Here is a 57671-nt window from a genome sequence, read left to right on the forward strand (position 1 = left end):
CACCGCCGCGGCCGACGTTGGCGCCGGGGTGGAAGTGGGTGCCGCGCTGGCGGACGATGATCTCGCCGGCGAGGACGACCTGGCCGCCGAAGCGCTTCACGCCGAGGCGCTGAGCGTTCGAGTCGCGTCCGTTACGGGTGGACGATGCGCCCTTCTTGTGTGCCATCTGCGGGGCCCCTTACTTGATCGAGGTGATCTTGACGCGGGTGAGGTCGGCACGGAAGCCCATGCGACGCTTGTACCCGGTCTTGTTCTTGTAGTTCTGGATGACGATCTTCGGGCCGCGGAGGTCGTTCAGGACCTCGCCCTCGACAGTCACCTTGCCCAGGTCATCGCCCGAGAGGATCGTGTCGCCGTCGACGTGCAGGACGGGGACGAACGAGACGGTGTCTGCGGTGGAGGCCTTGAGGCGGTCGACGGTCAGAATCGTTCCGACCTCGACCTTCTCCTGACGGCCACCGGCGCGCACGATTGCGAAAGCCATGGGAACTCCAAAGTGAGGGGGTGTGACGCCCGGACTGCCGAGCGACGTCGTGGTGCCACGAGGGCAACTTGGATAGTCTTTCACAAATGTCACGACCGATCAAACTTCGCCGGCCGCCTCAGTTCACCGCCGAGATCGTCGACGACGCCCGAGAGCGCCTCGTCGACCTGCTGGAGGACCTGCGACGCATCACGACCGAGCACGCCGACGACATCGAGGTGTGGGGCTCCGCCGTCACCACGGCCGGCTGGGAGATCGCGAGCCTGGGCCAGTGGCTGGGGCTCGAGGGCGAGGCCGTGCTGCTGCTGGGCGGCGCCTCGTATCCCGAGATCGCCGAGCATCAGGGCACCAGCCCGTCCGCCGTGTACGCCCGGGTGGGGCGCTCGCTGACGCTGGCGCCCTACGCGCAGGCGTCCGGCTCCGACGGGGCGTCGAGTCGCGTGTCGGCCGAGGGCGTCGACCTCGCCAGGGCGGAGTACCTGCAGGAGGCGCACGAGACCGGTTCGGACTCGCCCGGTCCCGAGGGGGCCGGTGCGGGCGACTCGCTGGCCGACCGCATCCCCGAGATGCTGCGGGCGGGCGAGCTCCGCACGACGGAGATCGCGGCGGCGCTGCCCGACTACCGGCGGAGCAGCGTGCTCTCCACGCTCAGCGTGCTGACCAGGCAGGGTCGAGTCGAACGCGTGGGTCACGGCGTCTACGCTCTGCCCCGCCCGACCACCCCGTAGACGGGAGCGCCGGCGGCCGGTGGCCGCCCCCCGCCCGCCGGCGCCCCCGGTGGATCAGTGAGCGGCGTCGTAGGCCTCGCGGACCGAACCCGAGACGCGGCCGCGATCGGACACCTCGTGGCCGTTCGCGCGCGCCCACTCGCGGATCGCCTGCAGCTCCGCCGGGTTCGACTTGCCGGCGGGGCCCCGGCTCGGGGTCTGCTTCCGCCCCGTCCGGCGGCCGGCGGAGACGAACGGCGAGAGCGCGGAGGTGAGCTCGTCGACATGCGAGTCGTGCAGATCGATCTCGTACGTGGCGCCGTCGAGGGAGAAGGTCAGAGTGCGGCCCTCGCCATCGGCGATGGGCGAGCCGTCGAGATCGTCGACGAGTTGGATAAAGGTCTTCTGGGCCACGGGAATCCTTTGTTCGGCGATTAGACAAATCACAGAGGCGACTTATCGGATTCACTATGGCTTATTTCCGCGCTAATCGCACCTGGAGCTTTTCTCACGAATCCACTGAACAATGACGTATTCGACGAGCCGTTCGCTTTATCAGGGGCGATGGGATATCCGCATATGTCCTTCCGAGAGGGTGCGATCTCTCCGGTTCACCAGTCGTGCACCGTGCCATCGGCCAGCCGGTTGTACGGCAGATAGGCCTTCTCGTACGGATACCGGCCGGCCTCGTCGACGTCGAGCTCGACTCCGATGCCGGGTCGATCACCCGGGTGCAGCATGCCGTCGACGAAGGTGAATCCCTGGTCGAAGACCAGATCGGTGCGTGCACCGTGCTTCATGTACTCCTGGATCCCGAAATTGTGGATCGAGAGACCGAGGTGCATCGCGGCGGCCATCCCGACGGGCGAGATGTCCGTCGGGCCGTGCATGCCCGACTTGATCTGGTATTGCGCCGCATATTCGAGAACCCGTTTGAGATGCGTGATGCCGCCGGTGTGGGTCACGGCGCTCCGCACGTAGTCGATCAGCTGCTCGCGGACGATCTGCTGGTAGTCCCACACGGTGTTGAAGATCTCGCCGATCGCCAGAGGCGTCGTCGTGTGCTGGCGGACGAGGCGGAGGGCCTCGGGGTTCTCGGCCGGGGTGACGTCCTCGAGCCAGAAGAGGTCGTACGGCTCGAGGCTCTTTCCGAGGGAGGCCGCCTGGATCGGCGTCATGCGGTGGTGCCCATCGTGCAGGAGGGGGATCTCGGGGCCGAACTCGTTGCGGACCGCCTCGAAGACGGTGGGGACGTGACGCAGATACGAGCGGGTGTCCCAGTCCTCCTCGTTCGGCAGCGCACCCCGTTGAGCGGGCTCGTGGTCGTAGCGGACGCCGGTGTTGGCGTCGAAGGTCGCGTTGGACGCGATGCCGTAGATCGACTTCAGCCCGGGCACTCCGGTCTGCACCCGGATCGCCTTGTACCCCTGCTCCTGGTGATCCCGGATGCTGTCGAAGAGCTCCTCGAGGTCCTTGCCGGAGGCGTGCCCGTAGGTCAGCAGCCCTGTCCGGGAGGCGCCGCCGAGCAGCTGGTAGAGCGGCATGCCGGCGGTCTTCGCCTTAATGTCCCAGAGGGCGACGTCGACGGCGGCGATCGCCGCCATCGTCACCGGCCCCCGGCGCCAGTACGCGCTGCGGTACAGGAACTGCCAGGTGTCCTCGATGCGGGCGGGGTCCCGTCCGACGAGGAGGGGGACGACGTGCTCGGTGAGATACGCGACGACGGCGAGCTCCCGGCCGTTCAGCGTGGCGTCGCCGAGTCCGGTGATCCCCTCGTCGGTCGTCAGCTTCAGTGTCACGAAGTTGCGATCGGGGCTCGTGACGATCACATCGGCGCTGTCGATTCTCATTCCGTCTCCTTCGACCGAATCCGTGCTCGGGCGAGGGCCCGGGCACGGACCAGCTTAGGGAGACGACTCCGGGAGGGGCGGGCGGCAGCCGACCCGCGCCTCCTCGGCTCGGCAGGAGGCGCGGGTCAGCGCGCGCAGTCGATGCAGAGTCGAGCGGTCGGCCGGGCGTCGAGCCGGGCCTCCCCGATGCGCGCCGAGCAGCGCTCGCAGCGGCCGAAGGTCCCCGCGGCGAGGCGCTCGAGAGCGGAGCGCGCGTCGTCCGCCCGGTCGAGCGCCGACCGGCGGATGGCGTCGAGCTGCGACCTCTCGTAGGCGATCGTCGAGCCCTCTGGGTCGTGCTCGTCGTCAACGTTCGCGGACTCGCGGGCCTCGGCCACCGCCTCCATGTCGCTGCGGAGGCGCTCGGCGAGCGAGAGGGCATCGTCGCGGATGCCCTCGAGGCGGGCGACGGGCCCGATCACGAGACGACGAGCGGGGGCACCTCTTCGCCGGCACGGGGCGCCGCCGGGGGAGTGCCGTCGCCGAAGGGCCGTCCGCCGAGCTCCTCGCGACCGTGCGCGGTCAGCCAGCCCGACGGGTCGGGCCCGGCGGGGACGATGCCGGTCGGATTGATGTCGCTGTGCACGATGTAGTAGTGCTTCTTGATCTGGTCGAAGTCGATCGTGTCGCCGAACCCGGGGGTCTGGAACAGATCGCGGGCGTAGGCCCAGAGCACGGGCATCTCGGTGAGCTTGTTCCGATTGCACTTGAAGTGGCCGTGGTAGACCGCGTCGAAGCGGGCCAGGGTCGTGAAGAGGCGGATGTCGGCCTCGGTGATCGTGTCGCCGACCAGGAACCGCTGATCGGTCAGTCGCTCGGACAGCCAGTCGAGTCGCTCGAAGAGGGTGCGGTAGGCGCGCTCGTAGCTCTTCTGCGACCCGGCGAAACCGGCACGGTAGACGCCGTTGTTCACGTCGCGGAAGACCACGGCGTTCACCTCGTCGATCTCGGCGCGCAGGTGCTCGGGGTAGAGGTCGGGTGCGCCGTCGCGGTGGAGGTCCGTCCACTCGGTGGCGAAGTCGAGGGTGATCTGCGGGAAGTCGTTCGTGACGACCTTGCCGCTCGGCACGTCGACGATCGCCGGCACCGTGATGCCGCGCGGGTAGTCGGGCGTGCGGGCGAAGAAGGCCTCTTGGAGGCGCTCGATGCCGAGGACGGGGTCGCGCCCGTCGGGGTCCAGATCGAAGGTCCAGCTGCGGGCGTCGTGCGTCGGGCCGGGCAGTCCCAGCGAGATCGCGTCTTCGAGGCCGAGCAGTCGGCGTGAGATGACGCTGCGGTTCGCCCAGGGGCAGGCCCGCGCCGCGACGAGGCGGTAACGGCCCGACTCGACGGGCCAGCCGTCGGCGGCGTCGCGCGTGATGCGGTCCTCGATGTAGTTGGTGTCGCGGGTGTACTCCTGGCCGGGCTCGACGTAGGTGCCCTTCGCGTGCTGCTCGCTCATGCCGCCACCCTACGCACGCCCGGTCGGCAACTCCTGTCCGGTGTCACGCCGGGCCGCGACACGCCGACGTCCGGTGCGGCCGGGCGGCAGGGAGGAGGAGTTGCCGACGCGCGGGTCAGGCGCCGACGTCGACGGCGTCGAGACCGGCGGCCGAGGAGGCGCGGGTCGCGCTCCACTCCCGCCACATCGTCTTGAGATCCCAGGCGTCGTCGGCCTCGAGCGAGATCCCCCGCTCGCCGGTGCGACGGGTGCGGCCCTGGATCAGCATGAGCTGCGTGCCGAACAGGAGGGAGCCGGCGCGCTGCTGCGCCTCGTCGAAGAACGTCGAGTCGGAGACGCCGCTGCCGTCGTCGAGGCTGATGAACACGACGCGCCGACCGCTGCGCATCGGCGGGGTCTGGGTGGCGATGCGGATGCCGGCCACGAGGACGGTCGTGCCGTTCCAGTGGTCGCGCAGGTCGGCGGCCCGGACGACGCCGAGGTCGTCGAGCATCGGACGGTAGCTCTCGATGACGTGCTCGCTGACCTCCATCGACAGGATGTCGAGCTCGTCGCTCACCCGGTCGCGGACTCCGACGTCGGGGGTGCCGGTGGGCACGGTGTCGGAGTCGTCGACGACGAAGTCGAGCTGGTTCTCGACGTCGGCCGCCCGGGGCCGTGACGACCTGCCGGTCAGCGCGCGCACCCTGGCCAGGACATCGCCCCTCGTCCGCCCGGGGCCGGCGAGCGAGTCGAGCGCCCCGACCTGGGCGAGTCGCTCGAACAACGACCGCGACGGTGTCGCCCGCTGCCAGAAGTCGGTGATCGAGTCGTAGGGGCGACCCACGACGACCCGGGCGAGCTCGGCGTCGCTGATGCCGTGCACGTCGACGAGCGACAGCCGGATGCCGAGGTCGCCGGTGCGGGTCGGCGCGATCGGGGTGGCGGGTGCGCGCAGCCGTTCGACGCGGTAGACGTCTGTCGAGGCGTTGACGTCGAGCGGCAGCACCGGGATGCCCATCCGCCGCGCCTCGGTCAGGAGCAGCCGCTTCGGGTACATGCCGGGATCGTGGGTCAGGATGCCGGCGAGGAACTCGGCCGGGTAGTGCGTCTTCAGCCATGCGCTCTGGTACGTGGGCAGGGCGAAGGCGGCACCGTGCGCCTTGCAGAAGCCGAACGATCCGAAGCCCTTCAGCACGGCCCAGATGCGGTCGACGTCGGCGTCGTCGTAGCGGCGCAGCCCGGTCTCGGGGTCGACGTTGGCCCGGGTGCGGGCGCGGAACGTCGCCTCGAGGGCGTCGTCGTCGCCCTTGCCCATGTGACGTCGGATCTCGTCGGCCTCGGCGAGGCTCACCTGCATCGTCGCCTCGAGGATCCGCAGGACGTGCTCGTGGTAGATCACGACTCCGTAGCTGTCGTCGAGGAACCCCGCGAAGCTCGGGTGGATGTAGTCGGGATGCTGGAACCCGTGCTTCGTGTCGAGGAACGGCACGATCATGTTGCCCTTCATCGGCCCGGGGCGGAACAGGGAGATGTCGGCGATGAGGTCGGAGTAGCGGTCGGGCTGCATCTTGCCGATCAGCTCGCGCTGCCCCGGGCTCTCGATCTGGAACATGCCGAGCGTGTGCGTCGTCCTGATCGCCGCGAACGTCGGCTCGTCGTCGTGCGGGATCTCGTCGAGCTCGATCCGCCCCTCCCTGTTCACGTACCGTGCGTCCACCGGCAGCGCACCGGCCACCGCGGCCCTCGAGCCGTTCACGCGCTCGATCTCGTCGAGCGCGTACGCCAGCGTGCTCTGCATGCGCACCCCCAGCACGTCGAGCTTCAGCAGACCGGCGTCGTTCATGTCGTGCTTGTCGAACTGGCTCATCGGCAGACCGATGCCGCTCGGCTGGACCGGCGTCATGCTGAGCAGACCGGAGTCGCCGAGGATCACCCCGCACGGATGCATCGAGATGTGCCGCGGCAGCCGGTCGAGTCGCTCGCTGAGATCGACCAGCAGGTCGATCTGCCCGTCGCTGCGGGCCAGCTCGGCGATCTCGCGCAGCTCGGGCTTCTCGGCCAGGGCCGTCCGCAGGTCGCGGGCGTTCGAGCGCCAGACGTTCTTGGCGACGAGGTCGATCTGCTCGTCGTCGAGACCTAGCGCCAGACCGGCGTCGCGGACGGCGCCTCGCCCCCGGTAGGTCGACTGCATCGACATGAGGGTCACCCGGTTGCTGCCGTACCGGTCGAAGATCGCCCGGTAGACCTCGTGCCGCCTCGCCGACTCGACGTCGATGTCGATGTCGGGGAGCGTCTCCCGCTTGTTGCCGAGGAACCTCTCGAACAGCAGATCGTGCTCGATCGGATCGACGTTCGAGATCCGCAGCAGATAGGTGACGAGGCTGCCCGCCCCTGACCCGCGTGCGGCGTTCCGCACCCTCATGTCGCGCATCAGCTTCGACACGTCGGCCACGGTCAGGAAGTACCCGGCGAAGCCGAACCCCGTGATGATGCCGAGCTCGTAGCGCATGCGCTCGTCGACCTTCTCGCGCAGAGCGCGACCGGCGTCGCCGAACCGCTCGGTGATCCCCGCCTCCGCCCGGCGGAACAGCACCTGGTCGGGATCGCCGTCGACTCCGATCGCACTCGGCTCGGGGACCTTCGGCCGACCCCAGCCCAGATCGGCGGCGGGGTCGAGTCGGCACCGGTCGGCCAGCCGCTCGGTCGCGGACAGCATCTCGTCGGCGGAGCTGCGAGGCAGCGAGGAGGCGTCGGTCACCATCCGCGCGACGGCGCGCATCGCATCGGCCGACTTCAGGAACGCCTGCGCGTTCGGCTGCGGGCGGAAGCTGCCCAGGGCGGCGAGATGCCCCGCCGAGTCGAGGACGTCGGCGGTGACCGCCTCGTCGGGGTCGAGGTAGCGGACGGCGTTGGTCAGCACGGCCGGCACCCCGACGTGGTCGGCCAGCTCGAGCATGCGGGCCGCGTGCCGGATGCTGCGGCTCTCGCCCGGCTCGGTCAGATGGCAGACGACCTCGACCACCACGCCGCCCGGCAGCTCGGCCGCCCAGTCGGCCAGCGACGCCGCCGCCTCGGTGTGCCGACCCGCCTGCACCAGTCGACCCACGTCGGAGTCCGGGCCGAGCAGCACGGTCGCGGCGGGCCCCGACTCGCCCTGGACGAACGCCCGCACCCGTGACCGGCCGATGGTCGCCACGCTGTTCGCGCTGCCGCTCGCCTTCCGCGTCGCCCGGCCGTGCGCGGCGCTGATCAACCGGCAGAGCGCCGCCCACCCCGCACCCGGAGCGCCGCCGTCGATCGACCCGTGCGCCAGCACGACGATCCGATCGACCGGAGCACCCGCGCCCGCAGCACCAGCGCCTCCGCCGGCACCAGCGCCGGCACCGGCCCGATCGTCGCGGCACCCCAGCTCCACCCCCACGATCGGGTCGACGCCCGCGGCGCGACACGCGCCGATGTGCCGGATCGCCCCGTAGAGCCCGTCGCGGTCGGTGATCGCCGCGGCGTCGGCCCGTCGCCCGGCCACGGTCTCGACGAGGGTCTTCGGGTGGGCGGTGCCGTAGTGCGCGCTGAAAGACGACGCGACGCGGAGATGGGTGAAACGCATGACTGTGCCTCGTGCTCAGACCCCCCGGCCGGGTCGGTTCGAACAGATGTTCGATCAGTGTACGTGGTCGACGACCCGGCGGCGACGCCCGCCGGCTGGCATCATCGAGCCATGACCGACCGCCGCTCGACCCTCGACCGGGACGCCCGCGCCGTCGGGCACTGGACCCGCGTGCTGCTCGCCCAGCCGCGCCTCCTGCTGGCTGTGAAGACGGCGTTCGCCGCGGGGCTCGCCTACTGGATCGCCCCGCAGATCCCCGGCACGGCGGCCGACTACCCCTACTACGCGCCGCTCGGCGCGGTCATCGCCATGTATCCGACGCTGCGGGCCTCCTTGCGACAGGGCATCCAGGTGCTGCTGGGCGTCGTCGTCGGCATCGCCCTCGCCACGGCGGTCTTCGCCCTGCAGGACGGGCCGCCCGGAGTCCTCGCGGTCGGCGTGCTGGTCGGCATCGGCGTCGTGCTCGCCGGCATCCGCTGGCTCGGGGCCGGTCGCGACTGGGTGCTCACCGCGGGCCTGTTCGTGCTGCTGCTCGGAGGATCCGACACCGAGTCGTACGGCATCGGCTACATCGTCCAGCTCGGCGTCGGCGTCGTCGTGGGCGTCGTCGTCAACTTCGTGATCGTGCCGCCTCTGAACACCTCGCGCGCCGAGACGCGGCTCCGGCGGGTCCGGCAGGCGCTCGCCGAGCGGGCCGACGAGATCGCCGGCGTCTTCGAGACGCCCTGGCCCCTCGAGGACGACGACTGGGAGGAGCGCGTCGGCGAGCTGCCCGCGACCCTCCACAGCGTGCGCTCGTCGGTGCAGTACGCCGACGAGTCGCGGCGGATGAATCCCCGGTGGCTGCTGCGTCGACGCGATCTCGGCCACGAGTACGCCGAACTGGCCGCGTTCGAGCGGGTCTCGTTCCATCTGCAGGACATCGCCGAGGTCTCCGGGGTCCTCGGCAGGCGCATCGGCCGCCAGATCGGCATGCCCGACTCGCTCGCCCCGGCCGTGGCGCACACCCTGCACGGGGTCGCCGAGGTGATCAGGCGCCATGACTCCGACGCCGACGTGTTCGTCGAGGCGCGCCGTCGCATCGCCGACCTCTGGGAGGCGATCGACGCCCACCGCGACCGCCCCACCACCGACACCAGCGGCGGGGTGTCGATCGCCGTCTCGCTCGGTCGCATCGTCGCCGCGCTCGACCCCGACGACGGCACCGCGCCCCGGCCCTCCGAGACGGACGCGGGGACGGCGGAGGCCGGGACCGACACCGAGGAGGCGCGCCCCGGATCCGACGGAGCCGACGGAGACGAGACGGCCGGCGCCGACGACACCGCCACCGCCGACGACTCCGCGGATGCCGACGACTCCGCGGATGCCGACGACTCCGCGGACGCCGACGGCACCACGGGCGACGACGGCACGGCCAGGGCCACGGAGGACGACGAGGCGCCCCGCGACACCGTCCGACGCGACGCCGACTGACGGGGTGCGACGCCCGCCGCCCAAGAGCAGTACGGTTGACCGGGCACCGACGCCGAGACGCGACCCGTGCCCTGACCGGCCGGGGCGGTCGACGGGAATGCCCGTCCGCCCTGTGCGTTGACACTCGTGGCCTGAGCACCCCACCCGCCGCCAGATCGACAAGCGACGATCCGTTCGCCGCCCTCATCCATGAAAGCCGCACAGTGACAGACACCACCACCCTCATCATCCTCGGAGCCAGCGGAGACCTCACCGAGCGTCTGCTGCTCCCCGGCCTCGCCAGCCTGCTGAAGAGCGACCGCGGAGTCGACGTGCAGCTGATCGGCACCGGCCGCAGCGAGCGCAGCGCCGACGAGTGGGACGACGTCGTCAAGACGGCGTTCAACGGCGACGCCGGCAGCGACCTCGCCAAGAAGACCCTCGCGTCGAGCCGCTACATCCAGGGCGACCCCACCACGGTCGAGCACCTGAAGGCGCTGTTCGAGGCCAGCGAGGGCACGCCCGTCATGTACTTCGCCCTCCCGCCGGCGATCAGCACGAAGGTCATCCAGTCGCTGGCCGAGATCGACCTCCCCGAGGGTCTCCGCCTCGCCCTCGAGAAGCCCTTCGGCTCCGACGAGCAGAGCGCTCGCGAGCTGAACGCCGAGCTGCTGAAGATCGTCCCCGAAGAGCGCATCCACCGCACCGACCACTTCCTCGGTCGTGCGACCGTGCTCAACATGATCGGCCTCCGCTTCGCGAACCGCCTGTTCGAGCCGGTCTGGAACAGCGAGAACATCGAGAAGGTCGAGATCTTCTACGACGAGGTGCTCGGTCTCGAAGGCCGCGCCCAGTACTACGACAAGGCCGGCGCCCTGATCGACATGATCCAGAGCCACCTCCTCCAGGTGCTCGCGGTCATCGCGATGGACGCCCCGTCGTCGATCGACTCGGTCGAGCTGCGCAGCGAGATCGCGCGCGTGCTGCGTGCCACCTGGGTCAAGGGCGGCGACCCCGTCGCGTCGAGCCGTCGCGCCCAGTACTCCGCCGGCACCATCGACGGCAAGGACGTCCCCGCCTACGCCGACGAGGACGGCGTCGACGACGAGCGTCAGACCGAGACCCTGGCCGAGGTCGAGTTCGAGGTCAAGACGCGCCGCTGGGCCGGCGTGCCGTTCATCCTCCGTTCGGGCAAGGGCATGACGAAGATCCGCAAAGAGGTCCTCATCACCTTCAAGCCCGTGCCGGCGCTGCCCGAGGGGCTCAACGGCTCGTCGACGCCCGACACGCTGCGCATCGAGATCAGCCCCGAGACGATGGAGCTCGGCGTCACGACCAACGGCTCCGGCAACCCTTTCGACCTCGAGAAGTCGACCATGTCGGTGACCCTCGGCAAGCCCGAGCTCACCCCCTACGGCGAGGTGCTCAGCGGCATCTTCCACGACGACCCGACGCTCTCGATCCGAGGCGACGTGGCCGAGCGCTGCTGGGCCATCGTCGCTCCCGTGATCGACGCGTGGCAGGCCGGCCAGGTGCCGCTCGACACGTACGCGGCCGGCTCGACCGGTCCGGCGGACTGGCCCGCCTGATCCACCGGCCCACCTGAACCACGGCAGCACCCCGACGGCCGCCCCGCTCGCATCGAGCAGGGCGGCCGTCGTCCGTTCCGCCGACCCGGGGAGCCTAGGAGGCGCGGGTCGCCTGCGCGCGCCCGATCGCGTCCGCCGCACGGACCAGCGCCAGGTGCGACAGCGCCTGAGGCGTGTTGCCGACGTGTCGCCCCGTCGCGACCTCGATCTCCTCCGAGAGCATGCCGACGTCGTTGCAGTAGCCGACCAGGCGATCCATCAGGGTGACGGCGTCGTCCACCCGCCCCGAGGCCGCGTACTGCTCGGCGAGCCAGAACGAGCAGGTCAGGAAGGGGTTCTCGTCGCCCGCCAGCCCATCGACGCCGCTCTCGGTGCGGTAGCGCAGCAGCAGTCCGTCGTGCAGCAGGTCGTGCTCGATCGCGGCGACGGTGCCGAGCATGCGGGGGTCGTCGGCGGCGACGAAGCCGACCTGGGCGAGCTGCAGCAGCGAGGCGTCCACCTCGGTGGTGTCGTAGTGCTGCGTGTAGGAGTTCCGTTCGGCGTTCCAGCCGTCGCGTTCGACCTCGGCCCGCACCTCGTCTCGGAGCTCGCGCCAGCGGTCGACCGGGCCGTCGAGGCCGAACTGCTCGACGCCCGCGATGGCGCGATCGAGCGCGGCCCAGATCATGACCCGCGAGTGGGTGAAGTGCTGCAGCTCGCCGCGGATCTCCCAGATGCCGCTGTCGGGCCGGGTGCGATTGTCGTCGACGTACTGCATCAGGGCCCGCTGCAACGGCCACGAGTACTCGGTCTCGTCGACGCCGAGCTGGCGGGCCTCGTGCAGGGCGATCATGACCTCGCCGAAGATGTCGCCCTGGTACTGCTTGTAGGCGGCGTTCCCGACCCGCACCGGAGCGGCGCCCCCGTAGCCGGGCAGGTGGTCGATCTCGCTCTCGTGCAGGTGGCGCTCGCCGGCGAGGCCGTACATGATCTGCACGTCGGCCGGGTCTCCGGCGATCGCCCTCAGCAGCCAGCCGCGCCAGCGATCGGCCTCCTCGACGTAGCCGTGCAGGATCAGCGCCTGCAGCGTCATCGACGCGTCGCGGAGCCAGACGTAGCGGTAGTCCCAGTTGCGCGAGCCCCCGAACTGCTCGGGCAGGCTGGTCGTCGCGGCGGCGACGATGCCCCCGGTGTCTTCGTGCGTCAGCGCTCGGAGGATCAGCAGCGAACGGCGGACCTCGCGTTCGTAGGGCGGGGGAGTCGTGCACCGTGCGGCCCAGGCCTGCCACCAGCCGACCGTGTCGTCGATGGCCGCGTCGATGTCCACCGCCGCGGGTGGCTGCCGGTGCGAGGGGTACCAGGTGAGGGAGAGGTCGACGACCTCGCCGGCCGCGACGTCGAACTCGGTCGCATGGGTGTGGTCGGTGGCGGTCAGGCGCGGCCCTCGGACGACGACGGCGTCGGGGCCGGCCGTCGCGACGAGTGCGGTGTCGTCGCCGTCGGTCACCTGCCGCACCCAGGGCATGGCGCTGCCGTAGCCGAAGCGGATGGCCAGATCGACGTGCAGGGTCACGGTGCCCGAGACCCCCGTCACCCGGCGCACGACATCGGCGCGGCGGTCGCCGTAGGGCATCAGATCGGTGACCTCGACGACGCCCGTGGCGGTCTGCCACCGCGTCACGAGCACGAACGTGTCGTCGATGTAGCGACGGGTCGCGGTGGCGTCGGCGTCGGTCGGGGCGATCAGCCACCGCCCGGCGTCGTGGTCGCCGAGCAGGGCGCCGAAGGTCGAGGCGGAGTCGAAGCGGGGCAGGCACAGCCAGTCGATGCTGCCGTCGGTGCCGACGAGGCATCCGGTGTGCAGATCACCGATCAGGGCGTAGTTCTCGATGGGCAGGGGCATGCGGCCATCCAAGCAGTCCGGTCAGCGACCCCGCTGGAGGGTGGGGTCGGGCCAGCGTGTCTCGATCTGAGGCTTCTGCCGGCGGGTGCGCGCCCAGACGACGAAGCCCATCAGGGTGAACGCGCCGTAGAAGACGTACATGAACGCCGAGGCGTAGTAGCCGGCGCTGAACAGCAGCGGTGTGCCCACGAGGTCGACGGCGACCCAGATCAGCCAGAACTCGACCCAGCCCTTGGCCATGCCGTACGTCGCCAGTAGCGAGCCCATGAAGATCCAGGCGTCGGCCCAGACGGGCTCGTACGAGCCCAGGGCGCCGAAGATCGGGGTGAGCACGGCCGTGCCGCCGAAGAGCGCCACGACGAGCAGGACGCGGTTGCGCCAGCCGGCCCACCGCGGCTCGACCGCAGCGCCGGCCCCGGTCTCGCTCTGCCGCCAGCGGCGCCACCCGTAGATCGAGACCACGATGAACATCACCTGACGCCCGGCCTGGCCGAGCAGATTGACCGGGTTCGGCGTGTCGAAGACCGCGCCGAGGAACACCGTGAAGAGCAGGGCGTTGCCGACGATGCCGATCGGCCAGGCCCAGACCTTCCGGCGCATGCCGCCGAGGGCGCTGAGCAGACCGAAGACGTTGCCGACGATCTCTCGCCAGAGGATGGTCTGATCGCCCAGCACGAGCTGAGCGTCGAAGAGCCACCGGATCACCTGCACGTCGTCCTCCTGGTCGTGGCGACGACGGTCTCCGTGATCTGCCACGGCGCTCGAGTCGCCGAGGTCGGAACGAGCGGGGTGCGTCGTTCATTCCCGAGTGTCGGCATTCCCGAGTGCCGGCCGATCAGGCGAACAGCTGCTGCTCGACGCGGTCGTCGAAGACGCCGAGCAGCAGCCATGAGCCCAGCGCGGGGTCGAGGGCGAGGTCGAAGGTGCCGTCGATCCGATGGGCGCCGTCGGTCAGCGGCAGGGCGTCGACCCGCCAGACCGGCAGCTCGAGCAGATCGACCGCCCCGCCCCGAGGCGCCCGGGCAGCCGACCGCCACCACTCTCGGCGGGTGATCCACCGCTCGGGCGGGCTGACCACGCCGTACACGACGCCCCGCCACACGAATCGCAGCGGCGCCCCGTCGTCGGTCGTCTCGACCGGTACCTTCTCGTCGACCTTCATGTCGTCTCGCCCCGCTCGTCGTCGTTCGAATGTGTGTTCGAACGAAGTGTACGGTCGGCCGCTGACATCCGACCCGCGAGAGGGAGGATCGAGAGGCTGCTACGCCCTCACTCGACGACGCCGGCGTCGGCGAGCTGATCCCAGAGGCCCGCGCCGTCGGGGGCGGACACCCAGGGGGTGTCGCTGCCCTGGGCGTGCTCGGAGCGCGTCGACCGGCCACCCGCGAGGACGGCCTCGCTGGGCGACAGCTGGCGGATCGCCACGGCGGCGACCGAGTCGGGGTGCTCGTGCAGGAACCGCCCGTAGAGCTCTTCGTCGTGCTGGCCGTCGTCGCCCACCAGCAGCCAGCGCATGTGCGGGAACTCCTTCGCCAGCCGGTCGAGCGACGCGTGCTTGTGCTCGCGTCCGCTGCGGAAGAAGCGGTCGTGCGTCGGGCCCCAGTCGGTCAGCAGCAGCGGACCGCTCGGGTAGAGGTTGCGCGAGAGGAACCGCGAGAGGGTGGGGGCGACGTTCCAGGCGCCGGTCGAGAGGTAGATCACCGGGCAGCCGCCGGCCGTGCGCTGCAGTCGCTCGTAGAGCACCGACATGCCGGGCACGGGGCGTCTGGCGTGCTCGTTCAGGACGAAGGTGTTCCAGGCGGCCAGGAAGGGCCGGGGCAGCGATGTCACCATGACCGTGTCGTCGATGTCCGACACGACGCCGAACCGCACGTCGGGGTCGATCACGTAGACCGGGGCGTCGACGGGCAGCGAGCCCTCGCAGCTGACGGTGGCGACGTGCCAGCCCGGTTCGAGGTCGACCTCGACCCGCACGTCGAGCACGCCGCCGCGGTCGGTCGTCAGGTGGTGCGTGCGCCCGCCGAGCACGACGTCGACCCTGGCCTTCTCGACAGGCACGCTGGTGAAGCTGCGCCAACCGCGCACGTTCGCCCGGTCGATCCCCTCGAGGGTTCCCTTGCGGGTCAGCAGCACCCGCGACAGCACGCGGGCCCAGCCGGACGAGCCGTAGCCCGTGTAAGGGACGACTGTCGGGAGGAGGCCCCGCTTGCGGGCGCGCTTCTCGCGGAACCGGTGGACCGAGTTCTCGATGCGGGCGGCGCGGTGCAGCAGCGGCTCGACTCCGGCCGGTGCCGGTCTACGGGTGTCGGGCATGCGCCCATCCTGTCACGTCAGACCGGTTCGACGAGGGCGGGGGAGTCGGACGACACCGAGCCGACCTCGGACGAGACCTCGTGGAACGACATGCGGTCCGCGATCTCGGGTGCGAGCCCCGCGACCCCCTGCACGAGATCGTCGTCGCCCTCGGTCTCGGGATCGAGCCAGTCGTCCATCACGTCGGCCCCCACGAAGACCGGCATCCGGTCGTGCAGGGTCTCGAGCGGCCCCGAGGAGGCGCGGGTCAGGATCGTCGTCGACAGCAGCCACCGGGACGGTGCGTCCGGTGCCGCCCGCGGGTCGCGCCACCACTCGTACAGCGCGGCGAAGAGCATGACCTCGTCGTCGGGGAGGCGCACCAGATGGGGGTGCTTGACGCCCGCGGGGTCGGTCGTCCATTCGTAGTAGCCGGTGGCCGGCACCAGCCCGCGACGGGCCGCCACCGCGTCGCGGAACATCGGCTTCTCGGCCGCCGTCTCCGATCGGGCGTTGAACACCGGGGCGCCCTCGGGTCCGTTCGACCCGCCGGGGACGAGTCCCCATCGGGCCGCCGCGAGCCGACGCACCGGCGGGCCGCCGGCGTCGGCGCCGCGGGGGGCGGCGTCGACCAGCAGATTCACCGGGCGGGTCGGAGCGATATTCCAGGAAGGATCTGGGAGAGTGTCTCCTGATACATCAACGTCGAACAGGGCCACCAGGTCGCTCGAGGCGCGAGCCATCACGAATCGTCCGCACATGCGTCCATTCTCCCGGCTCGCACCGACATCGGCCGCCACCGACGGGCGGAACGGTGCACGAGGTCGGTGCGCACCGCGCCCGCGGCGCCCTCGATCGACGTCCAGCACCATGTCGCGACGACGTCGCGAATCGCCAGAAGGAGAACCGTTGCTCGCCACCGAGGTCACAGAAGCACTGCCCGGGGGATCATCACTGCTCAGGAACGAGCCGGTCCAGGCCCGGAGCTCCGCGCGCCTCACGGGGCTGCTCGACGCCGCGGCGTCGATCATCGACGAGATCGGTTACGAGCGCCTGACCACCGCCATGGTCGCCGAGCGCGCGGGCGCCTCGATCGGCACCGTCTACCGGTACTTCCCCGACCGCATCGCCGTGGTCGACGCCCTCGCACTCCGCTGCATCCAGCGCCTCACGGCGACGGTCGCCGAGCGGGTGGCCGACCCCGACATAGTCGACTGGCGTCGTGCCATCGAGGCGCTCATCGACGCCAAGGCCGAGATGTACCGCGACGAGCCCGGGTTCCGCGCCATCAGGTTCGGCGACGCTCCCGACCTCGGCGCGCCGCACGAGGCGCCCGCGGGCAGCCCTCTCGCCGATCGCATCACGAGTCTGCTGGTCGACCGCTTCGGGGTCGTCCGCGACGCCGAGACCGAGCTGGCGGTCGAGGTCGTCGTCGAGATCGGCAACTCCCTCCTCGCCCGGGCGTTCGTGTCAGGCGGCGACGGCGACCCGCGCTTCATCGACGAGTGCCGACGCGTCGTCGTGGCCTACCTCGAGCCGGTCCTCGCCGTCCGCTGATCCGAGCGGTCACCCTGATCGGTCGCTCCGGACGCTGACTCCGGGCGCTCGCCACGAGCGGTCATTCCGAGGGGGCGTCGTCGGGAGCGGACATGTGCCGCTCCTCCCGAGCGTGCACGATCCTCTTGACGACGACCACGGCCACGCCGAAGACGACGATCACCGCGACGAAGAGGTAGCCGGCCCAGTGCAGCCGGTCGGCGATCTCCCGGTAGCCGCCCGCGGCGGCGGCACCGACCGAGACGTACGCCGTCGACCACAGGATGCAGGCCGGGGCCGTCCAGGCCAGGAACGTGCGGTAGCGCATCGGGCTCATGCCGACCGTCAGCGGGATGAGCGAATGCAGCACCGGTAAGAAGCGCGAGACGAACACGGCGACCCCGCCGCGACGCGCCAGGTAGTTCTCGGCCCGGACCCAGTTGCGCTCGCCGAGGCGCCGCCCGACCGCACTGCGGCGGATCGCGGGGCCGAAGCGCCGACCCAGGGCGAACCCCACGCTCTCGCCGATCAGAGCCCCGGTCACGAGCGCCAGCACCAGCGCGACGAACTCGAACGGCGTCGCGACCGCCGTGGCCGACACGATCGCCACGGTGTCGCCCGGCACGACGAGTCCGAGCAGCACCGAGGTCTCGAGCACCATGGCGAGACCGGCGAGGAGGGTCCGCAGCACCGGATCGACCGATTGGACGAGGTCGAGGATGCTGCCGAGGAGGTCGTTCACGAGCTCGATCCTATTCACAGCCGTTCGGCAGCGACCAGAACCACTAAACGACATGTGTTGTGTAACTGGGGACGCATACTGTCTCTGTGAACGACCTCCTCGACCCGCTCCTCCTCTCGCGGTGGCAGTTCGGTCTGACGACGATCTACCACTTCCTCTTCGTGCCCCTGACGATCGGCATGGCCTTCACGGTCGCGGTCTTCCAGACGGCATGGGTGCGCACCGGCAAGCTGCACTATCTGCAGCTCACCCGGTTCTTCGGCAAGATCTTCCTGATCAACTTCGCCATGGGCGTCGTGACCGGAATCGTGCAGGAGTTCCAGTTCGGCATGAACTGGTCCGACTACTCGAGGTTCGTCGGCGACGTCTTCGGGGCGCCGCTCGCCCTCGAGGGTCTGCTCGCGTTCTTCCTCGAGGCGACCTTCATCGGCATCTGGATCTTCGGCTGGGACAAGGTCCCGAAGAAGCTCCACCTGGCGAGCATCTGGGGTGCCACCGTCGGCAGCATCCTGTCGGCCTACTTCATCATCGCCGCGAACGCGTTCATGCAGAACCCCGTCGGTTACGCGATCAACGAGGAGAAGGGCCGGGCCGAGCTCACCAGCCTCTGGGAGGTCCTCACCAACAAGGTCGCCCTCGCCGCGTTCCCCCACACGATCTTCGCCTGCTTCATGGTGTCGGCCGCGGTCATCGTCGCGGTGGCCGCCTGGCACCTCTCGCGCAACCAGAACCTCGAGACCATGCGGCCCGCGCTGCGCTTCGGTCTCTGGACGATGGTCGCCGCCGGCGCCCTCACCGTCCTCACCGGTGACCAGCTCGGCCTCGCCATGGTCGAGACCCAGCCGATGAAGATGGCGGCCGCCGAGGCGCTCTACAAGACCTCGACCGGTGCCGACGCCTCGTTCTCGATCTTCACCCTCGGCACGCCCGACGGGGTGCACGAGCTGTTCAGCATCCGGGTCCCGTACCTCCTGAGCTTCCTGTCGACGCACACGTTCGACGGCACGGTCGAGGGCATCAACGACCTGCAGGCGCAGTACGTGCAGCTCTACGGCCCCGGCGACTACACGCCGATCATCTGGGTGACCTACTGGTCGTTCCGCTGGATGATGGGCCTCGGCATGGTCGCCATCCTCATCTCCCTCGTCGGCCTCTGGGTGACCCGCAAGGGCCGCCTCCCGGTCAACCGCTGGGTGTGGCGCGCGGCCGTCTGGTCGTACCCCCTCCCGTTGATTGCGATGATCGTCGGCTGGGTCTTCACCGAGATGGGACGACAGCCCTGGCTGGTCTTCGGGCTGCTGAAGACCGAGGACGGCGTCTCGCCCAACGTGACCGGTCTGACCGTGCTCATCTCGCTGATCGCGTTCACGCTCATCTACGGCAGCCTCGCGGTCGTCGAGTTCCGACTGATCGTCAAGGCCGCCCAGAAGGGGCCGGGCGAGGCGCCCGTGCCCGACCCCGAATCCGGCGAGATCCGCCACGAAGCGACGGTGTACTGATGGACCTCCCCACCCTCTGGTTCCTGCTGCTCGCGTTCTTCTTCGTCGGCTACTTCGTGCTCGACGGCTTCGACTTCGGCGTGGGCATGTCGTTGCCGTTCCTCGGCCGGGATGACACCGACCGTCGGGTGCTGATCAACACGATCGGCCCCGTCTGGGATCTGAACGAGACCTGGGTCATCGTGGCCGGCGCGTTCATGTTCGCGGCGTTCCCCGAGTGGTACGCCACCCTGTTCAGCGGCTTCTACCTGCTGCTGCTGCTGATCCTGCTGGCGCTCATCGCCCGCGGCGTCTCGTTCGAGTACCGCCACCAGCGCCCCGAGGCCGCGTGGAAGCGCCGCTTCGACCTGATGATCACCGTCGGCTCGGCCGTGCCCGCCTTCGTCTGGGGACTCGTCTTCGCCAACGTCGTCCGCGGGGTGCCGCTCGACGAGGGGTTCAACTACACGGGCGGCCTGCTCGATCTGCTCAACCCCTACGCCCTGCTCGGCGGGCTCACGACCCTCCTCCTGTTCTTCACCCACGGCGTGGTCTTCGTCTCGCTGAAGACCGAGGGCGAGATCCGCGAGCGGGCACGGCGACTCGCGGTGCGGGCCGGGCTGGTCACGATCGTCGTCGCCGCGTCGTTCCTGGTGATCACGACGCTGATGCACGGCACGATCGCGTCGGCCGTGCTCTCCGCGGCGGCCGCGGTGACCCTCATCGCCTCGTTCGCCGCCAACCTCCGGGGGCGCGAGGGGCGGGCGTTCGCCCTGATGGCCGTGACCATCGCGTTCGCCGTGGCGAGCCTGTTCGCCGCCCTGTTCCCCGCCGTCATGCCGGCCAGCAACGACCCCGCGAACAGCCTCACCATCGCGAACGCGGCGAGCTCCGACTACACCCTCACCGTGATGAGCTGGGTCGCCCTCGTCTTCGTGCCGCTCATCCTCGGCTACCAGGGGTTCACGTACTGGATCTTCCGCAAGAGGATCAGCCGCGCGACGATCCCGGCCGCCTCGTGAGCCGACGACCGTGAAGCCGCTCGACCCGCGCCTCCTCGGCTACGCCGCCGCCGCCCGCACGTTCCTCGTGATCGGGGCGGTGCTCGGGGTCGTGCAGACGGCGTGCGTCATCGCGGTCGCCTGGTCCGCCTCCCGCTCGGTGGTCGCCGTCGTCGACGGCCGCGGCGCACCCGCCCTCACCGAGGCGCTCGTCGGGCTGGCGATCGCCGTGATCGCCCGCTCGCTCGTCTCGTGGGCGCTCGAGGCCGTCGCCGCGCGGACGGCCGCCGTGGTCAAGAGCCAACTGCGCCGCCGCGTCGTCCGAGCCGTCACCGACCGGGGCCACGAGTGGCTCGCACGCCGGAACTCGGCCCGGCTCGCCACCCTGATCGGCCCGGGCCTCGACGCCCTCGACGACTACTTCGCCAAGTACCTGCCGCAGCTGATCCTCACGGCGCTCAGCACCCCGCTCATCGTCGCCGTGATGGGTGCGAACGACTGGCTCTCCGCGCTCATCGTCGTCCTGACCCTGCCGCTGATCCCCGTGTTCATGGTGCTCATCGGCTGGACCACCCGCACCGCCCAGGCCCGGCAGTGGGATCGCCTCGCCGGTCTCGCCTCGTCGTTCCTGGACGCGGTGAACGGCCTGTCGACCCTCAAGGTCTTCGGACGCGAGCGACGCCAGGTCGCCCGCATCGGCCGCCTGACCGACGACTACCGGACGCAGACCATGTCGGTGCTCCGCGTGTCGTTCCTCAGCGGTTTCGCCCTCGAGCTCGCCGCCTCGCTCTCCGTCGCCCTCGTGGCCGTGTCGATCGGAATCCGGCTCGTCGACGGGTCGCTCGGGCTGCCCGTCGCGCTGTTCGTGCTGCTGCTCGCCCCCGAGGCCTACCTGCCGCTGCGGCAGGTGGGGGCGAACTTCCACGCCGCCTCCGACGGCGTCGCCGCCGCGACGGAGGTCGTCGAGCTGCTCGACGACGCCGACCGGGAGACGACCACCGCCAGTGGCGCCGCCGACCCCGCCCGCGCCTCCGCCCCCCTCGCCGCCGTCGGTCCGACCGACGCCCTCGTCGTCTCCGAGGTCTCCGTGCACCGAGGAGGCGCGCCCTCGTCCCCGACGACGTCGTTCGTCGCCCCCGTGGGCAGCCTCATCGCGATCGTCGGACCGAGCGGCGCCGGGAAGACCTCGCTGCTCGCCGCCCTCCGGGGTGCGGTGCCGTCGGAGGGCGAGGCGCGCTGGCAGGACGCCGACCGCGCCCCCGCCCCGCACGAGATCGCCTGGTCGGGGCAGACCCCCGGGCTCGTCTCGGGCACCGTCGCCGACAACATCGCGCTCGGCGACGAGATCGACCCCGAGGCCGTGCTCGCGGCGCTCGCCGCCGCCGGCGGGCAGGGCATGGACCCCGCGGTCGAGCTGGGTGCGGGCGGCGCGGGACTCTCCGGCGGGCAGGCGCAGCGGGTGGCGCTGGCCCGGGCCGTCTACCGGCTGCGGCGTCGCGGCGGCCGGCTGCTGCTCGTCGACGAGCCGTCGTCGGCGCTCGACCCCGTCACCGAGACCACGATGATCGACGGGCTGGTCGACATCGCGCGCTCGGGCGTCGCCGTGATGGTCGTGACCCATCGGGCAGCCGTCCGCGATGCGGCCGACACCGTCGTGACCCTGTCCGCCCTCGACCGGAGCGCCCTCTCATGACGACCTCCCTGCTCCGCACCGCCCAGCCGACGGCGCGACGCTCGCTGTCCGGCATCGTCTTCGGCGTGCTGAGCGCCCTGAGCGCCATCGCGCTGCTCGCCGCGTCGGCGCACCTCATCACGCACGCCGCGGAGCAGCCGCCGATCCTCTTCCTCACGCTGTCGATGGTGGGGGTGCGCGCGTTCGCCCTCGCGCGGGCGTTCTTCCGCTACCTCGAGCGGTTGGCGAGTCACGACGCCGCCTTCCGTCAGCTCGCGGTCGTGCGGACCGAGCTCTACCGCCGACTCGTGCGAATCGCCCCGGCGGGGCTCGGCGGCACCGACCGGGGCGATCTGCTCTCGCGGATGGTCAGCGACGTCGACGCGCTGCAGGACCTCCCTCTCCGCGTCGTCCAGCCGCTGATCGTGTCCGGTGTCGCGTCGGCCGTGTCCGTCGCCGGTGTGGCCTTCTTCTCGCCACGGGCGGCGCTCGTGCTCGCCGCGGGGCTCGCCGTCGCCTTCGTCGTCGGCTGCGCCGCGGCGGACGCCCTGGCGCGTCGCAGCGAACGCGCGCTCGCCGACCGTCGGGGCGCACTCTCGGGCGCCGTGCTCGACACCGTGCAGAACCTCGACGTGCTGACGGCCTTCGACGCCCTCGACGGTCAGCTCGACCGGGTCGCCCGGCTCGACGACGACCTGCGGCGGGCCGCCCGCCGTCGGGCCACCTCGACCGGGGTGGTCGCTGCGCTGATGTCGCTGCTGTCGGGCGCCACCGTCTTCGCGACCATCGTCGTGGCGGCGCCGACGGTGGCGGGCGGCGACCTGTCGGGGCCCTCCTTCGCCCTGGTCGCGCTGGTGCCGTTGGCCGTGTTCGAGGTCGTCGGCTCGGTGCCGACGGCCGTGCTCGCCTGGCGTCGGGTGCGGGCCAGCGGGGAGCGCCTCGAGTCGGCGGTCCCGGCCGTCGCCCCCGCGGGCGTCGTCGTCGACGAGGTGCCGAGGGGCGACGAGCCCGCGGCGGACGGTGTCGGCGCGGTGGACGCGGTCGGCGGGGCCGACGTGGTCGATGCGGCCTCGGCCCGGCTGCCGCTGCCGCCCGCGGGCGGCACCGCCCTCCGCCTCGCGGCCCTGTCGGCGGCCTGGCCCGGGTCGACCTCGCCGGCGCTCGACACCGTCGACCTCGACCTCCGGGTCGGCGAGCGCGTCGTCGTCGAGGGACCGAGCGGGGCGGGCAAGAGCACTCTGGCCGCCGTGCTGGCGAGGTTCCTCGACCACCGGGGTCGCTACGAGGTCGGCGGCGTCGACGCGTCGACGGTCCCGGCCGACCGGGTGCGGGCCACCGTCGGCCTGATCGAGCAGGCGCCCTACCTCTTCGACGAGTCCGTCCGTCAGAATCTGCTCTTCGCCAGGGACTCCGCCACAGACGACGACCTCTGGGCCGTGCTCGACCGGGTCGACCTCGCCGACTGGGTGCGTGCCCGCGGCGGCCTCGACGCCCGACTCGGTGAACGCGGCGCCCTGGTGTCCGGCGGCCAGGCGCAGCGGATCTCACTGGCCAGGGCCCTGCTGCACGGGTTCCCGGTGCTCGTGCTCGACGAGCCGACGGCCGGGCTCGACGCCGACCTGGCCGAGCGTCTCGTCGCCGACGTGCTCACGACGGCACGGCAGGAGGGCACGACCGTGCTGCTCATCTCGCACGTGCCGATCGACGACGCACTCGTGACCCGTCGGGTCCGGGTCGAGGCGGGGCGGATCGTCGACGCGACCCGCGCCTCCTAGGCTCCATGCCCCCGGGGCTGAGGGCCTGCGCGGCCCGGCGCCTGCAGGGACGCCGTCAGACCGACGGCAGCGGACGGCGCAGGGCGTCGAGCCGTGACCGCCAGAGCGCCAGCCGACCGGGCTGCTCGGCGGGCGACGGGCCGTCGACCCAGCCGGTCGCGATGCGGATCCCGTGCAGAGCGCTCGTGGTCCAGACCTCGAAGCCGCTCAGCTCGTCGGGTCGGGCGTGCTCGTGCAGCACGTCGACGCCCATCACCGCAGCGAGGGTGGCCAGAGTCCGCACGGTGACGCCCGGCAGACGCGGCAGATCGTCGGACGGCAGGCAGAGGGCGTCGCCGCGCCACCAGACGATCGAGCTCCACGCCCCGTCGACGACATGACCGTCTCCGCTCAGGACGACCGCCTCGTCGGCTCCCCGCGAGCGGGCCTCGTCGCGCACCCGGCCGAGCGCCATGAGATCGGGCCCCTTGACGAGCGGGCTGACCCGCGGGTCGTGGGTGGCCGTCGCCAGCACCACGGTCGCGCTCGCCGGGGGAGCGGGCCGCAGCCGCAGTCGCAGAGCGACCGAGGAGGCGCGGGTCGAGTCGGCCCCGCCCGTCGTGTCGGCCCCGTCCGTCGCGTCGGCCCCGCCCGTCGTGTCGGCCCCGCCGGTCGCGTCGTCCCCGGCGGCCACCAGCTCGACCCGGGGGAACCACCGGCCCGTGCGCGGCAGCCGGGCGACCACGGCCGTCCAGAACGCGTCGACGTCGTCCGGGGTCGGCCGACCGGTCATCCCGGCCGTCGCGGCGTCCACCGACCCGGCGAACCGGTCGCGGTGCACGTCGAGGGCTCGGACACGACCCTCGTCGACCAGCCAGGAGTCGGCGACCAGCAGCGTCGGCTCGGCCGCACCGGTGTCGGCCGCACCGACGCCGTCGGCACCTCGCCGGGCGTCGGGCAGGGGCTCGAGGAGTCCGCCGCGCCAGAGGAGGGTCGTCGCGGTGCTCATACACTCAAGGCTATGCGTCCTCCGGTGGTCCGTGCGCCGCTCGAGTGGCGCGACCCAGAACTCGTGGTGTCGTCTCTCGCGGCCGAGGGAGACGTGGTCTGGATCGACGCCGGGCTCGACGCCGCGACCGGTCGGTCGGTGGTGGCGTGGGGCGAGGCCGTGACCGCCTCCGCGTCCGGCGGTCGACTCGACGCGGTCTGGTCGGCGCTGCACGACGACCTCTCCGCACCGCGCGCCGACGCGGATCCGCTCGGCTGGGCCGGCTGGCTCGGCTACGGGGTCGGCCTCTGGCTGCTCGACCGCGACGGCGGACTCGGTCGCGGGGCGCACCCCGTGATCGACGCGGGCGAACGCGCCGACGGCACCGCGCCTCCTGATCTCGCCCTGCTCCGGACCGACCGGGCGCTCGTCTTCGATCACGCGCTCCGCACGGTCGAGGCGGTCAGCACCGCCTCGGCCGACTGGCTCGAGGGCGTCGTCGCCCGGTGGGACCACCTGGAGGCCGAGGAGGCGCGGCTCGAGACCGCCCCGCACCGCGCCTCCTCGACGCACCCCCGCTGGGATCATGACGCCGAGTCGTACCTCGCGCTCGTGGCCCGCTGCCAGGAGGCGATCGTCGCCGGCGAGGCGTACGTGCTCTGCCCCACGACCCGGGTCGCGGTCGACGGAGCCGTCGACGATCTGGCGGTCTACCGGCGCCTCCGACGCACGTCGGCCGCCCCGCGCGCGTCGTTCGTGCGGATCGGCGGGACCTCGGTGCTGGGCGCGTCGCCCGAGGCCTTCGTCGAGGTCTCGGCCGACGGCACGGTCTCGTCGTCGCCGATCAAGGGCACCCGCCCGCGGGGGCGCGACGCGCTCGCCGACGCGGAGCTGTCCGACGAGCTCGCGACGAGCGAGAAGGAGCTCGCCGAGAACCTGATGATCGTCGACCTCGTGCGGAACGACCTGACCCGCGTCTGCGCCCCCGGCAGCGTCGAGGTCGTCGAGCTCTTCGCCGTGCACTCGTACCCCGCGGTGCACCAGCTCGTCAGCACCGTGCGCGGGCGCCTGCGACCCGGGCTCACGGGGCTCGACGCCGTCGCCTCGATGTTCCCCGCGGGGTCGATGACCGGCGCGCCGAAGCGCCGCGCCGTCGAACTGCTGACGGCGTGGGAGGCGCGCCCCCGGGGGATCTACTCGGGCGCGATCGGCACGTTCGGACTCGACGGCACCGTCTCGCTGGCCATGGTGATCCGCTCGATCGTCGTCGACCGGGCCGGAGCGGGCGGCGCCGGCACGGCGACCGTCGGCGTCGGCGGGGGAGTGACGTCGGCGTCGGTGCCCCGCGCCGAGTGGGACGAGGTGGGGGTGAAGGCGGCCGCCCTGCTGGCGGTGCTGGCGGACGGGCCGACCCGCGCCTCCTGAGCTCCCCCTCCGACGGCGGCCGAAGGGTGCCGCCACCGGCGGCGGATCCGGGTTCGGCGGACGGCGGGCCGGTCATCTACGCTAGATCGTCGGGTCGCCGTGCCCGCACGTCGACGTGCGCTGCAGCAGGTGCGTCCCTCCCCAGGAATGAATGAGAGTCCCGTGGCACACGAGCACGACAACACCGCGCCTTCCGAGAAGACCGCCGCCGGCGAGCGTCCGCCCCGCCCCGAAGAGGAGCGTGAGTACGACGTCGCGCGTCTGCAGCGCAAGTGGCAGGCCATCTGGGAGGAGGCGAAGCCGTTCGCCGTCGACCCCGACGACAAGCGCCCGCGCAAGTACATCCTCGACATGTTCCCGTACCCGTCGGGCGACCTGCACATGGGGCACGCCGAGGGCTACGCGCTCGGCGACGTGATCGCGCGCTACTGGCGTCAGCAGGGCTTCAACGTGCTGCACCCGATCGGGTGGGACAGCTTCGGCCTGCCGGCCGAGAACGCGGCCATCAAGCGCGGCGTCGACCCCCGCGAGTGGACCTACGCGAACATCGAGCAGCAGAAGCAGAGCATGAAGCTCTACGCGCCCTCGTTCGACTGGGACCGCGTGCTGCACACGAGCGACCCCGAGTACTACAAGTGGAACCAGTGGCTGTTCCTCAAGATGTACGAGAAGGGCCTCGCCTACCGGAAGGACAGCTGGGTCAACTGGGACCCTGTGGACCAGACCGTGCTCGCGAACGAGCAGGTGCTGGCCGACGGCACGAGCGAGCGTTCGGGCGCCGTCGTCGTCAAGAAGAAGCTGACGCAGTGGTACTTCAAGATCACCGACTACGCCGACCGTCTGCTCGACGACCTGAACCAGCTCGAGGGCCGCTGGCCGTCGAAGGTGCTGAACATGCAGCGCAACTGGATCGGCCGGTCGGTCGGCGCCGACGTGCACTTCGAGATCGAGGGGCGTGACGAGCGGGTCACGGTCTTCACCACCCGACCCGACACGCTCTACGGCGCGACCTTCATGGTCGTCGCCCCCGACTCCGATCTCGCCGCCGAGCTCGTGGCCGACGCCACGGACGACGTGCGCCAGCGCTTCGCCGAGTACCTGACGGCCGTGCAGAAGACGACCGAGATCGAGCGTCAGTCGACCGACCGCCCCAAGACCGGCGTGCCCCTCGGGCGCGTCGCGGTCAACCCGCTGACCGGCGACCCGATGCCGGTCTGGGCCGCCGACTACGTGCTGGCCGACTACGGGCACGGCGCCGTCATGGCCGTGCCGGCCCACGACCAGCGCGACCTCGACTTCGCCATCGAGTACGACCTGCCCGTGCGCGTCGTCGTCGACACGAACGCCCCGGTGACCGGTGTCATCCCGAAGCTCGAGCTCGACTCCGACGGTCAGGCGATCCTGCCCGACGACCTGCCCGAGCTGAACCCGCGCGAGACGGGGGTCGCGCTCTCGGGCGACGGCCGCCTGATGAACTCCGGTCCGCTGACCGGGCTCAGCAAGTCGAACGCGATCAAGCGCGTGATCGAGCTGCTCGAGGCCTCGGGCGCCGGCAAGGGCGCCAAGACCTACCGTCTGCGCGACTGGCTCATCTCGCGCCAGCGCTTCTGGGGCACGCCCATCCCGATCGTGCACGGCGCCGACGGCACCGAGATCCCGGTGCCCGAAGACCAGCTGCCGGTGCTGCTGCCGCCCACCGAGGGTCTCGACCTGAAGCCCAAGGGCAGCTCGCCGCTCGGCGCGGCCACCGACTGGGTGAACGTGCCGAACCCGATCGACGGCACCCCGGCGAAGCGCGACGCCGACACGATGGACACCTTCGTCGACAGCTCGTGGTACTTCCTGCGGTTCCTCAGCCCGACCGACGCCGACCGCGCCTTCGACCCCGCCGTCGTCAACCGCTGGGCGCCCGTCGATCAGTACGTCGGGGGCGTCGAGCACGCCATCCTGCACCTGCTCTACGCGCGCTTCATCACGAAGGTGCTGTTCGACCTCGGTCACCTCGACTTCACCGAGCCGTTCAGCGCGCTGCTGAACCAGGGCATGGTGCTGCAAGACGGCGCGAAGATGAGCAAGAGCAAGGGCAACCTCGTCACGCTCTCCGAAGAGGTCGAGAAGCACGGCGTCGACGCGATCCGCCTGACCATGGCGTTCGCCGGCCCGCCGGAGGACGACATCGACTGGGCGGACGTCTCGCCCGCCGGCTCGGCGAAGTTCCTGGCCCGGGCGTTCCGGCTCTCGGGCGAGGTGTCGAGCCCTCGCGACGTGGTCTGGGCCGACGGCGACCAGGCGCTGCGCCGGGTCACCCACCGGTTCCTGGCCGAGGCGCCGGGGCTGACCGAGGCGTTCAAGTTCAACGTCGTCGTCGCCCGCCTGATGGAGCTGGTCAACGCCATCCGCAAGGTCGTCGACTCGGGTGCCGGTGCGGGCGACCCGGCGGTCCGCGAGGCCGTCGAGACCGTGACCCTGGGGCTCTCGCTGTTCGCGCCCTACACGGCTTCCGAGATGTGGGAGAAGCTCGGCTACGACGGCGTCTCCGTCGCGAAGCACGGCTGGCGGAAGGCCGACCCGACCCTGCTCGTCGAGACGAGCGTCACCGCCGTCGTGCAGGTGAACGGCAAGGTGCGCGATCGCCTCGAGGTGTCGCCGAAGATCGCTTCGGAAGAGCTCGAGGCGCTGGCCCGCGCCTCGGCCGCCGTGCAGCGTTCGATCGGCGAGAAGGAGATCGTGAACGTCATCGTGCGCGCGCCGCGACTGGTGAACATCGCGGTGAAGTGACCTCCCGGGGGCGGATGAGTCCTCCCCGACCGCGACGGCCGCCCTGGTGTCCCCAGGGTGGCCGTCGTCGTCTGCGGGGGTCGTCGGGCGGCTCGTAGCCTGCCGCCATGACCGTCTCGTTCAGCACCGCACCCGACCCGTCGCGGGGGCCGCGCTGGCGGACGGGGGTCGGGGCGGCGGTCGTGCTCGTGCTCGCCGCGCTGGTCGTGACCGTCGTGGTGTCGGCCCTCTCGACCGCAGGAGGCGCGGGGACGACCACGATCACCTCACCCCCGTCGACCGGCGCGTCGTCCGAGCCGGGTGCGCCAGGCGGGGCGGGGGCGTCGGCCGGCGACGCGGACGGCGCGCTCTTCGTGCACGTGCACGGCGCCGTCGTCTCGCCCGGTCTCTACGAGCTGGCGGCGGGGGCGAGGGTCGTCGACGTCGTGGCCGCCGCCGGCGGGTTCGCCGACGGCGCCGACCAGGCGGGGGTCAACCTGGCGCGACCGCTCGTCGACGGCGAGCAGCTGCGGGTGCCGGCCGTGGGGGAGCCCGCGGCGACCGGGGGGGACGGCGGCGGGGGAGCGGCGGGTCCCGGTGGCGCTTCAGGCGGAGCGGGCGCCGGCGGGGCGGGTGCGGGCGGGGCGGGTGCCGGTGGTGGCGGGGCCGTCGACCTCAACCTCGCCGACGACGCCGCGCTGCAGACCCTGCCCGGGGTGGGGCCGGCCACGGCCGCGGCGATCCTCGACTGGCGGGAGCAGAACGGCGCCTTCCGTTCCGTCGACGATCTGCTCGGCGTCCCCGGCATCGGCGAGAAGACCCTCGAGAAGCTGCGTCCGCAGGTGACGGTGTGATCGACGACCGGCCCGTGCTCGACGTGCGCTGGGCGATGCCCGCCGCCGTCGGGTGGATCGCGCTGGTCGTCCTGCTGCCGAGCCCCGACCGGCTCGGTCTCGCGGCCGCGGTGGCGGGGGCCGTCTCGCTCGCGGCGCTCGTGGCGGCCCGCACGTGGTCGCGCAGCGGGCGGTCGTCCTCCTCGCGGGCGGTGGGTGCCGCGACCGCCGTGGCCGTGAGCGTCGGCCTGGCCGGCCTCCTGCTCGCCGGCGCCGCCGTCCGTCACGACGTCCGGTACCCGCCCGAGCTCGCCACCCTCGTCGGGCACACGGTCGAGCTCGACGCCACGGCGTCCGAGCGACTGACGGACGCCTCGCAGGTCGCGTCCCTCGACGTCCGCACGGTGACGAGCGGCGAGCGGATGTGGCAGGGGCGCGTCTCGATGCTGGTGCTGGCGCCTCGGGTCTCCGGCGCCGTCGAGGTGGGGCAGCGCGTCGCGCTCCGGGCGACGGTGCTGCCCGTCGAGCCGGGTGGCGACGCCGCGTTCGTGGTCGCGGCGCGCGGCGAGCTGCGACCCGGCGCGCCCGCCTCGGGAGCGGCAGGGCGGGCGGAGGCGATGCGCGCCTCCTTCCGAGCCGTCGCGGCGGATCTGCCGGGCGACGGCGGTGCGCTGCTGCCCGGCCTGACGATCGGCGACACCTCGGCCGTGCCCGACGACCTGCGAGACGCGATGCGCACGTCGTCGCTGTCGCACCTGACGGCGGTGTCGGGTTCGAACTGCGCCGTGCTCGTGGCGCTGACCATGCTGGTCGGCGGCGCGCTCGGGGTGCCTCGGGCGGTGCGGGTCGTCGCGGCGTCGGTCGTGCTGCTCGCGTTCCTCGTGCTGGTGACCCCCGATGCGAGCATCGTCCGGGCCACGGTGATGGCCCTCGTCGTGCTCGGGCACCTGGCCGGGTCGAGGCCCGTCTCGGGGCTTCCGGTCGTCGCCGTCGCAGTGACGGGCATGCTGATGGCCGACCCGTGGATCTCCCGCGACATCGGGTTCGCGCTGTCGGTGCTCGCGACGGCGGGTCTGGTCGTGCTCGCGGCGCCGCTGGCCCGTCTGCTCTCCCGGGTGATGCCCGAACCGCTCGCCCTCGTGCTGGCCGTGCCGATCGCGGCTCAGCTCGCCTGCGGCCCGGTGCTGCTCCTCCTCGACCCCGGGCTGCCTCTGCACGGCGTGGCGGCGAACGTGCTCGCCGAGCCGGCCGCTCCGGTGGCGACCGTCCTCGGGCTGCTGGTCTGCGTGCTGGCGGGGTGGGCGCCGGGGGCGGCGGGTCTCGTGGCCGGTGTGGCCTGGGCGCCGGCCTCGTGGGTGGCAGCGGTCGCCCGCTCCGTCGCCGACTGGCCGGCGGCCCGGGTGGAGTGGGGGCAGGGGGTCGTGGCCGTCGGGCTGCTCGCGACCCTGACCGGGCTCATCGTCGTGCTCGTGCTCGCGGGGCGGCGGAGCAGGGCGCGCCGGGTCGCGGCCGCGGGGCTGGTCGGCGTCGTGGTGATCGCCGGAGGCGCGGTGCTGGGATCGGGGATCGGCTCCCGCGGCAGCGTCCCCGACGACTGGACCGTCGCGCAGTGCGACGTCGGGCAGGGGGACGCCGTGCTCGTCCGCAGTGCGGCGAGCGTCGCACTGATCGACACGGGCGACGACGAGGCGGCCCTCGACCGCTGCCTCGACCAGTTCGGCGTCGACCGCGTCGACCTGCTCGTGCTCACCCACTTCGACACCGATCACGTGGGGGCCCTCGCGGCCGTCGAGCGCCGCGTCGACGCGGCGCTCGTCGGCCCGACCGGGCGGAGCGCCGACGAGCGCGTCGTCGAGCGGCTCGTCGCCGCCGGGGTCGAGGTCGTCGACACCCGGGCGGGCACCTCGGGCGTGCTGGGCGAGTCGAGCTGGGAGGTGCTGTGGCCGCCCCTCGAGGGTGCCTCGCCGCCGCCGGGCAACGACGCGAGTCTCGTCATGCGCTTCCGTCCGACGACGCACTGCCGCGCGGGGTGCCTCGATCTCGTGGCCCTCGGCGATCTCGGGGCGGAGGCGCAACGCCGCCTGGCCGCGACCGGTGGGCTGTCCGCCACCGGTGGGCTGCCCGGGCGGGTCGACGTCGTGAAGGTGGCCCATCACGGTTCGGCCGATCAGGACCCCGCTCTCTACCGGTCGCTCGGCGCGTCCGTGGCGCTCGTCGGGGTGGGGGCCGACAACACCTACGGGCATCCGACCGACTCGCTGCTCGCCGTGCTCGACGAGACCGCGTCCGCCGTGGCCCGATCCGACCTGGACGGCTCGACGGCGGTGGTGGTCGACGACGGCGGGCTCCGTCTGTGGCGTGAGCGCGCCTCCTCGTCGGAGGCCTCGTCTACGCTGGTCGCGGCGTCCGTTCCGCATCCGGTCGCCGGAGGAGGACCGTGGCCGCGCGAGCGAGTGCCAAGCCGGCGAAGAAGACCGGTGTCGCCATCGATCAGGTCGGATGGGACAGAATCCGGCCCGCCGCCGTGATCCTCGTCAGTGGGCCCGAGCAGTTCCTGGCCGACCGCGCCGTGCGGCAGCTGCGCGACCAGCTCACCGCTGAAGACCCCAGTCTCGAGGTCAACGACCTCGAGGCCGATCACTACCAGCCGGGCGAGCTGATCACCCTCGCGAGCCCGTCGCTGTTCGCCGAGCCTCGCCTTATCCGCGTGGCCAACGTCGAGAAGTGCACCGACGCGTTCCTCACCGAGACCCTGCGGTACCTCGAATCGCCCGCCGACGACACCTACCTCGTGCTGCGGCACGGCGGGGGAGTGCGCGGCAAGAAGCTGCTCGACACGATCCGCGGCGGCACCGGCCAGGGGCTCGAGGTCGTCTGCGCCGAGCTGAAGAAGGACACCGAGAAGCTCGACTTCGCCGCCGCCGAGTTCGCGGCCGAACGTCGACGCGTCACCTCGGGGGCGCTGCGGGCGCTCGTCACGGCGTTCTCCGACGATCTCGCCGAGCTGGCCAGCGCCTGCCAGCAGCTCATCTCGGACGCGGCGGAGGAGATCACCGAGGCCACGGTCGAGAAGTACTACGAGGGGCGCGTCGAGACGAACTCGTTCAAGGTCGCCGACATGGCCGTCGCCGGGAGGCAGGGTGAGGCGCTCGTGCTGCTGCGCCACGCGCTCGCGTCGGGCGCCGACCCGGTGCCCGTCGTCGCGGCCTTCGCGATGAAGATCCGCGGCATGGCCAAGGTGCACGGGGCCTACGGCCCGTCGGGTCAGCTCGCGTCGCGACTCGGCATGGCGCCGTGGCAGGTCGAGCGGGCCCAGCGGGAGGTGCGCGGCTGGGGCGAGGACGGCCTCGGGCGCTGCATCGAGGTCGTCGCCGAGACCGATGCGGCCGTCAAGGGCGCCGAACGCGACGCCGTCTACGCGCTCGAGCGCATGGTCACGGTCATCTCGATGCGGGGCGACCGCCCCCGCTGACCAGGCCCCGCCCCGGCGGCCTCGCCTCGGCGGCTGTGCGGCCCCCGGGGAACGACGAAGGCCCCGTCTCGATCGAGACGGGGCCTTCGTACGGGGGGAGCGACTCAGAGAGCGCCGACCTGCTTCGCGATCGACGACTTGCGGTTCGCGGCCTGGTTCTGGTGGATGACACCCTTGCTGGCGGCCTTGTCGAGCTTCTTCGACGCGACGAGGAGGGCCGAGGTGGCCTTGTCCTTGTCGCCGGCGGTGATCGCCTCGCGCGTCGCGCGGACGGCGGTCTTGAGCTCGCTCTTGACCGCGCGGTTGCGGTCCTGGGCCTTCTTGTTGGTGCCGATGCGCTTGATCTGCGACTTGATGTTTGCCACGTGAACTACTTTCTGGATTCTGTGTCTCGGACGGATGTGCGCCAGCCGAGCGACCGATCGACTCTCGTCGATCGACCCGGTGCTGCCGCCGGTGATGGCCACCGGAGCGGCTCTCGGCTGCGATCGCGTTCCGCCCGTGCAGACGTAACGCGTAAGCCAACAGGCAACGTTACCAGCAGGCGGCCCGAGTCTCAACGAACAGCCGTCGGGCGGCGCGCCGTGTCGTGCGTAGTACCGTGCCATCATGCCGCAGCTCGCCCCGCACATGACCTCCGTCCCCGCCTCCGGCATCCGTCGCGTCTTCGAGATCGCCGCGCAGCTCGACGACGTCGACATGCTCGTGATCGGCGAGCCCGACGTGCCGGTCGCCCGGCACATCGGCGACGCCGCCCGCCGGGCGTGGTCAGAAGACCGCACGAACTACACGCCGAACGGCGGCATCGCGCCGCTGCGCGAGGCGCTGGTCGCGAAGCTCGCCCGCGAGAACGACATCCACGTCGACGTCGAGCAGGTCTGGGTGACGATCGGCGGCACGCAGGCGCTGCACCAGACCATGGGGCTGCTGCTCGCCGCCGGCGACGAGGTGCTCGTGCCCGACCCGGGTTACACGACCTTCACGATGAACGCCCACATGCTCGACGCGGTCCCGGTGCCCTACACGCTCGCCCCCGCCGCCGACTTCGTGCCCGACATCGACGAGCTCGACCGGCTGGTCGGCGACCGGACGCGCGCGATCGTGGTCAACTCGCCCTCCAATCCGCTCGGCGTCGTGTACTCGGAAGAGACCCTGGTGCGCCTCCTCGACTTCGCCCGTCGGCACGACCTCTGGGTGATCAGCGACGAGGTCTACGAGTACTTCACCTACGGGTCGAAGCACATCAGCCTCGCCTCGCTCGATCACGACGACCGCGTCTTCAGCGTCTTCTCGCTGAGCAAGACCTACGCCATGACCGGTGTCCGGGTCGGCTACCTCGTGACCCCGAAGGGGCTGGCCGACACGATGCGGACCGTGCAGGAGGCGCAGATCAGCTGCGTCGCCGAACCCGACCAGCACGCGGCCCTCGCCGCCGTCGTGGGCGATCATCAGCCGGTCGCCGACGCCCGCGACCACTACCGGCAGAACCTCGAGCTCGCGACGTCCCTGCTCGACGAACGGGGCATCCGCTACCTCGAGCCGACCGGCGCCTTCTACCTGTGGATCGACATGTCGCACGCCTCCGGCGGGGACGTGGCCTCGTGGGCCGAGCGGCTGCTGCTGACCGAGCGCGTGGCCGTCGCACCGGGCAGCGCCTTCGGCCGGAGCGGCGAGGGCTGGATCCGCGTCTGCCTCGCGACGGAGCCTGAGGTGCTCACCCGCGGCCTGTCGAAGCTCCCGGCGCCGACCGCCTAGACCCGGTTTCCCGCCCCGGCGTGGGAGAATCGACGCGCCCCCCGCCCAACACCCCCTGAGGATCGTGTGAGCCCCCTAGCCTCCCGTGCACTGCAACCGGCGTCGACACCGCCCGCGTCGCTCCGCAACTTCTGCATCATCGCCCACATCGACCACGGCAAGTCGACGCTGGCCGACCGCATGCTGGGCATCACCGGCGTCGTCGAAGACCGCGCGATGCGCGCCCAGTACCTCGACCGCATGGACATCGAGCGCGAGCGCGGCATCACGATCAAGAGCCAGGCCGTCCGCATGCCGTGGGAGCGCAACGGCGAGACCTTCGCCCTGAACATGATCGACACCCCCGGGCACGTCGACTTCAGCTACGAGGTCAGCCGATCGCTCGCGGCCTGCGAGGGCGCGATCCTCCTCGTCGACGCGGCGCAGGGTATCGAGGCGCAGACGCTCGCGAACCTGTACCTCGCCCTCGAGAACGATCTCGAGATCATCCCCGTCCTGAACAAGATCGACCTCCCCGCCGCCGACCCCGAGAAGTACGCGGCCGAGCTGGCCGGTCTGATCGGCGGCGACCCCGACGACGTCCTGCGGGTCAGCGGCAAGACGGGCATGGGCGTCGAAGAGCTGCTCGACCGCGTCGTCGACCGCATCCCGTCGCCGACGGGCGACTTCGATGCCTCGCCGCGCGCCATGATCTTCGACTCGGTCTACGACAGCTACCGCGGGGTCGTGACCTACATCCGCATGATCGACGGCACGCTGAACCCGCGCGAGAAGGTCCAGATGATGTCGACGAAGTCGACGCACGAGATCCTCGAGATCGGGGTGTCGTCGCCCGAGCCCACGCCGAGCCAGGGGCTCTCGGTCGGCGAGGTCGGCTATCTCATCACCGGTGTCAAAGACGTGCGGCTCTCGAAGGTGGGCGACACCGTCACGACGGCGGCGAAGCCCGCGACGGAGGCGCTGGCCGGCTACGTCGAGCCCCTCCCGATGGTCTACTCGGGCCTCTACCCGATCGACGGCAGCGACTACCCCGACCTCCGCGAGGCGCTCGACAAGCTGAAGCTGTCGGACGCCGCGCTGGTCTACGAGCCCGAGACGTCCGTCGCGCTCGGCTTCGGCTTCCGCTGCGGGTTCCTGGGGCTGCTGCACCTCGAGATCATCACCGAGCGCCTCGAGCGCGAGTTCGGCCTCGACCTCATCACCACGGCCCCGAGCGTCGTCTACGAGGTCATGACCGACGACAAGAAGACCATCACGGTGACGAACCCGAGCGAGTTCCCCGGGGGCAAGATCGCGAGCGTCAGCGAGCCCATGGTGAAGGCCGCGATCCTGGCGCCGAAAGACTACGTCGGCGTCATCATGGAGCTCTGCCAGCAGCGCCGGGGCAATCTGCTCGGCATGGAGTACCTCGGCGAAGACCGGGTCGAGATCCGCTACTCGATCCCGCTCGGCGAGATCGTCTTCGACTTCTTCGACAGCCTCAAGTCGAAGACGGCCGGTTACGCGAGCCTCGACTACGAGCCCATCGGCGACCAGGAGGCGGACCTCGTCAAGGTCGACATCCTCCTGCAGGGCGAGACGGTCGACGCCTTCAGCGCGATTGTCCACCGCGACAAGGCGTACGCCTACGGGGTGCTGATGACCGGTCGCCTCCGCGAGCTGATCCCTCGTCAGCAGTTCGAGGTCCCCATCCAGGCCGCCATCGGAGCGCGCATCATCGCGCGCGAGAGCATCCGCGCCATGCGGAAGGACGTCCTCGCGAAGTGCTACGGCGGCGACATCTCTCGAAAGCGCAAGCTGCTCGAGAAGCAGAAGGAGGGCAAGAAGCGCATGAAGACCATCGGTCGCGTGGAGGTGCCGCAAGAGGCCTTCATCGCCGCCCTCTCGGGCGACACCGAGAAGAAAGACAAGAAGTAGTCGCATGAGACGCGCGACGTACACCGAGACCCGCACGACGTACGGCGAGGTCGGGGCCACGCAGGCTCCCGACCTGATGCAGTACCCGCCGACGGGCTTCACGCCCGCCGAGTACCGCACCCGCGTCGGTCACGGCGATGCCCGGTTCGAGGCGGCCTGGATCGCGACGATGACCTGGCAGATCCAGCGCCGCAGCGGCATCGAGGTCCGGGTCGACGCCGTCCCGCCCCTCGAGGAGGGCGGCTACACGCCTGTCACCTTCGACGAGAACGGCGCCCCGATCGACCCGGCGCACTGGTCGCGCTCGCCCGACGAGGCGCGCTTCGCCCCCGACGGCACGCCCCTGCTCACGGCCGGGACGACTGCGACGCTCACCATCGAGGCCTACGGGCGCAAGGTGGAGGCACCGGTCCGGGTGGTCTACGTGATCGACGAGCCCAAGCGCAAGGGCTTCGCCTACGGCACCCTCGACGGGCACCCCGAGAGCGGCGAGGAGTCGTGGATCGTCGATCAGACCGACGACGGCTCGGTCTGGCTCTCGATCCGCTCGTTCTCGCGTCCGTCGTCGCTCCGCTGGAAGCTCGTCGAGCCGTTCATGAAGCGCACGCAGGCCCTGTACACGCGTCGCTATCTTCGGGCGCTGTCGATCAGCGAGCCCGGCCCCGAGCCCGAGACGGACCTCGACGCCGCGGCGATCACGGCGGCCGAGTCGCCCGAGACCGCTCCCGAAGACCCGACCCTCCGTCGGCTGGACGACTGAGGGTGCCGAGCACCCTCCCGCTCGGCGACCCCGCGCCCGTCGACGGCGGTCTCCCGTCGTCGGTCGTCGCCGGGGCCGACCAGCGCAACTTCGGCGTCTACCTGCACGTCCCGTTCTGCCGTGTCCGCTGCGGCTACTGCGACTTCAACACGTACACCGGCGACGAGCTGCGCGGCGCCAAGCGCGACGACTACGCCGGGCAGGCCGTCGCCGAGGTCGCGCTCGGCGGTCGCGTCCTCGCCGAGGCCGGTCTGCCGGCGCGACCCGCGTCGACCGTCTTCTTCGGCGGCGGCACGCCGACGATGCTGCCGCAGTCCGATCTGGCCGAGATGCTGCACGCGGTCGTCGACACCTGGGGTCTCGTCGACGGCGCCGAGGTGACCACCGAGGCGAATCCCGACAGCGTCGACGCCGACTACCTGCGGGCGCTCAAGGCGTCCGGCTTCACCCGGGTCAGCTTCGGCATGCAGTCGGCCGTGCCGAGCGTGCTGGCGACCCTAGAGCGCACCCACGACCCCGAACGCATCCCGCTGGTCGTCGAGTGGGCGCGTGATGCGGGCCTCGACGTCAGCCTCGACCTGATCTACGGCACCCCCGGCGAGACGCTCGACGACTGGAAGCGCTCGCTCGACGTCGCGATCGCGCAGCAGCCCGACCACCTCTCGGCGTACGCGCTCATCGTCGAGGACGGCACGAAGCTGGCCCGCCAGATCCGCCGCGGCGAGGTCGCGACGCCCGACGACGACCTAGCGGCCGACATGTACGAGGTGGCCGACGACCGCCTGGCGGCCGACGGCTACGACTGGTACGAGGTGAGCAACTGGTCGCGCGGGGTCGACCACCGCTCGCGGCACAATCTCGCCTATTGGCAAGGCCACGACTGGTGGGGCGTCGGCCCGGGCGCGCACAGTCACGTCGGGGGAGTCCGCTGGTGGAACGTCAAGCACCCGGCCGCCTACCAGCAGCGCATGGCGGCCGAGCAGTCGCCGGGCGCCGGTCGCGAGACCCTCGACGACGAGACGCGTCGGGTCGAGCGGGTCCTCCTCGGCGTCCGCATCCGCGAGGGTCTGCCGGTGTCCGAGCTCGACCACGACGGTCGCCAGGCCGTCGCCGGGCTCATCGCCGACGGCTGGGTCGAGGGGCGCCCCGCCCTGCAGGGTCGGGTCGTCCTCACCCGTGAGGGCCGCCTCATGGCCGACGCGGTCGTCCGCCGACTCCTGCCGTCGTAGAGCGGGCCCCGTGACCGTCGCGAGCTCGACGGACGACGAAGGGCGCGCCTCCTTCAGGAGGTGCGCCCTTCGTTCGGTGCCGTGCCTCAGTTCTTGATGAACTCGAACGTCAGCGGGTACTTGTAGTACTGGCCGCGGGATGTTGGGGCTGCTCGTACGTATCGATAACGAGAGGCACGGATCCTACGGCCGCAGATGCAGATGCAGATCCAGATGCAGATGCTTGTGACTGGGACTCGCTACATGCCGCGGCTGACGAACTACTAGGAGTTCTCAACGCCTAGCCGGTCGCGTGGCCTAGGGCTTGGTCTTTCTCGACCAGCTTCACTGTCGTATCAGCGTCGCTTTCGGCCCGAGGCCTCTGGACCACTTGCACGCTTGAGTGCTGCAGCCTCTTTGTGCTTCTTCGATCCGAAAAGACTGACGTTGCCGTCCTCGTGGTCGTATGTCAGGAACAGGAGTACAACAAGCGCAAGCAGACAGAGGAGGTGGGCGTAGAGCAGCCCGATAGCGATCCCGCCCAAGGGATCAGAGAGGCCCTTATCGAGACCAGATGCGGTCAGAATGGTTCCGATCAAGCCAAAGCAGGTCCCGAGTCCAATGGTCAGGATGTAGAAGACGTTTGAACGAAGGGCTGGGTTTACGGCTCTTCCCTCGACAAGGGAAATCAGTAAGAGCACAGGAAATACGGTCACTAAGGTCGCGCACACGGTTGGAGTCACAAAGCGAGGCTAGTGGATGAGGCGCACTCCATGTGTAGGTGCCCAGGCCTCCCGGTGTACCGAAGTCAAATGGCGAACTAATCTAGCACTCGGTCACTCGTCAACCTCCGGTGATCGATTCGCAGTTGACATCGCACTAGACCTGAATCGACGGCCTATGTCAAAAAGCGTGAGCAGGAGTGCTTCTGGCATGACAGGCCAGCGGAATCATAAGGGTTCGCTTCGGCACCCTGCGGGGCGTGCGCTACCGGCAGCCCTACTGCTTTCCTAGCAGCCCCGGCCACGGGGTGCGCCAGAGAGACCGGCCGCGGATCTGCACAGATCCGCAGGGCGGGCCCGAGTCCTGAAATACTCGGTGCCCACCCCCTTCTCTTCCCGGTTCCACGAGTGGTGTCGGCCTGACCGGCACAACTCGCCTCGAGCGTGACGCTCAGATCCAAGCCGCTCGAAATTTCTCGACGTCGGGATCGCCTCCGGGGGTCGCACCGAACTTCGCGGTGCGCAACCGGAGCTCGCCGGCAAGTTTGACGTCACCCTTCAGTACCGCGCATGCAGCAACGCAGTGTCTCGAAGCTCCGACCAGTCCGTAGACGTGAAGTCAGCCGACAACGGCGACTCCGGCCACATGCGCCACCACTCAAGCATGATCGCCGGCCACACGAATTTAGCTAACTTGCCGTCCTTTTCGATGGCGATCGTCGGTCGGTCGGGCTGCTTAGCCACCCCACGGGCTAGGACACGCATGGCGATTGGGTCGCTGTTCCGCCGAGCCCGCGCATCCGGGTCCTTCGGGACAAAGCCTCGTCCTGCCATGGTTGCTCCCGTTTCGGCTGATTCGCCGCCGTTTCGGTGGCCATCCTTCGGCCACTTGCACTGTTATGCGCATCGCCACGCACTAGTGGGAGATAAATCGCCCTAGTGGGAGATAATCACTGTCAGAATGTGGACGTGACGGACATTTCAGTGCTCCACGCAAAACTCGCAACCCTGAAGAGCATCTTTCGGCCGTCTTCGCCGACAGATGACGTAAATCTTTTCCGCGGACGTACACGACAAATCGAGAGCCTCCTGACCGGCATCGCCGAGATTGGGCAGCATCCAGTGATCTACGGTGAGCGAGGCGTGGGGAAGACGTCACTCTCCTACATCGCGCGAACGCTCTACATGTCCATGCACGCTGGTGAAGCGCTGTCCGTGCGAGTGCAGTGCTCAGATAGCGAGAGCTTCTCTGAAGTGTGGACTCATTTTTTCCGGTCCTTCAGGTCCGAGGTGGAGGCGCTAGATAAGGAACAGCGCGAGCATATGAAGGACGTGGTCGAACGCGTTGAAACTCTGCTCATGTTTCCTGATAATGACGAACTGGCAGTCCATGACGTCGTCGAAGCGCTGTCGCTCATCGCCTCCCGCAAGAACCTATTGGTTATCTTGGATGAGTTTGATCGTCTTGGCGGCTACAGGGAAACAATACCGTTTGCCGACCTTGTCAAGTCCGTATCGGACGATCTCGTCCCCATGACCCTAATCATCGTTGGTGTCGCGGACAATATCGACGGCCTGATCCAGGGGCACCAGTCGATTGCTCGAAACATTCGCCAGGTGGCGATGCCCCGGATGAGTGACCCCGAACTTGCTGAGATCCTCACTGGGGGATTTGCCGCCTACAGCGAGAAGACTGGAGAGTCGCTGTCGTGTGATGCAAGGACTGCGGCATCCGTCGCTCGAATCTCTCAAGGTTTCCCCTACTACACGCACCTTCTAGGCGGTGCGGCCGGAGCCGAAGCGATTCGAGACGGCGAGACTGTGGTTTCGCAAGCTACCGTCTTCCGCGCAATGGTGCGCGCCGTCGAAGACACCTCACACGCGATTCGAAGCTCTTATACGGAAGCCGTTTCGGCTCGAGCAGACGCACAACTGGTGCCGACACTCCTTGCTTGCGCTTTGGCTGAGACCGATGACATCGGCTATTTCTCCTCGACGGACGTGGCGAATAAGCTGTCTGAAATCGTTAAGGCACCTCGTCAGTTAGGTCACGTAAATAGCCACTTAAAGCGATTTGCCGGCGACCCGATTTGGATTCTTGAAGAACGACGGAGAGGAGAAAGGAGCATCCGGTACCGCTTCCGAGATCCGCTCATGAAGCCCTTTGTGCTCATCAAAGGCCTCGAGTCGGGAATGATGCCCGAGTCGTACGCATAGGGAAGTGCTGCCCTCCAACTAAGGTGCAGACCCGTACACACCGCCAGCTACGGCACATCTAGGCTCGGCCAGGCCCCACGGGAGGGGGTGGGTGGCCCCTGTGTGTGGCTGTGCTGGTGCGTGCCGGTTGTTCATTGCAAGCGTTTGCCCGGCGTGTGGCCTGTCTCCTCGTCGTCTTAGGTGCCGGCTGAGAGCGTCGTCGGTGACGTGCTTGTGTGCCGCATGATTGACGGCCGGTTTAGGTGGCTGGCAGTCGTTCGCGGGTGCGGTTGGTGGGGCCCTTGGGTGTGGCACCTATCGAAGGCCGAAGTGTTCTCTTGTGGCTTGCGTGCTGATGGGCGTGGGATGTAGCGGCACGCTTCGAGCGCTTCGAGTGCGCTCTTCTTGTCGTGGTGTCAACGGCATAATGACTGCAGGTTGGAGAGGGCGTAGTTGTCACCGTGGATGATGTGGTCGCAGTCAGTGCCAGGCCCGATACAGCGTGTGCCGTCGCGCATGTGGCTTGGCATCCTTCGCCTTCACGGTCGCGTGTCGTGGTGCGGCGTTGTTCCCGGTCGTCGGGTAGGCGTTCTTTGCGGGTGGATCCGGACCAGCTTGCGGCCACGCAATGACTCCTCAGCTTCGTCGGACCCGGTGGCTCGGTCCTCTCTTGGCCTGCTTACGTCTCGGTTTAGGATCTAGCTATGTCTAATCCTGCCGCCGACCTACACGCCCTTTTTGTTCAATGGGGAGAGGTCCTCAAGGACGGCAATCACAGCGTTGCAGGCAGTCGAGGTCTCGACACAGTCCGTGGATTCGCAGGTCAGCGTGATGCCATGCGCCATCTCTTGGACTTGGTCGACGGCCTGGCGCGCCTTGAGGAGCAAGGCTTGCCTGTCTCTCTGTACAGCAAATACGTCCCGGCGTGGACGAGCATGCTGATGAACTTCGACCGTTCCTGGGGCTCGGCGATGAGCCGTGAGGTTGCATTCCCCTCGAACGAGATGGACCATCTGGAGACGCTCATAGGGTGGTTCGCTGTGGGTGCGCCCCGACTGCGAGGCGGGACCGGCATGGAACTTCGCGCGCTACTCGAGGACGTGAGCTCGCTGCTCCTCGAGGATGCGTCGATCTCCGACGAGTTGCGGCTCTACATTCGCCGATTAGTTGCTGACATCACTGCTTCTCTTGACGACGAAACACTTGGTGATGGCTTCGACCTCGGCGGGGCCGCCGAACGCTTGTGGGTAGCTTTATTTGCCGCCGCGGGTCAGACATCTGATCCAGAAAAGAAGAGCCGCTGGGCCAATCTGGCAACGACAATTTGGCAACCGTCGATCGTTGGCATCACCTCGAGCATTCCTGGTGTGGTCGTGACGGCCCTTGGGGCTGCAGGGGCCAGCTGAACAGTGCTGTTCTAGGTACTTCGCGCGCAGCTGAAAGGCGAGGTCCATCTCAGGGTGCACAGGTTGTTCCGCTACTTGCCGCATGAGTCCTCCGATTGTTCGTCGTCGCCTGCCGACCTCTCATGGGTGCCGACACACGTGTGTTCTTCCCGGGCTCTCAGCGGAGTAAGAGTGTGTGTCGCTCGGTCGCGGGAAAGAGTCGAGGTGCGTCTTCATTGGCGATACATCAACCTTGGGGCTGGCCGCATTGTCAGCCTCGCAGTCGCAGTCGCAGTCGCCGTCGCGTCCTGCAACGTGATCTGCACTCATCTTCTGGAAGCCGCAATGATGCACTACGTACCGGTCTTATAAGGCATGCCCGGCGAGCTCGCCGCTTGGAGAAACAAATCTACGAATGTCGGTGCTGGATCCACGCCTCTTTGCGTGGCTGTCCAGAGTCCTTCAGCGATATACCTGTTGAGGGTCTGGGGTGTGATCCCGAGCTCAAGTGCTGCTTGTCGCTTCGACCACGATTCCGACTTGGGCTCTGCGTGCTCCCCCGCAGTTCGTGGAGCAGTTCGCGAACGCGGCCGGCATCGATGAATGAGTCGGCGCCCTGGGTGTGCTCGCACTTGGAGCAGCGCAGCTCGAACTGGTCGACGTTCTTTCTGGTCCAGGTAGCTCCGAACGTGTCCTGGTCGCAGACGGGGCAGGGACGGTCGAGCACGCCGCGGGGTGGTCGGGGTGCACGGGGGGAACCTGCCGCGAAGGTCTCGCATCATGTCCGCGACGTCGTCGAAATAGGCCATGCCGGTGTCGTATGCGGCGATGAGGTCGTGGCGTGCGAGGAACCAGAGCGTCGCCTGCTGGGTGAACGCGCCGGCACCGCTGGGAGCAGTGGACGCGCGAAAGCCAGTTACTTCGCCGTCCTGTGCCTAGTGGACTTGCATGCTCCAGGGCGGGGCGAGTCGGTAGGCGCCGGCCCAGTAGCTGACCCAGCGCAGCAGCCGGGCGAGGACGTCGTCGGTGTCGTCGACGGCATCGGCTCTGAGGGGGAGCGGTACGGTCTTGGACGCGGGTCACGGCATGCCGTCGCTGGCCCCGCCGAGTCCTGGAGTAATGAGTGTGCGGACGTTCGCGATGAGTCCGGGTGCTTCGACCAGGCTGAGGCGAGCGCGGGCGGCGGCGAGGTGAAGGTGCTGGTCGGGCGTGAGCTCAAAGGCGTCTGGCTGCTGGTTCATGCGGGTGCTTCGTTCGAGGGTGGAGGAGGTGGGCTAGTTGTTTCAGATGGGGCGAAGCGCTACGCGGGTATCTAGGGCATCACCCCGACGACTCCGGGTCGTACGTGCGGGGCCAGCCTCCGACATCGTGACACGTCGCCCGTGACTGCCTGTCAATAGGGCCAAGCACTTGGTGTTGTGTGCCCACTGCTGTTCGACGTCGGCGGCAATGTCGTTCCGGATGCCGACGATCACGCCGACGACGACGATCGTCGCGGCGACAAGGACGATTAGGGCGAGTGCGTTTGCGCACACCCAAGAGGGGATCAGCCACGAGTGCGTGCGGCACTCCGAGGTTGAGGGTGATGTGTGCGGTGAGCTTGTCGGGCTGGAAGTCGGCCCAGTGCTGGTCGGTGGCGGGGCCGCCCTGGGAGACGATGACGACGGGGCGGCGGTGTAGCCGAGGCTCTTCGCGGCTCGAGGTTGCGGGACTCCGTGATGTCAGCCAGCTCGTAAGCGACGTCGCGGGCCTTGAGCCAGCGCTTCGTCATCTAGCACTGGCTGCAGTTCGGCTTCGTGTAAACGGTGACGGTCTACTTGACGGGCATAGGCAGCTTTCTTCTCGTGGTGCAGCGATCGTCGATACGGTTGCCTCATGGAAATTCCCGATGTGTTTTGGGGGGCAGGGATCGCGCTAGTTGCTTCCCTGCTTGGTGGCGCGTTGACGACGATCGTTGGGCCATGGCTAGCCCGCGGAGCGGAGGAAGGTCTACGCAAGAAGCGCGTTGCAGAAGATGAGCGCAATGTGGTTCGTGAGGCGATTCGCGATGCCACACTTGCTCAGCACGAGTGGCTTGACGGATACCTCCGCCGGGATCGTGTGTTGCGGGAAAAAGGCAAGGCGCAGGTCATTGTGGCGTCAACGACAATCAGTCTTTGGACAAGCTTCGACGAGCGGTGGATCGAGTTGACACTTCTCGACTCGATAGCGGGCACCTCACCTGGTGATGCGGCCGTTCGTATCGGCGCATGGCAGGCAACGGCTTCAGCCTGGTTTCGCGGCGTGCTGGCGTCCGGAAACTTCCAGGCCGATTACCAAGAGGGCTTAAAGCGGAACGAGCACAAGGTGGCAGCCTTGAACGAGGACGCGATGAGGAACTACCCGCATCCTGATGAGTGACTGCCACCGTGCGCTTGTCATCTCACATGGCGGTCCCGTTCGCGAGCTCGAGCAGCACGTCGGCGTGGCACGGCTGGTCCAGAGGGCACCAGCACGCGAGGCCGCGTCCGGCCAACTGTTCGTGGATGCGGGCGAGAGGCGCGTAATTATGTCCTCGTCGACCGCGAGTGCCGTCCGCGGGGCGGTAATTCGGGATCAGGAGGCCGCAACCATCGGTACGGACGAGGTCGCGGAACTCGGCCACGAGCATCTCTGCGACGCCGCGCTCGTCGAGGGACAGGTAGGCGGCTCCGACCTCGGTCGCATTGAACGGATTGACCCACGGACCAAATCGCGAGACGACGGCTGCGCCCTCAGGCTTATGCCAGAGCCCTTGCGGCGGATGCGCTGGATGCGCTGGATGCGCTGCGGCATTAGAACGGCGTCTCGTCGTTGTACACGCCATCGACCGTGTCCGGCTGGTTCCACACGTACGCGCTGGCCGACTGGTACTGACTCGACTAATAGGGCCACTGCCGCTCGCGCCCCGCGCACAGCGGTGCTGGATCTCACTACCGGTGACGACGTGGCACCCGCGGAACTGGCAGACGTTCAGGTCCCGTGCCTTTATGCGGTCACGGGTCTTCTGGGGAAGCCGGTATCGCGGGAACGGCTGCGATGGGTGTCGGGTTTGGGGCCGATCATGATTGCCCCGTTTCTTGGGCGGGCACGCTGAGCACATCGCCTCCAATAGGGTGTGGGAATGGAATGCGGGGGATGGCAGCGCATCGCGTGCGCGCTCGAGGAGATAGCGGCCAACACGGGACAGGGGCGGGACGCCTATGAATGGTGGGCGCAGATTTGGATTCCGGCACTGATCGGGCTCGGGTCGCTTCTTATCGGCGCGGCCGCTCTCCTTCTGACGCACCGGTATCAGGTGCACGAAACGAAGACCCGGACCAAGGCCGATGCCGTTGCCCGCCTGGCAGACCGAACGCGGATCATGGTCTTGGGGCGTCGCGTCTTGCTGAAGACATACGAGGTGCGACTCGGAATGGACAGTGGCTGGGAACTGGGGAACGATCCGGGAAGCCTCATGCTCGAGATGGGTGAAGAGGTTGCACTGACGAGCGAGCCCTATGCAAACGAAGTGCTTTCACAAGTACGCGTCGCGTGCGAGAAGCTTCCGAATTACCGTAGTGAGGCGGCGGACGCTTACGCAGGAATCGTGTCCGGTGCTGCGCAGTTTTCGCTTAGGCAATGGGCGCGGAACCCTGAGGGGTGGAAAGAGCGACAGGCGACCCGCGATGACATTGTCGAGACCCACCTTGAGCTAGTTCGCAAGGTGTACGACATTGAGCGCGCTCAGCGGAGTGCGTGGCAGGACGAGGTCTAGGGCTTCGACCAGATCCTAAGGTCTGTACGTGGCCGTTCGTGGTCGATGTCTTGCTCGACGTCCCTAGCCTTAATGTGCGTGTCGTCGACCCATGCGATGCCGTTGAGGGCGTCAGTGAGCAGCTCGAGAAGGTTCTCTGCCTAGGGGTTAGGCGAGGACGGCTTGCGGTCTACGTTCGTTCGCATGTTCCTTGTCCAACGCCCCGCAGATCGTCGAGGTGGAGTCCGTGTCGATGAGGGCTGAGCAGAGGCGGCAGGGGTCACGGGAATCAGCCCGCATGACCTCAGGCACTATTTCGCGTCGGGCCTCATTGCCTCCGGCTGCGATGTTGTGACCGTGCAGCGTGCGCTTGGCCACGCTCAGGCGACCGTCACGCTGAACACCTACGCGCACCTCTGGCCGACATTCGAGGACCGAACCAGAACGGCTGCCGCGGGACTCATGCGGGCCGCTCTCGAGCCTCCTGCGGACTCCCCGTGGACCGGCGAGTCCGCGACAGCCGCGGAGACCCTTAACTAGGCAGTCAGTTCTTGATGAACTCGAACGTCAGCGGGTACTTGTAGTACTGGCCGCGGTTGGCGGCGACGGCGGCGATGATCGAGAAGATCACGATGACGACGCCGGCGGCGAAGCCGGTGATGGCGCCGATCACGATGACGCTGAGCAGACCCGACGCGACCAGCACGATGGCCATGGTGATCTGGAAGTTCAGGGCGGCACGGGTGTGCTCGCGGATGAACGGGCCGCGGTCCTTCAGGACGAGGTAGCCCACCAGTGCGGGGACGATCCAGAACAGGATGCCGCCGAGGTGGATCAGCGTGGCCCAGAGCTTCTCGTCCTCCGGACGCATCGGCGGGACGGACGGCTGCCCCTGGTGACCGTAGGGCGGATGGCCGTTCGGCTGCTGGTTGTAGGGCTGCTGGCCGTTCGGCTGCTGGCCGAAGGGCTGCTGGCCCGCGCGGGGGTCGTTCGGTTGCGAAGGAGGCATGTCGGTCATGGCCTCACCCTAGGGCAGACCACCCCGCGGGCAGTAGGGAGCTCGGGATGCCGAGTGCGCCGGGTGTAGGTCGCGCGGCGCACGTGACGTAGGATTGGCAGTCTGGTACGGCGAGTGCCAGACAGTCGGAAGAGAGGTGCGTCGTGGTCTCGGAACGCGGACTCGAAGTCCTCCGTGTCATCGTGCACGACTACGTCGCCTCCCGTGAGCCCGTCGGCTCGAAGTCGATCGTCGAGCGGCACCAGTTCGGCGTGTCGGCCGCGACGATCCGCAACGACATGGCCCTCCTCGAAGAGGAGGAGCTGATCACGGCGCCTCACACGTCGTCGGGCCGGGTCCCGACCGACAAGGGCTACCGCCTCTTCGTCAACGAGCTGGCCGATCTGCGTCCGCTCACCTCGGCGCAACGTCAGGCCATCGAGACCTTCCTCGGGGACTCGACCGATCTCGACGAGGTCCTCGGGCGCACGGTCCGACTCCTCTCGCAGCTGACCAACCAGGTCGCGCTCGTGCAGTACCCCTCGTTCTCGCGGGCACGCGTGCGGCACATCGAGCTGGTCAGCCTCGGCGAGACGCGGGTCATGACCGTCCTCATCACCGACAGCGGCCAGGTCGAGCAGCGCCTGATCGATCTGCCCACGCCCGTCGACGAGGTGTTCCTCTCCGAGCTGCGGGCGTCGGTCAACGCCGTCGTCGGGGGCGCCGCGCTCAGCGACGCCGCCCGATCGCTCAGCGACCTGCCGGAGCGCTTCCGGCCCGACCTCGCGGCCATCGTGCGTCGCGTCGTCGCGAGCCTCGTCGAACAGCTGGCCGCCGGGCGCCAAGACCGTCTCGTCATGTCGGGCGCGGCGAATCTCGTCCGTACCGGCGACGACTTCAGCGGCAACCTCTATCCTGTGCTCGAGGCCATCGAAGAACAGGTCGCGCTGCTCCGGCTCTTCGGCGAGATGCAACTCGACGCCGTCGACGTGGTGGCCAGCATCGGTCGCGAGAACGCCTCGTTCGGGCTCGCGCAGACCTCGGTCCTGGCGAGCGGCTACACCTCGTCGGGCAGCGAGATCGCCCGCATCGGCGTGCTCGGCCCCCTGCGGATGGACTACTCGTCGAACATGGCGGCCGTCCGCGCGGTGGCCCGCTACCTGTCGTCGACGCTCGCCGAGCGCTGAGACCCGACCCGCGCCTCCTCGGCCTCCCCTTCTTCCCCCCACCTTCCAGCTACGACACCAAGAGGTAGACGAAACAAGTGGCAGATCATTACGACGTGCTCGGAGTCGACCGGTCGGCGACGCCCGAAGAGATCAAGAAGGCGTACCGCAGACTCGCCCGCGAGCTGCACCCCGACGTGAACCCGAGCGCCGACGCTTCCGAGCGCTTCAAAGACGTGACCCACGCCTACGACGTCCTGAGCGACCCCCAGCAGCGCGAGCGCTACGACCTCGGCCCGCAGGCCGGGTTCGGCGGCGGGGGCGGCGGCGGCGCGGCGGGCTTCGGCGACATCTTCGACGCGTTCTTCGGCGGCGGGGGCGGCGGTCAGCGGCAGGGCCCGCGATCGCGGCGCGAGCGCGGTCAGGACGCGCTGCTGCGCCTCGAGGTCGAGCTCGACGACATCGTCTTCGGCACGCAGCGCGACATCGAGGTCGACACGGCCGTGCTCTGCGAGACCTGCAACGGCTCGTGCTGCGCGCCCGGCACCTCGCCGCAGACCTGCGACATCTGCAACGGATCGGGTCAGATCCAGCGCACCGTCCGCTCGCTGCTCGGCAACGTCATGACGTCGAGCCCCTGCGGCACCTGCCGCGGCTACGGCACGGTCATCCCCAACCCCTGCGCCACCTGCCAGGGGCAGGGTCGCGTCCGTGCCCGCCGCACCATCCCGATCGACATCCCCGCGGGCGTCGACACGGGGCTCCGACTGCAGCTGCCCGGCCAGGGCGAGGTCGGTCAGGCCGGCGGTCCGAACGGAGACCTCTACCTCGAGGTCAAGGTGAAGCACCACGACACCTACAGCCGCGACGGCGACGACCTGCTGGCGACGCTGGAGGTGCAGATGGCCGACGCGATCCTCGGCACGTCGACGACGCTGACCGGCATCGACGGCGAGGTCGAGCTCGAGATCAAGCCCGGCACCCAGAGCGCCGACATCATCACCATCCGCGACCGCGGCATCACCAAGCTGCGCGGCACCGGCCGGGGCGACCTGAAGATCGGCGTCCAGGTGGTGACCCCGACCAAGCTCAGCCATAAAGAGCGCGAGCTCATCGAGAAGTTCGCGTCGGGTCGCCGCGGTCAGGGGCCCGAGCTGTCGCAGTTCCAGCAGGGGCTCTTCGGCAAGCTGCGCGACCGGTTCCTGAACTTCTGATCGTGGCGCACTCGTACCTCGTCGAGTCGCTCGACGACGCGTCGGTCGGCGGCGACGTCGTCCTGACCGGCGCGGAGGCGCGGCACGCGGTGACCGTCAGCCGCCTGCGGGTCGGCGACCCGCTGCGGGTCGGCAACGGTCGAGGGCTCGTCGCCGAGGGGATCGTGCAGGAGGCGCGGGCCGACCTCGTCGTCATGCTCACGGAGTCCGTCGCGCACCACCCGCGCCCCGTGGTGACGCTCGGTCTCGTGCAGGCCCTCGCCAAGGGGGACCGCGACGAGCTCGCCGTCCAGGCGGCGACGGAGCTCGGGGTCGACGAGGTCGTGCCCTGGGCGGCGGCGCGCAGCGTCTCGCGCTGGGAGGGCCCCAAGATCGAGAAGGGGCTGACCCGGTGGCGCGCCATCACCCGCGAGGCCACCAAGCAGGCCGTCCGCGCCTGGGGCCCCGAGGTCGGCGGCCTCGCCACGACGAAGGCGATCGCGGCCCGGGCCGGCGGCGCGCGGGTGCTCGTGCTCGAGCCGAGCGCCGAGGTCGCGCTCTCCGCGGTCGACCTGACCGGCGCCTCCTCGGTGCTGGTGGTCGTCGGGCCCGAGGGCGGGATCTCGCCCGGCGAGCTCGAGACGCTCGCGGCCGCGGGGGCGACCCCGGTGCGGCTGGGCGACTCCGTGCTGCGCACGTCGACGGCCGGGCCGGCGGCGATCGCCGTGCTCAGCGTGCGGCTCGGGCGCTGGTAGGCCTGCGGCCGCCCGTGGCCGTGCCTGCGGCTGCGGCCAGGACCGTGGCCGTGCCTGCGGCTGCGGCCGTCCCCTCGACCGGCGAAGTGTCGGGGGTCGCCGGTACGATGGCGTCCATGTCCGATCAGCAGAACCCCGACGCCGAGCCGAGCGTCTTCAGCCGCATCGTCTCGCGTGAGATCCCCGCAGACATCGTCTTCGAGAACGACCGGCTCATCGCCTTCCGAGACATCCAGCCCCAGGCGCCGGTGCACCTCCTGGTCGTCCCCAAGACGTCGTCGTACCGAGACGTCGTCGAGCTCGCTGCGGGCGATCCCGCCCTTCTCGCCGAGCTCGTCTCGACCGCGTCCGCGCTCGCCGCCGACCCGGCGGTGTTCCATGACGCCGAGGGTCGGCGGTTCGACGGCTCGTCGTTCCGACTGATCTTCAACACCGGCGAGTCCGCCGGCCAGACCGTTTTCCATGTCCACGCCCACGTCCTGGGCGGCCCCCTCCAGGAAGGCACCCTTGCCCACTAGCGACACTCGCCCCTCCGAGCCCCGCGGCGACGACGCCGCCGACATCGTCCGCGTCGACATGCAGGTCGACGGCGTGGCCATGGTGCAGCTGCTCGGTCCGCAAGACCGCCTGCTCAAGACCGTCGAGAAGCAGTACCCCGACGTGCGCGTGCTCGTCCGAGGCAACGAGGTCGTGCTCGAGGGCCCCGCGGACCCGGTCCGCCGTGCGCGCGGCCTGGTCGACGAGCTCGTGGCCATGGTGCGCGGCGGGCACGATCTCGCTCCCGCCGAGGTCGAGACCTCAGCGCGGGTGCTCGACGCCGGTCAGAGCACGCCCTCCGCCATGTTCGGCGACCCCATCGTGTCGGGCAAGGGCAAGCCGATCCGCGCCAAGACCCCCGGTCAGCGCGAGTACGTCGACGCGATCGACGAGCACACGATCACGTTCGGCATCGGTCCGGCCGGCACCGGCAAGACCTACCTGGCGATGGCGAAGGCGGTGCAGGCCCTGCAGCGCCGCGAGGTGCAGCGCATCATCCTCACCCGGCCGGCCGTCGAGGCGGGCGAGCGGCTCGGGTTCCTCCCCGGCACGCTCACCGACAAGATCGACCCGTACCTCCGGCCGCTCTACGACGCCCTGAACGAGATGATGGACCCTGAGATCGTGCCCAAGCTGCTCGCAGCGGGCACCGTCGAGGTGGCTCCGCTGGCGTACATGCGCGGGCGCACGCTCAACGACGCCTTCGTCGTGCTCGACGAGGCCCAGAACACCACGCCCGAGCAGATGAAGATGTTCCTGACCCGACTCGGCTTCGGCTCCAAGATGGTCATCACCGGCGATGTCACGCAGATCGACCTGCCCACCGGGGCGAGCGGCCTGCAGCTGGTCACGCGGGTGCTCGATCGGATCGACGACATCCACTTCTCCCGGCTGACCAGCGACGACGTCGTGCGGCACACCCTCGTGGGTCGCATCGTCGACGCGTACACGACGTTCGATGCCGAACGGCAGGCGCAGCAGTTCGCCCGCTCCGAGGCGTCGGGCACGGCGTCGGCCGCGCCGGCCGCCACCCGCACCGATCCCGGCTCCGGCTCCGGGGCACCTCGCGACCGGCAGTCCGAGAACCGTCCGTCCGAGAGAGGAACCCGATGAGCATCGAGGTCAACAACGAGTCGGGTGTCGAGGTCGACGAGGCCGCCATCCAGCGTCTGGCGACGTTCGCACTCGATCAGATGCACGTCCACCCCGAGGCCGAGCTCGCGATCGTCTTCGTCGACGAGGCGGCGATGGAGCAGCTGCACGTCCAGTGGATGGACGAACCCGGCCCCACCGACGTCCTCAGCTTCCCGATGGACGAACTGCGGCCCGGCACCGAAGAGGACCCGACCCCGGCAGGTCTGCTCGGCGACATCGTGGTCTGCCCGCAGGTCGCCGTCGCCCAGGCGGCGACCGCGGGTCACAGCCCGCTCGACGAGATGCAGCTGCTGACCTGCCACGGCATCCTCCACCTGCTCGGCTTCGATCACGCCGAACCGGACGACGAGCGCGAGATGTTCGGCCTGCAACGCGAGATCCTCGCCGCCTTCGCCGGCGCAGACGAGCGGCGGTGACCCGGTGATGGTCACCGTGTTCGTCATCGTGGCCGTCGTCCTGGTGGTCGCCGGCGGTCTCCTCGCCGCCATCGACTCGGCCCTCGGCGTCCTCAGCCGGGCCGATCTCACCGACGAGGCCGAGCAGTCGCCCCGCAGTCGCACGGCGCTGCTGGCGATCGCGGTCGACACCGGTGCGCACGTCAACGCCGTCAACTTCGTCCGGGTCGTCGCCGAGACGTCCGCTGCGGTCCTGGTGTCGCTGGCCTTCGCCTTCAGCGTCGATCGCTGGTGGGTGGCGCTGCTGCTCTCCGCTCTCATCATGACCGTGGTGTCGTTCGTGCTCGTCGGCTCCAGCCCGCGCAGCGTCGGGAGGGCGCACGCGCGCGGTCTCGTCGTCGCGACGGCGGGGTTCGTGCGCCTCGTGCGAGTGGTGCTCGGCCCCGTCGCCGACGCGCTCGTCGCCGTCGGCAACCGCGTCACCCCGGGTCGTCCGGCCAGCTCGTCGTTCTCGTCCGAAGAGCAGCTGCTCAGCATGGTCGACGAGGCGACCGAGCTCGACGTGCTCGAGGAGGACGACCGCGAGCTCATCCACTCGATCTTCGAGTTCAGCGACACCGTCGTCCGCGAGGTCATGGTGCCCCGCACCGACATGGTCACCATCGAGGCGACGGCCACCGTCGGCTCCGCGATGAGTCTGTTCCTCGGTCGCGGTGTCTCCCGGGTGCCCGTCGTCGGTCGCGACAACGACGACGTCGTGGGCGTCGTCTACCTACGCGATCTCGCCCGTCGGCTGCACGAGCACGTCGGCGACGACGACGCCCTCGTCGGCTCCCTCGCCCGGCCCGCTGCGTTCGTCCCCGAGTCGAAGAAGGCCGACGACACCCTGAGGCAGATGCAGCTCGACAAGAACCACCTCGCGATGGTCGTCGACGAGTACGGCGGCATCGCCGGCCTGGTGACCCTCGAAGACCTCATCGAGGAGCTCGTCGGAGACATCAGCGACGAGTACGACCGCGAGGTCGCACCGCACCGCGAGGTGGCCGACGGCGTCTTCCGCGTCAGCGCCCGCATGCCCGTCGACGAGCTCGGCGACCTCTTCGGCCTCGACCTCGACGACGACGACGTCGACTCGGTCGGCGGGCTGCTCACCAAGACGCTCGGGCGACTGCCCGAGAAGGGGTCCGTCGTGACCGTCTCCGGGCTGACTCTGACGGCCGACCGCACCGAGGGGCGCCGACACGACCTCCAGACGGTCCTCGTCGAACGGAACCCGGTCGTCGCCTCCGACGGCACGGATCCTGCCTCCGGTCTCGTCGAGCACGACCCCGACCTCACCCCGCACCGCATCTCGAACCGCTCCGCGAAGGAAACCGCATGACGACCCCCGACGACCCGACACAGGCCATCGACCCCACCAGGCCCGAGCCCGGCTCGAACTACCGGGCGGGCTTCGTCTCGTTCGTCGGTCGCCCCAACGTCGGGAAGTCCACGCTGACGAACGCGCTGGTCGGTCAGAAGGTCGCGATCACCTCGTCCAAGCCGCAGACGACCCGTCGAGCGATCCGAGGCATCGTCCACCACGCCGACGGTCAACTGGTGCTCGTCGACACCCCGGGCATGCACCGACCCCGCACCCTGCTCGGCGAGCGTCTCAACGACGTGGTGCAGACCACCCTCGGCGACGTCGACGTCATCGGCTTCTGCGTGCCCGCCGACGAGAAGATCGGACCCGGCGACAAGTACATCAACGAGCAGCTCGACGCGTTCCCGCGGGCCAAGAAGGTGGCCATCGTCACCAAGGTGGACACGACCTCCCGGCCGGCGGTGGCAGAGCAGCTCCTCGCCGTCAGCCGTCTCCGCGACTGGGAGGCCATCATCCCGCTGTCGGCCGTCACCGACGTTCAGCTCGACGTCCTCGCGACGGAGCTGATCAAGCTGATGCCCCGATCGCAGCCGCTCTACCCCTCCGACGCGGTCACCGAAGAGGGACTCGAGGATCGCGTCGCGGAGTACGTCCGTGAGGCGGCGCTCGAGGGCGTCCAAGACGAGCTGCCGCACTCGCTGGCCGTCACGATCGACGACATGGTCGAGCGCGACGACAAAGACCTGCTCGAGATCTACGCGAACCTCTTCGTCGAGCGCGACAGCCAGAAGGCCATCGTCATCGGCAAGGGCGGTCAGCGTCTCCGCGAGGTGGGCGAACGGGCTCGAGCCCAGATCGAGCCGCTCGTCGGCAAGCAGGTGTTCCTGTCCATCCGGGTCAAGGTGGCCAAAGACTGGCAGCGCGACCCGAAGCTGCTCGGGCGCCTCGGCTTCTGATCGGAGGTCCCTCCACAGGATGACCCGCCTCCGCCGCCCGTCGCGAGGTCCGTGCGCCCGCTCGTGAAGCGACCAGACGGGCCGTACGGTAGTCCCGTGCTCTTCCGTCGCCTCGCCCCCTACCAGCTGGTGGTGGACGCCGCGTCGGGTGTCGTGCTCTTCGGTGCGGCGCTGCTCATCTCAAACGACTCGTTCACCGGCGTCGTGGCTCTCGGGCTCGCGGTGGCCCTCGCCGTGCGCCGGTTGTCGCCGAGTCTCGCTCTCTCGATCGCCTGGGTGGTCGCCATCGGCGAGATGCTCGCGCGGACGACCCCCGACGTCAGCAACATCGCCATCTGCGTGATCCTCTACACGGTCGCCGCGTACGGCACCGACCGGCTCAAGTGGCTGGGTCTGGTGTCGCTCGTGGTGGGCGCGGCCGTCGGCACGTTCTACCTGACCTTCGTGCAGACGACGATCTTCGGAGTCTCCTACGACGTGAGCGGCATCACGGACGTCGTCCGCATCATGCTGCAGGTCGGCATCACGTTCCTCGGGCTGCTCGCGCTGCTGGGGCTTCCGTGGGCCGGCGGTCTGCTCGCCCGCTCGCGCTCCGCCGAGCGCACGAGCCGCGAGGCCCGCCTGGTCGCCGAGCGCGAGACCATCCGCGCCGAGGGGGACGCCGCTCGAGCTGAGCGGGAGGCAGCCCGAGCCGAGCGCGACATCGCCGTCGAACAGGAGCGCAACCGGATCGCGCGTGACATGCACGACGTCGTGGCGCACTCCCTCGCTGTCGTCATCGCTCAGGCGGACGGCGCTCGGTACGCCGCCAAGGTCGACCCCACGAGCGTCGACGACGCGCTGACGACGATCGCCTCGACGGCGCGCGAGGCGCTCGGCGACGTGCGCGTCCTGCTCGGGCAGCTGCGCCACAGCCAGGGGGAGGCGCCGCAGCCCGCGCTCGGTGATCTCGACAGGCTGCTCGAGCAGATGCGCGCCTCCGGCCTGCGCATCGACCACCGGGTCGTGGGGGAGCCGCAGCAGCTCGGGACGAACCGGCAGCTGGCCGTCTTCCGCATCGTGCAGGAGTCGCTGACGAACGTGCTGCGGCACGGGGCGGTCGACGAGGTCGTCGAGCTGGTCTTCGACTGGCGGTACGAGTCCCTCCACCTGCTCATCAGCAACGTCGTGCGGCCCCTGACCCGTCCGGTGCCCACGACGCCACCCGGCGAAGAGCGCCGCGGCGGCCACGGCCTCGACGGCATGCGCGAGCGCGCGACGCTCGCCGGCGGCTCGCTGACCACCCAGAACGCCGACGGCCGCTTCGTCGTCCACGCCATCGTGCCGACCTCGGCACTCACACAAGAAGTAGGTCTCGCCCGGTGACTCCCACTCCCATCCGCGTCGCGCTCGTCGACGACCAGGCCCTGTTCCGTGCCGGCATCAAGATGCTCGTGGGGTCGCAGCCCGACCTGGTCTTCGTCGGCGAGGCGAGCAACGGCGAAGAGGGCGTGGCCATGGTCGCCGAGACCACGCCCGACGTCGTCCTCATGGACATCCGCATGCCCGTCATGGACGGCATCGCCGCCACGTCGGCCGTGCTGGCCCAGGCCGAGCAGGCCGTCCGCAAGCCCCCGCGCATCATCGTCCTCACGACCTTCGACCTCGACGAGGCCGCGACCAGGGCGATCCGAGGAGGCGCGAGCGGCTTCGTCCTGAAAGACGCCGATCCAGAGTTCCTCCTCGCCGCCATCCGCACCGTCCACTCGGGCAACGCCGTCATCGCCGCCTCGGCCACTCGAGAGCTCTTCGAGCACTTCGACGGCCGTGGCTCCCGGGCCGTGCCCGAGGCGTTCCGCTCGTTGACGACGCGCGAGCGGGACATCTTCGACCTCGCATCCCGCGGCCTCAGCAACTCCGAGATCGCCACGCGCGAGTTCCTCAGCGAGGCCACCGTCAAGACGCACATCAGCCGGGTCCTGTCGAAGCTGTCGCTGCGCGACCGCGTGCAGCTCGTCGTCTACGCCTACGAGCACGGCCTGACGAAGTGACGGCCTCGAGACCGGGGCGGCGGGCGGACCATCGCGCGCCTCCTCGGTCTCTCCGATCCGGGCGGCGGTGCTAGCCTCGACCTGTGCTGTTCGGTCTGCTCCTCCTTAGCTGCCGCGACGAGTCCTAGCCCAGGCCTCCCTCGTCGCGGAGTTCGTCGTCGGCTGACCAACGAAGCGCTGACACTGTCGGCAAGCCCAGGAGCTCGAGACCATGAAGAACACCCAGACCGCGTCGGCCATGCCGATCCACAAGTACCGCCCGTTCCACGAGCAGTTCGCCGTCGACCTGCCCGACCGCACGTGGCCGTCCGCCCGCATCACCGAGGCGCCGCGCTGGTGCGCCGTAGACCTGCGTGACGGCAATCAGGCGCTGATCGACCCGATGAGCCCCGAGCGCAAGCGCATCATGTTCGATCTGCTGGTCGGCATGGGCTACAAGGA

Annotated in this window: 50 protein-coding genes and 2 pseudogenes (1 of these 52 running past the window's edge); 33 read left to right on the top strand and 19 right to left on the bottom strand. The window is 69.8% G+C overall.

What is annotated here, in order from left to right; all coding sequences use genetic code 11:
• Positions 1 to 166: 50S ribosomal protein L27 (gene rpmA / locus SOM13_RS13455; protein ID WP_320480035.1), on the bottom strand; the 166-nt coding region annotated here is incomplete at its 3' end.
• A 12-nt stretch (positions 167 to 178) separates the two neighbouring features.
• Complete coding sequence (gene rplU / locus SOM13_RS13460; protein WP_320480005.1) at positions 179 to 484, bottom strand: 50S ribosomal protein L21; 306 nt, start codon at positions 482 to 484, stop codon at positions 179 to 181.
• 86 nt (positions 485 to 570) lie between these two features.
• On the opposite strand from rplU, the gene SOM13_RS13465 reads away from it, so the two are divergent.
• On the top strand, positions 571 to 1212 hold the full coding sequence (locus SOM13_RS13465) for a hypothetical protein (RefSeq protein WP_320480006.1): 642 nt from the start codon (positions 571 to 573) through the stop codon (positions 1210 to 1212).
• Positions 1213 to 1266: 54 nt separating this feature from the next.
• Here the strand turns inward: SOM13_RS13465 and SOM13_RS13470 are convergent, their stop codons facing one another.
• The 5 genes from SOM13_RS13470 to SOM13_RS13490 form a co-directional block, all read right to left on the bottom strand.
• Positions 1267 to 1605, bottom strand: a complete 339-nt coding sequence (locus tag SOM13_RS13470) for a histone-like nucleoid-structuring protein Lsr2 (protein WP_192058014.1) — start codon at positions 1603 to 1605, stop codon at positions 1267 to 1269.
• A gap of 197 nt (positions 1606 to 1802) precedes the next feature.
• A complete protein-coding gene (gene manD, locus SOM13_RS13475; protein WP_192058012.1) occupies positions 1803 to 3041 on the bottom strand; it encodes a D-mannonate dehydratase ManD in 1239 nt (412 codons plus the stop codon).
• A 125-nt stretch (positions 3042 to 3166) separates the two neighbouring features.
• Positions 3167 to 3502, bottom strand: a complete 336-nt coding sequence (locus SOM13_RS13480; protein ID WP_320480007.1) for a TraR/DksA family transcriptional regulator — start codon at positions 3500 to 3502, stop codon at positions 3167 to 3169.
• The gene (locus SOM13_RS13485; RefSeq protein WP_320480008.1) at positions 3499 to 4521 is read right to left on the bottom strand and encodes a glutathione S-transferase family protein; all 1023 of its coding nucleotides are present in this window, start codon (positions 4519 to 4521) and stop codon (positions 3499 to 3501) included. Before SOM13_RS13485 ends, SOM13_RS13480 begins: the two co-directional genes overlap by 4 nt.
• A gap of 115 nt (positions 4522 to 4636) precedes the next feature.
• Positions 4637 to 8110, bottom strand: a complete 3474-nt coding sequence (locus SOM13_RS13490) for a DNA polymerase III subunit alpha (RefSeq protein ID WP_320480009.1) — start codon at positions 8108 to 8110, stop codon at positions 4637 to 4639.
• Positions 8111 to 8221: 111 nt separating this feature from the next.
• Here SOM13_RS13490 and SOM13_RS13495 point away from each other — a divergent pair, with 111 nt between their 5' ends.
• On the top strand, positions 8222 to 9583 hold the full coding sequence (locus SOM13_RS13495; protein WP_320480010.1) for an FUSC family protein: 1362 nt from the start codon (positions 8222 to 8224) through the stop codon (positions 9581 to 9583).
• A gap of 203 nt (positions 9584 to 9786) precedes the next feature.
• On the top strand, positions 9787 to 11151 hold the full coding sequence (locus tag SOM13_RS13500; RefSeq protein ID WP_192058003.1) for a glucose-6-phosphate dehydrogenase: 1365 nt from the start codon (positions 9787 to 9789) through the stop codon (positions 11149 to 11151).
• A 94-nt stretch (positions 11152 to 11245) separates the two neighbouring features.
• Here SOM13_RS13500 and SOM13_RS13505 read toward each other — a convergent pair whose 3' ends face one another.
• The 5 genes from SOM13_RS13505 to SOM13_RS13525 form a co-directional block, all read right to left on the bottom strand.
• On the bottom strand, positions 11246 to 13033 hold the full coding sequence (locus tag SOM13_RS13505) for a glycoside hydrolase family 15 protein (RefSeq protein WP_320480011.1): 1788 nt from the start codon (positions 13031 to 13033) through the stop codon (positions 11246 to 11248).
• Positions 13034 to 13054: 21 nt separating this feature from the next.
• Positions 13055 to 13744 (bottom strand): nicotinamide riboside transporter PnuC, encoded by a 690-nt coding sequence (gene pnuC / locus SOM13_RS13510; protein ID WP_243215599.1) that lies wholly within the window; start codon positions 13742 to 13744, stop codon positions 13055 to 13057.
• A 124-nt stretch (positions 13745 to 13868) separates the two neighbouring features.
• Entirely contained in the window at positions 13869 to 14195 is a 327-nt protein-coding gene (locus SOM13_RS13515; protein ID WP_192057999.1) for a DUF6504 family protein, read from the bottom strand.
• Positions 14196 to 14302: 107 nt separating this feature from the next.
• On the bottom strand, positions 14303 to 15346 hold the full coding sequence (locus tag SOM13_RS13520) for an App1 family protein (protein WP_192057997.1): 1044 nt from the start codon (positions 15344 to 15346) through the stop codon (positions 14303 to 14305).
• Positions 15347 to 15363: 17 nt separating this feature from the next.
• Positions 15364 to 16086 (bottom strand): SOS response-associated peptidase, encoded by a 723-nt coding sequence (locus tag SOM13_RS13525; protein WP_320477981.1) that lies wholly within the window; start codon positions 16084 to 16086, stop codon positions 15364 to 15366.
• Positions 16087 to 16234: 148 nt separating this feature from the next.
• Between SOM13_RS13525 and SOM13_RS13530 the strand changes: the two genes are divergently transcribed.
• Positions 16235 to 16882, top strand: coding sequence for a TetR/AcrR family transcriptional regulator (locus SOM13_RS13530; protein WP_192057993.1), 648 nt, complete (start codon positions 16235 to 16237; stop codon positions 16880 to 16882).
• A 61-nt stretch (positions 16883 to 16943) separates the two neighbouring features.
• Here the strand turns inward: SOM13_RS13530 and SOM13_RS13535 are convergent, their stop codons facing one another.
• Positions 16944 to 17603, bottom strand: coding sequence for a DedA family protein (locus tag SOM13_RS13535; protein ID WP_320480012.1), 660 nt, complete (start codon positions 17601 to 17603; stop codon positions 16944 to 16946).
• 86 nt (positions 17604 to 17689) lie between these two features.
• Here SOM13_RS13535 and SOM13_RS13540 point away from each other — a divergent pair, with 86 nt between their 5' ends.
• Genes SOM13_RS13540 through cydC form a run of 4 tightly spaced genes read left to right on the top strand, consistent with a single transcriptional unit; the run spans position 17690 to position 23529 of the window.
• Positions 17690 to 19102 (top strand): cytochrome ubiquinol oxidase subunit I, encoded by a 1413-nt coding sequence (locus tag SOM13_RS13540; RefSeq protein WP_320480013.1) that lies wholly within the window; start codon positions 17690 to 17692, stop codon positions 19100 to 19102.
• Positions 19102 to 20103: a cytochrome d ubiquinol oxidase subunit II gene (gene cydB / locus SOM13_RS13545; protein ID WP_320480014.1), complete on the top strand. Its 1002-nt coding sequence runs from the start codon at positions 19102 to 19104 to the stop codon at positions 20101 to 20103. The genes SOM13_RS13540 and cydB overlap by 1 nt, the downstream gene beginning before the upstream one ends.
• A gap of 10 nt (positions 20104 to 20113) precedes the next feature.
• Positions 20114 to 21775, top strand: a complete 1662-nt coding sequence (cydD, locus tag SOM13_RS13550) for a thiol reductant ABC exporter subunit CydD (RefSeq protein WP_320480015.1) — start codon at positions 20114 to 20116, stop codon at positions 21773 to 21775.
• Positions 21772 to 23529: a thiol reductant ABC exporter subunit CydC gene (cydC, locus tag SOM13_RS13555; RefSeq protein ID WP_320480016.1), complete on the top strand. Its 1758-nt coding sequence runs from the start codon at positions 21772 to 21774 to the stop codon at positions 23527 to 23529. The genes cydD and cydC overlap by 4 nt, the downstream gene beginning before the upstream one ends.
• 55 nt (positions 23530 to 23584) lie before the next feature.
• Here the strand turns inward: cydC and SOM13_RS13560 are convergent, their stop codons facing one another.
• Positions 23585 to 24517, bottom strand: coding sequence for an aminotransferase class IV (locus SOM13_RS13560; RefSeq protein ID WP_320480017.1), 933 nt, complete (start codon positions 24515 to 24517; stop codon positions 23585 to 23587).
• A gap of 12 nt (positions 24518 to 24529) precedes the next feature.
• On the opposite strand from SOM13_RS13560, the gene SOM13_RS13565 reads away from it, so the two are divergent.
• From SOM13_RS13565 to holA, 5 genes are all read left to right on the top strand, one after another.
• Positions 24530 to 25921 carry an anthranilate synthase component I family protein gene (locus SOM13_RS13565; RefSeq protein WP_320480018.1) on the top strand — a complete coding sequence of 464 codons (1392 nt, stop codon included), beginning with the start codon at positions 24530 to 24532 and terminating at the stop codon, positions 25919 to 25921.
• Between the two features lie 147 nt (positions 25922 to 26068).
• On the top strand, positions 26069 to 28699 hold the full coding sequence (gene leuS, locus SOM13_RS13570; RefSeq protein WP_414655528.1) for a leucine--tRNA ligase: 2631 nt from the start codon (positions 26069 to 26071) through the stop codon (positions 28697 to 28699).
• Between the two features lie 107 nt (positions 28700 to 28806).
• Complete coding sequence (locus tag SOM13_RS13575) at positions 28807 to 29532, top strand: ComEA family DNA-binding protein (protein ID WP_320480019.1); 726 nt, start codon at positions 28807 to 28809, stop codon at positions 29530 to 29532.
• Positions 29529 to 32039, top strand: a complete 2511-nt coding sequence (locus SOM13_RS13580) for a ComEC/Rec2 family competence protein (RefSeq protein WP_320480020.1) — start codon at positions 29529 to 29531, stop codon at positions 32037 to 32039. Before SOM13_RS13575 ends, SOM13_RS13580 begins: the two co-directional genes overlap by 4 nt.
• Positions 31949 to 32983 (top strand): DNA polymerase III subunit delta, encoded by a 1035-nt coding sequence (holA, locus tag SOM13_RS13585; protein ID WP_320480021.1) that lies wholly within the window; start codon positions 31949 to 31951, stop codon positions 32981 to 32983. The genes SOM13_RS13580 and holA overlap by 91 nt, the downstream gene beginning before the upstream one ends.
• A 104-nt stretch (positions 32984 to 33087) precedes the next feature.
• Here holA and rpsT read toward each other — a convergent pair whose 3' ends face one another.
• A complete protein-coding gene (gene rpsT / locus SOM13_RS13590) occupies positions 33088 to 33348 on the bottom strand; it encodes a 30S ribosomal protein S20 (RefSeq protein WP_192057967.1) in 261 nt (86 codons plus the stop codon).
• Positions 33349 to 33592: 244 nt separating this feature from the next.
• Between rpsT and SOM13_RS13595 the strand changes: the two genes are divergently transcribed.
• From SOM13_RS13595 to hemW, 4 genes are all read left to right on the top strand, one after another.
• On the top strand, positions 33593 to 34738 hold the full coding sequence (locus tag SOM13_RS13595) for a pyridoxal phosphate-dependent aminotransferase (protein WP_320480022.1): 1146 nt from the start codon (positions 33593 to 33595) through the stop codon (positions 34736 to 34738).
• Between the two features lie 66 nt (positions 34739 to 34804).
• The gene (gene lepA, locus SOM13_RS13600) at positions 34805 to 36655 is read left to right on the top strand and encodes a translation elongation factor 4 (protein WP_192057963.1); all 1851 of its coding nucleotides are present in this window, start codon (positions 34805 to 34807) and stop codon (positions 36653 to 36655) included.
• A 4-nt stretch (positions 36656 to 36659) separates the two neighbouring features.
• Positions 36660 to 37415: a DUF1990 family protein gene (locus tag SOM13_RS13605; RefSeq protein WP_192057960.1), complete on the top strand. Its 756-nt coding sequence runs from the start codon at positions 36660 to 36662 to the stop codon at positions 37413 to 37415.
• 2 nt (positions 37416 to 37417) lie between these two features.
• Positions 37418 to 38644 (top strand): radical SAM family heme chaperone HemW, encoded by a 1227-nt coding sequence (gene hemW, locus SOM13_RS13610; RefSeq protein ID WP_192057958.1) that lies wholly within the window; start codon positions 37418 to 37420, stop codon positions 38642 to 38644.
• 335 nt (positions 38645 to 38979) lie between these two features.
• On the opposite strand, the gene SOM13_RS13615 is transcribed toward hemW, so the two are convergent.
• Complete coding sequence (locus SOM13_RS13615) at positions 38980 to 39366, bottom strand: hypothetical protein (protein WP_320480023.1); 387 nt, start codon at positions 39364 to 39366, stop codon at positions 38980 to 38982.
• Between the two features lie 942 nt (positions 39367 to 40308).
• Here SOM13_RS13615 and SOM13_RS13620 point away from each other — a divergent pair.
• The 3 genes from SOM13_RS13620 (at position 40309) to SOM13_RS13630 (ending at position 45326) form a co-directional block, all read left to right on the top strand.
• Entirely contained in the window at positions 40309 to 41562 is a 1254-nt protein-coding gene (locus SOM13_RS13620; protein ID WP_320480024.1) for an ATP-binding protein, read from the top strand.
• Between the two features lie 683 nt (positions 41563 to 42245).
• Positions 42246 to 42947: a hypothetical protein gene (locus tag SOM13_RS13625; RefSeq protein WP_320480025.1), complete on the top strand. Its 702-nt coding sequence runs from the start codon at positions 42246 to 42248 to the stop codon at positions 42945 to 42947.
• 1854 nt (positions 42948 to 44801) lie between these two features.
• Positions 44802 to 45326: a hypothetical protein gene (locus SOM13_RS13630; RefSeq protein ID WP_320480026.1), complete on the top strand. Its 525-nt coding sequence runs from the start codon at positions 44802 to 44804 to the stop codon at positions 45324 to 45326.
• Between the two features lie 22 nt (positions 45327 to 45348).
• Here the strand turns inward: SOM13_RS13630 and SOM13_RS13635 are convergent, their stop codons facing one another.
• On the bottom strand, positions 45349 to 46047 hold the full coding sequence (locus tag SOM13_RS13635) for a DUF4326 domain-containing protein (protein ID WP_320480027.1): 699 nt from the start codon (positions 46045 to 46047) through the stop codon (positions 45349 to 45351).
• Between the two features lie 21 nt (positions 46048 to 46068).
• On the opposite strand from SOM13_RS13635, the gene SOM13_RS13640 reads away from it, so the two are divergent.
• On the top strand, positions 46069 to 46701 hold the full coding sequence (locus SOM13_RS13640; protein WP_320480028.1) for a hypothetical protein: 633 nt from the start codon (positions 46069 to 46071) through the stop codon (positions 46699 to 46701).
• On the opposite strand, the pseudogene SOM13_RS15390 reads toward SOM13_RS13640, so the two are convergent.
• Positions 46698 to 46826, bottom strand: a pseudogene (locus tag SOM13_RS15390) (hypothetical protein); the annotation flags it as partial. The gene SOM13_RS13640 and the pseudogene SOM13_RS15390 sit on opposite strands and share 4 nt — an antisense overlap.
• 136 nt (positions 46827 to 46962) lie before the next feature.
• On the opposite strand from SOM13_RS15390, the pseudogene SOM13_RS13645 reads away from it, so the two are divergent.
• Positions 46963 to 47220 (top strand): annotated as a pseudogene (locus SOM13_RS13645) (tyrosine-type recombinase/integrase); the annotation flags it as partial.
• Positions 47221 to 47224: 4 nt separating this feature from the next.
• On the opposite strand, the gene SOM13_RS13650 reads toward SOM13_RS13645, so the two are convergent.
• Positions 47225 to 47698 (bottom strand): DUF4870 domain-containing protein, encoded by a 474-nt coding sequence (locus tag SOM13_RS13650; RefSeq protein ID WP_320480029.1) that lies wholly within the window; start codon positions 47696 to 47698, stop codon positions 47225 to 47227.
• A 143-nt stretch (positions 47699 to 47841) separates the two neighbouring features.
• Between SOM13_RS13650 and hrcA the strand changes: the two genes are divergently transcribed.
• From hrcA to leuA, 11 genes are all read left to right on the top strand, one after another.
• Complete coding sequence (gene hrcA, locus SOM13_RS13655; RefSeq protein WP_192057956.1) at positions 47842 to 48864, top strand: heat-inducible transcriptional repressor HrcA; 1023 nt, start codon at positions 47842 to 47844, stop codon at positions 48862 to 48864.
• Between the two features lie 77 nt (positions 48865 to 48941).
• Positions 48942 to 50057, top strand: coding sequence for a molecular chaperone DnaJ (dnaJ, locus tag SOM13_RS13660; RefSeq protein ID WP_192057953.1), 1116 nt, complete (start codon positions 48942 to 48944; stop codon positions 50055 to 50057).
• A gap of 2 nt (positions 50058 to 50059) precedes the next feature.
• A complete protein-coding gene (locus SOM13_RS13665) occupies positions 50060 to 50791 on the top strand; it encodes a 16S rRNA (uracil(1498)-N(3))-methyltransferase (protein WP_320480030.1) in 732 nt (243 codons plus the stop codon).
• Positions 50792 to 50907: 116 nt separating this feature from the next.
• Entirely contained in the window at positions 50908 to 51309 is a 402-nt protein-coding gene (locus tag SOM13_RS13670) for a histidine triad nucleotide-binding protein (protein WP_192057949.1), read from the top strand.
• Positions 51299 to 52441, top strand: a complete 1143-nt coding sequence (locus tag SOM13_RS13675; RefSeq protein WP_374231464.1) for a PhoH family protein — start codon at positions 51299 to 51301, stop codon at positions 52439 to 52441. The genes SOM13_RS13670 and SOM13_RS13675 overlap by 11 nt, the downstream gene beginning before the upstream one ends.
• Positions 52438 to 52899, top strand: coding sequence for an rRNA maturation RNase YbeY (gene ybeY, locus SOM13_RS13680; protein ID WP_192057945.1), 462 nt, complete (start codon positions 52438 to 52440; stop codon positions 52897 to 52899). Before SOM13_RS13675 ends, ybeY begins: the two co-directional genes overlap by 4 nt.
• Positions 52900 to 52906: 7 nt before the next feature.
• On the top strand, positions 52907 to 54259 hold the full coding sequence (locus tag SOM13_RS13685) for a hemolysin family protein (RefSeq protein WP_320480037.1): 1353 nt from the start codon (positions 52907 to 52909) through the stop codon (positions 54257 to 54259).
• A complete protein-coding gene (era, locus tag SOM13_RS13690) occupies positions 54256 to 55200 on the top strand; it encodes a GTPase Era (protein WP_192057943.1) in 945 nt (314 codons plus the stop codon). Before SOM13_RS13685 ends, era begins: the two co-directional genes overlap by 4 nt.
• Before the next feature lie 96 nt (positions 55201 to 55296).
• Complete coding sequence (locus SOM13_RS13695) at positions 55297 to 56565, top strand: sensor histidine kinase (RefSeq protein WP_320480031.1); 1269 nt, start codon at positions 55297 to 55299, stop codon at positions 56563 to 56565.
• Entirely contained in the window at positions 56562 to 57230 is a 669-nt protein-coding gene (locus SOM13_RS13700; protein WP_308196255.1) for a response regulator transcription factor, read from the top strand. Before SOM13_RS13695 ends, SOM13_RS13700 begins: the two co-directional genes overlap by 4 nt.
• 211 nt (positions 57231 to 57441) lie before the next feature.
• Positions 57442 to 57671, top strand: partial view of a 2-isopropylmalate synthase gene (gene leuA, locus SOM13_RS13705; RefSeq protein ID WP_192057938.1) — the beginning only. Its footprint extends 1528 nt past the window's final position; the window shows 230 of its 1758 coding nt (coding positions 1-230); it begins with the start codon at positions 57442 to 57444; its stop codon lies off the right edge, out of view.

The sequence above is a fragment of the Frigoribacterium sp. CFBP9030 genome, from assembly GCF_034045195.1.
Classification (GTDB): Bacteria; Actinomycetota; Actinomycetes; order Actinomycetales; family Microbacteriaceae; genus Frigoribacterium.

Coding starts and splice junctions, on each gene's coding strand:
- SOM13_RS13625 (WP_320480025.1), top strand. CDS start 42,246: ATGTCTAATCCTGCCGCCGACCTACACGCCCTTTTTGTTCAATGGGGA.
- SOM13_RS13505 (WP_320480011.1), bottom strand. CDS start 13,033: ATGCCCCTGCCCATCGAGAACTACGCCCTGATCGGTGATCTGCACACC.
- SOM13_RS13630 (WP_320480026.1), top strand. CDS start 44,802: ATGGAAATTCCCGATGTGTTTTGGGGGGCAGGGATCGCGCTAGTTGCT.
- SOM13_RS13560 (WP_320480017.1), bottom strand. CDS start 24,517: ATGAGCACCGCGACGACCCTCCTCTGGCGCGGCGGACTCCTCGAGCCC.
- SOM13_RS13515 (WP_192057999.1), bottom strand. CDS start 14,195: ATGAAGGTCGACGAGAAGGTACCGGTCGAGACGACCGACGACGGGGCG.
- manD (WP_192058012.1), bottom strand. CDS start 3,041: ATGAGAATCGACAGCGCCGATGTGATCGTCACGAGCCCCGATCGCAAC.
- SOM13_RS13605 (WP_192057960.1), top strand. CDS start 36,660: ATGAGACGCGCGACGTACACCGAGACCCGCACGACGTACGGCGAGGTC.
- SOM13_RS13565 (WP_320480018.1), top strand. CDS start 24,530: ATGCGTCCTCCGGTGGTCCGTGCGCCGCTCGAGTGGCGCGACCCAGAA.
- SOM13_RS13525 (WP_320477981.1), bottom strand. CDS start 16,086: ATGTGCGGACGATTCGTGATGGCTCGCGCCTCGAGCGACCTGGTGGCC.
- SOM13_RS13465 (WP_320480006.1), top strand. CDS start 571: ATGTCACGACCGATCAAACTTCGCCGGCCGCCTCAGTTCACCGCCGAG.
- SOM13_RS13575 (WP_320480019.1), top strand. CDS start 28,807: ATGACCGTCTCGTTCAGCACCGCACCCGACCCGTCGCGGGGGCCGCGC.
- cydC (WP_320480016.1), top strand. CDS start 21,772: ATGACGACCTCCCTGCTCCGCACCGCCCAGCCGACGGCGCGACGCTCG.
- SOM13_RS13595 (WP_320480022.1), top strand. CDS start 33,593: ATGCCGCAGCTCGCCCCGCACATGACCTCCGTCCCCGCCTCCGGCATC.
- rplU (WP_320480005.1), bottom strand. CDS start 484: ATGGCTTTCGCAATCGTGCGCGCCGGTGGCCGTCAGGAGAAGGTCGAG.
- SOM13_RS13635 (WP_320480027.1), bottom strand. CDS start 46,047: ATGTGCTCAGCGTGCCCGCCCAAGAAACGGGGCAATCATGATCGGCCC.
- cydB (WP_320480014.1), top strand. CDS start 19,102: ATGGACCTCCCCACCCTCTGGTTCCTGCTGCTCGCGTTCTTCTTCGTC.
- ybeY (WP_192057945.1), top strand. CDS start 52,438: ATGAGCATCGAGGTCAACAACGAGTCGGGTGTCGAGGTCGACGAGGCC.
- SOM13_RS13670 (WP_192057949.1), top strand. CDS start 50,908: ATGTCCGATCAGCAGAACCCCGACGCCGAGCCGAGCGTCTTCAGCCGC.
- SOM13_RS13490 (WP_320480009.1), bottom strand. CDS start 8,110: ATGCGTTTCACCCATCTCCGCGTCGCGTCGTCTTTCAGCGCGCACTAC.
- SOM13_RS13650 (WP_320480029.1), bottom strand. CDS start 47,698: ATGACCGACATGCCTCCTTCGCAACCGAACGACCCCCGCGCGGGCCAG.
- SOM13_RS13685 (WP_320480037.1), top strand. CDS start 52,907: ATGGTCACCGTGTTCGTCATCGTGGCCGTCGTCCTGGTGGTCGCCGGC.
- SOM13_RS13495 (WP_320480010.1), top strand. CDS start 8,222: ATGACCGACCGCCGCTCGACCCTCGACCGGGACGCCCGCGCCGTCGGG.
- leuS (WP_414655528.1), top strand. CDS start 26,069: ATGAATGAGAGTCCCGTGGCACACGAGCACGACAACACCGCGCCTTCC.
- SOM13_RS13520 (WP_192057997.1), bottom strand. CDS start 15,346: ATGCCCGACACCCGTAGACCGGCACCGGCCGGAGTCGAGCCGCTGCTG.
- SOM13_RS13485 (WP_320480008.1), bottom strand. CDS start 4,521: ATGAGCGAGCAGCACGCGAAGGGCACCTACGTCGAGCCCGGCCAGGAG.
- SOM13_RS13640 (WP_320480028.1), top strand. CDS start 46,069: ATGGAATGCGGGGGATGGCAGCGCATCGCGTGCGCGCTCGAGGAGATA.
- era (WP_192057943.1), top strand. CDS start 54,256: ATGACGACCCCCGACGACCCGACACAGGCCATCGACCCCACCAGGCCC.